Raw genomic sequence first — 43,904 nt, forward strand, 5'->3', positions numbered from 1 at the left:
TCTCCTCGTGGAGCATCAAGATCGGCCGCTGGTCCTGGAACTCGAAGGCCCGGGCACCCCGCTCGACTCCCGGGACGCTACGACCGGGACTTGTCCTGCTTCCAGGACAGCGGACCCGGCAGGTCGACGCGGTGCGCCCGGGCCTTCGAGTTCCAGGACCAGCGGCCGATCTTGATGCTCCACGAGGAGAAGCCGTTCTCGGTGAAGTTCAGGATGATCGGTCCGTACTTCTTGCGCTTGCGAAACATGAGGCCCATCGGAGGTCTCCCCTCGTCACCGTTCCCTGCCGTGTCGAGATCGAACATTCCCGAACGGGCGAATTCCGAAACCCCCTCTTCGTCCCGGGTGGACGGTGACGCGGCACGACCCGACAATCTGCGGGGCTGGCCGCCGGACCGATGGCCGGGTTCGACGCCGCCGGGGTGACCCGGGAGTTCTTTCCCGACGGGCGGCACGAGGCGCTGCTGCTGATGAGTGTGGGCCACCCCGGCCCGGACGCCTGGCGCGAGCGGCTGCCCCGGCTGCCCACGGCCGACGTCATCCACACCCGGTGACCAGGGTCAGCGGGGCTCCCACGCGTCGGGCAGGGCGGTGAGCTTGCGGACGTGTGCGGGCAGCCGACCGCTGACGATCTCGGCGAGGCTCACCTCGTCGACGACCCGCCGCACGGCGGCGCGGACCGCCACCCACAGGCCGGGCAGGTTCTCCGCCGCGCCCTCGTAGCGGGTCTCCTCCGGGCGTAGGCCGCGGACGCCCGCGAGGGGGCCCTCCACCGCGCGCAGCACCGCGCCGACGGTCACCTCGCGGGGCGGACGGGCGAGGGTGTAGCCACCCTCGGCGCCGCGCTGGGCGCGCACGATGCCGGCCCGGCGCAGATCGGCCAGGACCGCCTCCAGGAACTTGCGGGGCATGTCCTGCTCGGCGGCGATGGCCTGGGTGGACAACAGCGAGGGGTACGCGGTCGCGAGGCTCAGCGCCGCCCGTACCGCGTAGTCGCCGCGCGCGGAGATCTGCACCCCGCCATCATGCCCGCCCGATCCCGCCGCCCGACCCGGTGGGCTTCCCGGACCGCGTGGCGTGACCGCCGTTGGCCGGTTCGACGGCGGCGCCGGAGCGGAACCGCCCGCTGTTGGCGCCCGTCGGCTCGACCGCCGGTCGGGGTCGGACGACCCGCCCGGTGGCCGGCTGATCGCGGGCGGCGCGGAACGCGCCCGGGCTGACCCCGATCTCACGGGTGAAGAACCGGCCGAAGTTGGTGGGCTCGGTGAAGCCGAGCTGACGGCCGATCTGGGCGATCGGTTCGTCGCTCGCGGCGAGCAGCCGGGCGGCCTGCAACGCGACCCGCTCGTCGATGACCTGTTTGGCGCTGCGACCGGTCACGGCCAGGCAGGCGCGGGTCAGGGTCCGCACCGAGCAGCCGAGCGCGGCGGCATAGTCCTCGACCCGCCGGGTCACCTGGTAGCCGTGCTCGACCTCCCGGCAGAATCGCTGGAACGTCTCGACCTCCGGCCGGTGCCCGGACCGGGCCATACCGGGCAGCGTCAGCCGCAGCAGCAGCACGGCGAGCTGGTGGCGCAGCAGCGCACGACCGGCGGGGGCGCCGCCGTGCCGCTGGCAGTCCACCGCCAACTGGCTCACCTCGTTGATCACCGCGTCCTCGTCCTCGCCGGCCAACTGCCGCCAGGTCTGCGGGGCGTCCGGGTCGACGGCCAGGCCGTGCAGCGCGTCGGCGGTCCAGCCGACCACCGTCGCGTCGAACTGTGGGCCGGCGCAGCGCAGCACCTGACCGGCGCGGACCCGCAGCAGCGTGCCGGGTCGGCACGGCAACAGGTGGAAGTCCAGCTCGGCGTCGCCGTGACCCCGGGTGGTGAGGATCAACAGCTCCCGCTCGACGAACACCGGCCGCCGCCAGCCGGGGTCACCGGCCAGGTCGGCCAGCGCGAACGTGGAAATCTCGTCGGGTACGGGTGACGCCGTTCCGATCGATGGCGCGGGGGAGGGATCGGTGGAGACCATCGTCTGCGACGGTAGCCCGAACCGCAGGTCACCGCATCCCGATCAACGTGCGCGGCGGCGCCGAGGCTTGTGACGATCCCCGCGGCCGGGCTACGTTACCCGGCGGTAGCGCTGTGCGGTCCGTGGCCGCCTGGCGCCCGCCGTCCGCCCGACCGCCCGGCGGACCCGCCGACACGCGATGGGATGGGCATGACGCAGCTGTTCTCGGTCGAAGGCAAGACGGTCCTGGTCACCGGCGGGTCGCGGGGGATCGGGCTGATGATCGCCCAGGGCTTCGTCCGAGCCGGCGCCCGCGTGATCATCTCGTCCCGCAAGGCGGACGTCTGCGAGACGGTCGCCAAGGAACTCTCCGCCGAGGGCCACTGCGAGGCGATCCCCGCCGACCTGGGCACCGACGCGGGCGCCGAGACCCTCGCCGCCGCCGTCCGCGAGCGCGTCGACCGTCTCGACGTGCTGGTCAACAACGCCGGCGCCACCTGGGGCGCTCCGCTGGAGAGCTACCCGGAGGCCGCGTTCGACAAGCTCTGGGCGGTCAACGTCAAGGCCGTCTTCCGGCTCACCACAGCGCTGCTGCCGGCGCTGCGCGCCGCAGCCAGCGCCGACGACCCCGCCCGCGTGATCAACATCGGGTCCATCGACGGCATCCGGGTGCCGTTCATGGAGGTGTACGCGTACTCGGCCACCAAGGCGGCCGTGCACATGCTCACCCGCAGCCTCGCCCACCAACTGGCCGGCGAGCAGATCACCGTCAACGCGATCGCGCCCGGCCCCTTCGAGAGCAAGATGATGGCGTTCGCCCTCAACGACCCGGCGAGCAGGACCGCCATCGAGCAGCAGGTGCCGCTGGGCCGCATCGGGCGCCCCGAGGACATGGCCGGCACCGCCATCTACCTCTCCTCGCGGGCTGGCGCGTACCTCACCGGCGCGGTCATCCCCGTCGACGGCGGCATCACCACCCACGGCTGAGCGCCGGCGACGCCGGGTCGGGCTGCCCGCGTACCCCCGGGTGTGCCAGGGCCGCGCGGATCTGCCGAGTCCGCGCGGCCCTGTCTGGCCGGTGTTGCCCGTTCGGGCGGTGCTCAGCGACCGGCGAGCAGCCGGTTCACCGCCGTGTCGACGTCCAGGTGCTCGGCCTCGCGGCCGCGCGGGACGACGACGTACGTCCGTCGAAGGAAACGCACCAGGACGCTGCGCGGCACCTCGAAGAGGGCGTTGCCGTCCGGTGACGAGAGGGCCAGCGCGACGAAGTCGCCCCGCGGTGTGGCCCAGGGCCAGACCCGCACATCGCCGATGCCCGCCGGCTCGTCCAGGCCGGTGACCAGAAGTTCGCGCGCGAACGACCAGCTCACCGCCTCGCCCCCGGCCGATTCGGCATGGAACAGGACATGGACCGCATACGGGTCAGCAGGGTCGTAACGCAGACTGGCACGCACCGGCAAGGCGGTGGCGTCAGGTGCGACGAGCCTTAGCGACGTCTCGACCTCTACGGTCGTCGGTCGGATGACACTCATGGACGTTCTCCCCCCGGCACCGCTGCGGAACGCGCGTGTCCCGCTTTTCCCATACTCAGGTGCTACTCCTGGCTACGCTCCGCCATACGCTGACTTCACCCAGTGGTGGGAAGGGGGACGGAAAGGCCGCGTGAATGTGAGCATTCATGTAGGATTTCCGGTTCTGCCCAGTGCGTGATTCCACCCGGCGTCGGGTGGCTCAGTCGTCGACTTACTCCGGTAACGTCCAGTCGGCCGTTGCAGTGACGGGCCCGAGCGACACTGGGGGGTGAAATGGTCACGAACCGATCCTCAGTGGATCCGGTGGCCGCGTCCGGTCCGCCGAAAGTCGCGGTCCGAGCAGCCGAAAAGCGGGGGTACGACGTGTCGATGGAGCAACCCGAGCGACCCGGACGGTCGACGCCCGACACGGGCCGTACCGGCGGCGTCCTCGTCGTCGGCGAGCCCCCGCGACGCCCCCGCTGGCGGGACCGCATCTCGACCACCCTCGACCTGATCCGCGCCAACCCCACCGGCCGGATCGCCCTCAAGATCTTCATCTCGATCGCCGGCGCGCTGGTGGTCACCATCGGCATCGCCCTGATCCCGCTACCCGGGCCGGGCTGGCTGCTGGTCATCGCCGGCCTCGGCATCTGGGCCGTCGAATACCACTGGGCCCGCCGACTGCTCGGCTTCACCCGCCGACACGTGCACGGTTGGACACAGTGGGTGACGCGACAGTCGCTGCCGCTGCGCTTCGTGCTCGGCGTCGTCGGCCTGGTCTTCGTGGGTGTAGTGGTCTGGCTCTCACTCAAGCTCAGCTTCGGCATCGACGTGGTGGCCGAGGCGATGCAGTACCTCGCGACGCACTGACCCCGGATTTCCGGTCTGGTTCCACGATCGGGTAGAGTCAGTGGCGCTGAGGGCGATTAGCTCAGTGGGAGAGCGCTTCGTTCACACCGAAGAGGTCGCTGGTTCGATACCAGCATCGCCCACTCTCAGTTTGTGCAGGTCAGGAGCCCGTTGCCGGATCAGTCGGTAACGGGCTTCGCTGTATGTGCTGCTTACCTTGGGAGCAGATTGGGAGCAGCGCGGCTGGTTCTCTGTCCGGGCCGCCATGGACCTGTCCGCTTGAGTGACCTGATGTGCCGTCCCGAGCGGGCCTGCTGGCTAGTTGAGGAGTTGGGCCGACCGCTGCCGGTGCCGCGCGGCGAGAGGGTGGTTCCGGTTATGGCTGATGGGTTGACCGGCGGCCGTAGGTCCGATGGTTGGCCCATTCGCCGGTCCACAAGGCGAGGTCGTGTACCCAGAGCGCGGCGCTCTGCCGGGACTTGACGGCCCACTTTGTTGCGTTCTTCGACGCGAAGTGGTCCAGGACCTGACGGTCGGTCGCCGTCCATGCGGGAGGCTGGGTTAGCCACTCTTCTGCCTGTTGCCCACGCCCAGTCGACGATCCGTAGGCCGAGTGGCGTCACGATCAAGTTGGCCGGGTTGACGTCGGAGTGGATAAGTGTCTCGCCATTCATCGCCGGGTGCGCGAACCCGAGCCGGGCTGCCGGGGTGAACCACATCTCGCCAGGCGCAGGCGTCTCTTGAAGTGCTTTCAGCGCGGCGAGGAGCAGATCGAGGTCCCTACTGCCGGGTGACAGGTCGGGGTGGGGACCGGCAAGATGTTCGGTCCCCACCACCAGCCAGCCATCGGATTCGAACTGCCACAGGACCGCGGGCGGGTGCCGGTCGATGGCTCGGGTGGCCGCGAGTTCGTAGCGCAGCGACCGAACGCTCAGCTCGCCGGAGGCAGCCTTGACGAAGATCCGCCCGGCGGGTCCGGTCACCGTCGAGGTGATCTCGGCGTGGTTGCCACTGGAAGCCGAGGTGACGTCAAAGGTTCCGCCGACCCGTTCGGCGATCCCTGCCGTGACACTCTCCGGCAGAGCGGTCCAGTCGCTACGCATCGGATCTTTCCTCTGCTACGTGCCCGGCTGAGGCGGATTCGGCGGACAGCAGGACTCGGCCTCGCCGCCCCAGAATTCCATGTCGACCCGGTAGCCGGTCGCGTGCAGCGCCGCGAGTGTGTAGGTGATGGCGGTGCCGTCCTGCATGGCCCCGGTCAGGATCGGCCGGTGGTGCACGTAGTGGCCCGCGATCTGTTTGCAGGCGACGGTGTAGGGCTCGCTGATCTGCAGGGCGGCATGCCAGACAGCCGCACACAGTAGCGATGGTGACCACGCCGCCGACTATCTCAACCAGGCGGGCCGCAGCTGACAAGGCGCGGCGATCGTGAACGTGTTCCCCGGTCGGCCGCTGCGGCTGCGGGAGCCCGCGCTGGTTCCCACCAAAGCACTGGGCTGGCAGCTCTCGATGGGAGGTGGGGGAGCCGTCGTCCTTTCTGTCGACGGTTGGCCTGCGGATCGCATGCTCACGGAACTGGATGGAATGGCGCGGGTTCGTTGGCTTGTGGTGGGACTGGCTTTGGTTGGCCAGGGGTGTGATGGCGCGGGTTTCGGCGCATGGTGCTCAGGGTTGGGCCTTCGGGCAGGTTGATGGTCGGTTGTGGTGTGTAGCCGTGGCGGATGTGAATGTTCTGGGCGTCGGTGGTGGTGCTGGTCCAGGACAGGAGGTTCACGTGGTCGAGTCGGCTGCGGTGGTGGTTGAGCAAGGCTGTGCCGCGTCCGGAGCGTCTGGCTGTGGGTTGTACGGCCAGGAACGCGAGGTGGTAGTGGGGTTCGGTGGGTCGCTCCTTGGCGAGCAGTCGGTCGAGGAGGTCGAAACGGTCAGCGTGGGGGCCTGCGGCGTCGCTGAGGCGGGTGGGGTAGTTCGCGGGGGGTGGGATGGGTCGGTATCGGTGGAAGCCGACGGTGGCGGCGGTGGCGTCGTCGGTGAGGTAGATGTCGCCGTAGAACATGGCGTGTTCGATCCAGATGGCGAGGACGTCGGTGAGGATGCGGCGCCGTGGGCTTGGTTCGGGGATGAGCCATGTTGCGAGAGGGCTGGTTTGGAGGGCGTCGGCGATGAGTGCGGCGACGTGGTCTTTGTCTGCCCAGCGGGCGGCGCGGATGCGCGGGACAGTGTTCATGGGATTTCCCTTGAGGCTGTTGGCGGGGTCAGGAGTTGGCGCTGCTCGTGGTGTGGGTGTGGACGAGGAACAGGTGGTAGTCGTCGACGAAGGCGCCGTTTTGGTCGCTGTCGGCTGGCGGTGTAAGTGCGGCTCTTTCGTAGGCGAGTAGTTCGCCGGTGCTGGGGTTGAGGATCAGCAGGAAGCGGATGTTGTCGGAGGTGGCGCTGACGCCGATGCCGGTTCGGCCTGCCCGGTCAGTCACCGATGGGTGGTAGGTGATTCCGGGGGTGTCGCGCAGGACGGTGAGGATCGCGGTGCGGGCGGCTTGGTTGGGGGTGCGCCAGCCGAGCAGGCTGGCGAGGCCGCGGATGACGGCGGTGGGGCCGAGGAACCGGGGTTGCGCGGTGTCGATCTGCGCGGTGAGTGCCGTCGGGTCGGCGGCGATCGGCCCGAGGGGTCCGTCCATCTGGCCGGGAGAGTAGGTGCTGTCGTCGGTGGGCTGGTTGCCGCCCGGGTAGCGGCTGCGGATGACGCGGCCGGAGGCGTCGTCGGCACGCCAGCGTTGCTCTTCGAACAGCACGGTCCGCCTGGTCGTGCTGGTATCTCCGATCGTGGTGTCCGTTGCCCACTGGAGTAGATGGACGTAGGCGAACCGGCCCGGGATGGCATCACAGCCGGACGGCCCTGGCCCTACCGTCTTGAGGCCCTGCTGGGTCGGAGACGACGCCGACAGACGCGTCGGCGCCTGGTCGAGTTTCTGTTGGGCACGAGTCTTGAGCTGGCCCGCGGTCAGGGCGGCGGGCGACGGACACGGTGCCACGGCCGGCCGGGACGTGACGGTGGTTGGCAGCGAGGGTGGGGATTGCACCGGCCCGCCGGTGCCCGTCCAGGTCGGGATAGCGGTGGCGGCAGCGAGCAGACCGAGCACACCGACGGCGGCCATAACCTTCATGGATCCCCGGCCCACCGGGCGGGGCTTGCCGGTCGGAGGTCGCACGGGGGATTCGTTGGTCACGGTGGGCTTCCTCGAGGTGAGCGGACAGGGCTAGCGGTAGGCGGCGGTGGCCAGGTCACCGACGGCGGCGTCGACGGCGGCGATGATGTCGCGCACCGGTTGGTAGTGCTGCGCGGCGATGGACTTCAGGCGGCTGGTCATGGCTGGGGTGTCGTCGTCCAGGTAGAGGTGGTGGGTGAGGCCGAGGTCAGCGACGAGACCGGCGAGGGCGGCGGTGTGGTCATTGGGTTGTTCGTGACCGGCAGCGAGGTAGCGCAGACGGGAGCGAGCGATGACTGCCCATCTGCTGTCGGAGGGCAGGTAAGTGTCGGCGCGCATGAGGCCGCCGAGGCGCCGTCGGGTGTGCTGGCGCAGGATCCCGCCGGCGAACAGACCGGCGCGCGTGCGGTCGTAGAGGTCGTCGGAGAACCCTCGCAGCCACCGTCGCAGCAGCGGGTGGGCGTCACGGATGGTGGCGGCCGCGGCGTCGGCGATCAGGTCCCCGCCTGGGCGGTCGACGTGCGGGTGTATCCGTTGGTGCCCTGCCGCGCGGGTGTCGTCGTTCAGGTCGAGGGTCACCCGCCCGGCCACGTACAGGTCGATCAGGACCGCGCCCGCGAGCCCGAGGGCGAGGGTCTGCCGGTGCACGTGGGGGTGTCCGGTGTCGTCGTCGTGGCCGAGGAGGAACAGCTCATCGCGCAGCGACAGGCGCGGGATCGACGCGGGCATCGCCGGGCTCCTACCGCAGCCCGGCGGTGAGTCGCCGCAGCCGCTCGTGTGCCCCGCCATACGCGGTACCCGCATCGGGGACCAGTGCCTTATCGACGGCGGCGAGGACGGTGTAGTTGGGGTCGCATACATTGCCGATCGGCGCCCGCCCCGCCTGCGACACGAGCTGATAGGCGTCCAGGGTTTCCAGGCCAGTCAGGGCGCTGATCCAGCCGACGAGGTCGTGCTGGGCGATGCGGTAGGCGTCCTCCAACGGACGAGCACAGCCGATCGTCAGGACGTCCCGGTCGGTCTCCAACCGCGGCCAAGGCGTGCTGACGCCTTTGATGACGTCGATCGCGAGGGTGGTGGTCGTGGCGATCTCCACGCCGACGCCGCAGGCCTCGCCCTCGCCCTGGCGGGCGTGCCCGTCGCCGAGGGCCAGCATCGCCCCGTGAACATTCACCCCTAGGAAGAGGGTGGTGCCGGCGCGCAGATGCGGGGTGTCCAGGTTCCCGCCGTGGGTGTCGGGCACGAGTGTGGAGCGGGCTTCGAACCCGCCGGGGGCGACACCGATCGTGCCGATCATCGGGTCCAGCGGCAGGTCCACGCCGTGATCGCTGCGGGTGGCCTCGAACCGGACGGTCCCGGCCTGCCGGTCGATGCCGTACACCCACACCCGCTCCTCCAACGGCGCTTGCAGGGTAGCGGTGTGGGAGGTGGACGTCAGTGCCCCGAAGTGCGGGAACGTCGACGACACACCCCAGTCCCGCGCCGGGGTGATGGCGGCGAGGTGGACGGCGAGGGTGTCGCCGGGCTCGGCGTCCTCGACGAAGAACGGCCCGGACACCGGGTTCAGGTACGGCATGCGGCACACCTGCGACGGCAGGTCCGCCGGCCCCCTCACGAGACCACCGAAGCAGTCCTCCGTCACGACGGTGAACACGTCACCGCCGCGCACGTGCGCCACCGGCATCCGACCGCCGAAGGTGTACGCCAGCTCGTCCCGAGCCGGCCGGTAGGTGAACGTGTCCATGCCAATCACACCCGCTCCACGTGACGCGCCTGCGGCTGCGCGGGCGCCAACCCCGACAGTGCCGGCCGGCGGCCGGACAGGTACAGGCCAACCAGGACGATGACGCCGAGGGTGAGCCAGGCCAGGCCGAGGCGTTGGGCGGCGATGTTGGCGTTGACCACCACCCACACCAAGACCGCGAAGCCGACGGCGGGCATGACCAAGTGCGCCCACCAGTTCCCGCTGCGCTCCCGGATGAGGTGATGCACCACCACGGAGACGTGCAGGACCAGGAACGCGACCATCGCCCCGAAGTTGATCAACGAGGACAGCAGGGTGATACCGTCCGAACGGGTCGCCATGTACAGGCCCAGCGCCAGGGACACCGCCCCGGTGAGTAGCGTCGCGTTGATTGGCACGTTGCGGCGGATCGACACCTTCGCCAGGAACGCCGGCAGCTGCCGATCACGGGCCATTGCGTACAGCAGCCGAGAGGTGGCGACTTGCGCGACCATCGAGTTCGGTAATCCCCACGCGATGGCTGTCGCGACTGCGCACAGCGTCGCCAGCGACCCCCCACCAGCCACGGCTGCGGCGTCGTAGAACGCGGTCCCGTTCGGATCACCCTCGGCGAGAAGCACACCCGGGTCGGGGACGAGCATCGCCGCGAGCCATGTCTGCGCTACGAATAGCACCCCCGCCAAGACGAGAACCGCGGCCATCGCGCGGCCGATCTGCCGGGAGCCGCCCTTGGTTTCCTCGGCCAACATCGAGATGCCGTCGAAACCGAGGAAGGACAGCACGGCGATCGACACCGCACCGGCCACCACCGACCAGGTGAAGGTGTCGGAGTTGTAGAACGCCGCCCAGCTGAACCGGCCCCTACCCGAGGCGAGGGCCCAGCCGGCGACGGCCAGGAACACCGCCAGCACGATCAGCTCGCCGATAAGCATCACCCGACCACCGCGGTCATGCGGATGCCGACCGAGTTGACGATCGTGTTGACCGCGACGAACCCGAGGAGCCACAGCCACACCGGCACCGCCGGGACTGTCGCGTGCATCGCCACCGACGCCACCAGATACAACAGCCCCGGTACGAGCACGTAGTCCAGGAGGATCACCCAGCCGGCCAGGAACCCGACCGGTGGGCTGATGCCGCGGCCGGCGTAGTTGTAGACGCTGCCCGACATCGGGAACGCCTTCACCATCTGCGCATACGAGAACGCCGTGAACACCAACGCCACCACACCGATCACGTACGCCAAGGCGACCAGCCCACCGGAGCCGGCGTAGACGCTGCCGAAGATCGCCATCGGTGCGATCGGCACCATGTACACCAACCCGTACGCGACCAGATCCCGGAACCTCAACTGACGAGACAACTCCTGGCGGTATCCATAGCGGGCCAAATCCTGCTCGTACACAACATCCTCCGCGGGTTTCAATAATCAGTGAATGGGATATTGCGTCTGCCAAATACGCCGACCGTGTGAAGCAGGCCATCGATGCACCTGCTCGTGGACAGGCCCGTCGGCGGAGAGTTGCCGGCCGATCGACGCCAGCAGTTGCGGCGCGATGAACGAATGCGCCACCAGCGGTGGGATCAGGAGGGGCATGAGCCTCTTGGCAGCAGGCACGGCGAACCTTCCCTCGGTGAGTTGGCATCGCTGGCTGGTGACTACAGCGCAGCGGCGGCGATTACGCCGGCATAGAGCGACCTAAGACGAATTGATCAGTGTCGGCCAGTCCTGCCAGGCGGTTCTGACAATCCACTGACAATCCCGGCATCGCCAACATCCGCCGTAGATACATGTCAACGGATTGTCGGAGATGAACGGCGGCCCTTATCGACACGACCACCGACGACTTCTGATGTTTGAGTCAGCGCCCGCGTCGACGTCGCTGGCGATGAGGGACCGCAGCCGCGATGCGGCGTGACGGTCCGTTGTGTCCACGACCCCCTTGGGAGGGCATGCACCATGACCATTTCATCCATGCCGGAGGTCGGAGAGGTTGGCCGTCGGGCCGCCGAGATCCTCGACAAGATGCAGGAGCACCCGGCCTACGGCCGGCTGCAGAGCTCGTCGATGAAGTACTCCACCTGCTGGGCCACATTCACCGGCTACCCGGCAATCAGCCGTTGGTCGCTCGAGCGCGATGCCGCGCCGCTGCTGGACGACGCGCTGCGCGTGCTGGCGCTCAAAGCTGCCGTGTTCGATCTTTCCGGCGGCGACGAGCGCGCCGCTGAACTGCTGGTGCCGGCGCCGGTGGACGAGATGATCCACGCCGTGCTGGCCCAGTTCACGCTGATGACGCGCCTGCAGAGCGACTTGGGCGTCACCTTCCCTCATGCCACCGAGTTGGAGGAGTTCACCTACACCCGCGGCGGCATCACCGACGCCTACTACGCCGCCGCCGGGTGGGGAGAGCAACCACTGCGGTACTGGCTGGACTCGGCCGAGGTGAATCGACGTCTCGGCCTGCTCAACGAGCGCTACCAGGCGGCCGGCCTCGGCCGGGATGGACGCAGCCACGACTTCGACTTCGACCTCAACGAGCGGGTCGGCGCCGGGGTCAGCGGTTAGCCAACTCCACCGACAGCACCCGCCGCAGGGCCGTCACCGCTTCCTTCGCTCCGAACCGTTCGGCGGCCAGCCGCTCGGCGCGGGCAACAGCGGCGAAGATCCCTTCGGCGGGTGCCTGCCGCAAGACCGCTACGAGCCAACCATCCAGATCGACCACGTCGGCGGGCAACTCCAGCGCCGCCGCCGTCGGCGCCGGTCGGGGCGCGTGATCGGGGACCAGTTCCCCGTCCGAGGCGTACCGGCCGGCGGGAAGGCCCACCCGGAACGGATGAACGCAAACGGCGACACCGTCCGCGGTTGCCCGCCACCCCAGGTCAGGTCGGTACGCGAACTCGGGTCCCGGCCGATCGATGACATCGAACTGGCCCGGCCCGAGCTGCTGAGCCGGACACACCACGCAGGTCTGTTCACACCACTGCGGAAGGGGCCCCGGCATGCCGCCGATCGTACGGCAATCAGGAGGTACCAGGGTATGACGGTCTTATCGCCTCCCCGCCCCGCCGCGATCGAACGCGCCCTCCGCGACACTCGAGCGTGGTGCGCGGGGCACACCATCGACGACCGACCAGCCCTGGTCCACGCACTGCGCGTCGCAGTGACCATCGGGCAACACGTCCCCGCCCCAGCACAGGACGTCATCGTCGCCGCGCTCCTGCACGACGCACCGGAATTCGCCCCGACAGAAACAGACATCTACCAGACCCTCACCGCCAACTACGGGAGCGAGGTCGCCCGGATCATCGCCGCCCTTCAGGCCGAACACCGCGCCCTCGACGAACCTAGCCCGCCCATCCGCGTCGACGACGAGTCCGTCCTGCTCGCCTCGACTTCCGACAAGATTGTTGCCCTGACGTCGCTGCTACGCCGGGCCCAGAGCACCGGCAATGCACTAACCTTCTTCGACCGACGCCCGGTGCTACGCGGACTACTGCCGCATTTCCGGGCCTTCCAACGCGCCGCACATCCTCGGGTGCCCGCCAGCATGTCGGCGCACCTCGATGCCGCCCTCACGCCGCTCGAGCGCGCCGCTGCTTGTGCGCAGGGCGCGGGTGCACGGTGAACAGCGCCATGCTCGATGATCAGCTCCGCACGCAGCTACGAGGTGACCTGCTCGCCGCATCACGACGAGTACCGACGCGGCGACAAATCATCCAGACATGGGAGCTGTCCTCGGTCGAGCGCTGGTTCTTCCCCGATGGGAGCAGCCTGATCTGCAAGATCGCCACCGCACCGTTCACGGGCGAAGCGACCGTCCTTTGCGCGCTCAACAACCAGCAAGCCCCAGTCCCGCTGCTGAGCGGCTACACAATGCGCCCTAATGGTCTGGGCATGCTGATGGAGGACCTTGGCGAGCCGAGCCGGACCGCGACGTTCGCGGAGGCTGCCGCCACGGCCCAGTGGGCTCACGCCACTGCCGGCATCCCCAACCTCCCGACCTTCGACGAAGGGGGCTTGGCGCGGCTACCAGGGCAAGGTCTGGACGCGTTAGACGAACTCCGTCGGCAAGGGCGCTTCACCCACGATGCGGAAGGGATTGAAGCGGTGCTGCAGCGACTCGCTGCCACCGCACGACACAGAGCCGACGGTGCCGAGCGACCACCGTTCGGGCTGTGCCACGGCGAATTCCACCGCACTTCGCTGCACGTCAGCCGCGCCGGCTGCCGCCTCGTTGACTGGGCCAAGGCCTTCACCGGACCGGGCCTACTCGACCTAGCCACCTGGTTCGGCACCCGCAGACCGACCGAACCCCGACTCCTCAGCAAACTCATCCACGCCTACGTCGCCGCAGGCGGCCACCCCGGTGCCGAAGCCGACCGGGGCGGGCTTTCCGCTGCCCGATGGGCGTTGGGCTGGCACCGGGTGTGGGCAGCCTGGTGGCTGCTCACTACCGCCGCCGCTGGCCACCACCCTGCCTCCGCCGACTGGCGCCATACCCAAGTCGTCCTCCGGCAACTCCAGGGCGCCCTGGACCTGCTCGGGACACCCTCGCCTATCAGCGCCAGCCGCCCATCACCTACTGCTGGAAGATCCTCGTGAAGCGCCTTGTCGTCGACACCGACACCTCGTTCTGCTACGTCCGCACCTCCGTCGGAGGCGACGGGCGCAAGGCGTTGGTGCAGTTCACCGAACGGTGCAACCTGCACGCGCCCATTGCTTCGTCTCCTCGAATGCCGCCGGGTCCGACCTGTCCCGGGTCGACTTCATCGCCCCGTGCTGCCACGGCTTCTCGCCGCCCGCGTCGAACGCCTCACGCGTCAAGGGGCGCAGTCGCCACTGTTGTCCACCGGTAGCTGCGGTGTTCTCGACGTAGCGCAATCAACGATGCTTGTCGGATAGTCACCTGGGCGGGTTGCTGGTGGCGGAGGGCGTTAAGGCGGGTGCGGATTGGTCCGGTCGATGCCTGACCGCCGCTGTAGGCGATCGTCACATGTGGCCGGAATCCGTCTGAGGCCTCCGGCACGGTCTGCCATACCGCGCCGATGGCACCTCGGATGGTGGCGCGGAGGTGTTCGAGGCAGTCCCAGGGACGGACGAGCAAGCCGATTCCTTCGGCGTCGGGGTCGACCGGCCCGAGCGACAACTCCAGCGGCGGCAGGCCGGCGCAGCGTCGACGAGTCTCGGCGACTACCGCTGCGACGTCGGTATTGGTGACCTCGTCAGTGAAGCCGAGACCTTGCATGGTCAGGTGGAGCCCGTCGGGCGGTACCAAGTCCAGTCCGGGCAGAGCGAGTTGACGTTGCAGGTCGGCGACGAGGTGGTGGAGTTCAGGTTGATGTTCGAAGGTGAGGTGCCAGGTGTAGAACTGGCGGTCGGCCCGCCAGCCCGGGCGCCAGTACCAGTGGTTGGTGAGTCTGGGCAGGTCCTGGTAGGCGGTCCAGCGCTGGTGCTGGCTGGCCAGTTCCCGGCTGCTCATGACAGCGATGGTAGAACGGCCTGTCCGGTGCCAGCGACCGGTGTGCGGTCGGCGAGCAGGTCGGCGACGTGCCGTAGCTGCGGGTGGCAAGCGAAGGGGTGGGCAGCGGCGAGGAACTGATGGGCGCGTTGGTTGACTGATTCGAAACGCTGGCCCGCGGTGAGGGTGAGCGCCTCCACCGCCAGTGCGCCTGCTTCCTCGGGGTCGGGGCTGTTGGCGTGCAGGTGCGCGGTGGCCAGGTCGAGGCGGCAGAGCGCACGCGGGCCAGCCAACCCTGCGGTGTCGAACGCGGCGATCGCGGTGGTGAGATGGTTGGTGACGCCCGCGGTGCGGCCGAGCGCCAGGTAGGCGGTCGCCGCGTTGGCCGCGGTCCTGGCTGGGCAGTACGGGCCGAGGGCGAGGCTAGCGCTGACCGACGAGCCGGCCGGGTAGTCGGACAGCATGGTGAACGCGTGGTCGACGGCGCGGTCGACGCCGTACCGGTCTCCGAGACGGGCGAGGGCTCGCGCCTGACCGTTGATCGTGAGGCGGATGCGGTGCCCGCTGGTGCCGCCACGGCGCAGGCCGTCCTGGGCGTAGGCCAGCGCGTCATGGTAGTCGCCGGCGTAGAAGGCGATCAGGCTTTGCGTGGCCCGTGCCCAGGCTTGCGCGTCGGACTGCTCGGCAGCCTCAGCGAGGTCGAACGCTTCGGCGGCATAGGCGTGAGCCGCACCGAATGCGCCGAGGTCAAGGGCGAGTGCGCCGAGAAGTCCGGATAGGTGAGCAGCGACGGCGTAGAGCCGGGCGCGTTGCGGCGGGTGCTGCCGGCCTTCCATGAGCTGGTCGACGTAGGAGCGCAGCGGTCGCATACGCGCTACGAGGATTACCGGGGGGAGACGCTCGTTGTCGGCGATTGCCTGGCGGACCTCGTTCTCCAGATACGCGAGACGAATGCTGTCATCGACGGAAGACTTCAGTGCCAGCCGGCGGGCATCAATGCGGTCCTCGCGTTCCCACAGAGCGGCAACGCCATTCGCTCCAAAATCGTCGTGGCCAGCGTCGGTCGGCGTCGCCAGCCCCGACGCGCTCCTGGCCTCCTGGATCGCCGATGAGCGTCGTCGTTGGCGGTTGAGCTCGGTGATGCGGTCGTACTCCCTGACGAGCATGCCACCGGCCTGCAGCACGGTGTCGCAGCGCGCCCAAAAGGCACGGTCCGGGTGCTGGTGACCGGTCTCCGTGTTCGCCACGGAGCTGCGGCCGTACTGCACGAGCCGCGCCAAGTCGTGCTGGGTGTGACCGCCAGCCCTGCGCAACTGCGCGAGCCGGCGGCCGAGCTCGCGGCGGGCGGCCTTGGTCTCGTCGCTGTCAGCCATCGCTGTTAACCCCCCGGTCTACTGCAGACGTGCGGTCACGATGTGTGCAGACGATAGCTGCTGCCTGTGAAAATCGTTCCGGGTCGGCCGAGCAGCGCCAAGCATCTGAGCGAGCACCGGCGCCGTCGACGGCCGCTGCGAGATCGGGCAGCATCGTCAGGTTCCCATTGTCGATAGCGGCGGCAGCCTGTGGCAGGACCACAATGTCGAAGTTTTGTCGGAGTTGGATATCGACATTTGCCGACAATGTCGGTGCACGTCACTGCGGGTGCGTCGACCGGTCGGTGTCCGGTCCCTGTATGCCCTCCGAGCGTCGGACGTTACGGTCAGCCTGCCTCCATCATCGCCCGAGTTGCCTGAACGCTGACAGGTGGGCAAACAGGAATGACGATCGACGGTTTAACGTCATCTACTCGACAGATGGTCCGCTTTGCAGGGGATGGCCTCTAGCCTCTGCGCGTGAGCATCCTGAGTCAGATTATTCCGGGGATACGTGACGCGCGGACCCCGTCAGCGATTGGTGCTCTGTCGGACCGTTCGGCGAACACACGGGCTACCCGAATCGGGGCTGGCCCGCGGGGAAGTCGTCCAGCCAAGCTGGTTAGATTGTGTGCGCATTGACTGCCTTTAGATGGCGAATGCGATCGCTCATTGGTGGCATGTGCTCTGGCGTCTTGCCACCGCTTATGAGGTTGAGTATTGGTCGGTCAGTGACAGCACCAAGTAGCTGTCGGATGCGTTCAGGTGGCCAGCGTAGTTCCTGCGCCAGCGCGGTGATGGTCAGCCCGTGGTCGGAGGCCAGTTCGAAGGCTTTTCTTAGGATCGTCGGCTGTTCACCGGGGAAGCCATCGATGGGTTCGAGGGCCGGCTTGGACTGATTGAGGCGTTGGTAGGCGCGAGTCGCAGTGGTGTCGGTGTAGAGACCTACTTCTCGGCAGCGGTAGATCAGGCTTTGGATCGACGTTCCCCATGTGCGCTGGAGCTCAGCAAACGCCGCAAAGTTCACCCTTGCGGGCAGGAGGGGGCTGATGCTGTCGCGCGGCGTGAGGAATTCCGCAGCGAAGGCGTCGGCGTCCCGTTCATGCCTGGAGTCACCGGGAAGGGCGTCGGCGTGGAGTACGAGGTGAGCGAGTTCGTGTGCGGCGGTGAAGCGCTGCCGGTATACATCCTGGGATCGATCGCGACTGATGACAATGAACGGCCGCGGTAGCCGGGAGGTCGAGAAGGCGTCCACTGTACGGAAGTCGCCGTCGGCCGGCGCATGGACGACGACGATGCCGTGGACCTCAAGGGTGCGTACGAGGTGCGGAATGGGCGCGGTTCCAAGATCCCAATGCTGACGAAGAGCTCGGGCGGCCTGGACTGGCTCGGTGGGAAGGCTTGCGCCAGGATGAATCTCGCCGCCGGCGAATCCGGGAAGGTCTACGTGGGGCAGGAAGACGCGCCGTTCGAGGGCGTAGATGAGTTCCCAGACCTGCTCGGTGAAGGAGACGGCCTTGGCGCGCTGGTATGAACGTGTCTCACGAAGATGGCGGAAATGCGCTGCGGAGGAGTCGAGGCGGGCGTAGGGACGCCCGACCTGGAAGAAGCCGACGGGGTAGCCGAGGTGTTCGGCGAGGGCGATCAGAATCTCGGGTCGTGGCCGCGCCCCTGATTCGTACTGGCCGATGGCCGCAGCGCTGACCCCGACCCGGTCGGAGAGCTCCTTCTTGGTCAGCCCAGCGAGCTGGCGAGCTTGTGTCAGACGTGCCGAGTCGAACTGCCTGGCGACAGCACTGGCTGACCCCGAGGGCGACTCCACGGGGAGGCCGCCGGCAGAGAACAGGTCATCGGGCTCGTCAGTTCTGGGCATCGCTTCGCTGTTGGTGGTCGCTATGTTCGGCTGCGCGGGTAACGGCGGTCTGCTCGGCGGCGCTACGGGCGCGCAGCATCGGGCTGGCCAGCTCCGCCTGGTCGAATCGCGGCGACGCGGCCGAGGTCCACGGCTGGGTTACCAGGCGAAGCCCGGGGATCGGGTCTGCGGACGGGACGAGCAGGGGTTGTGCGGATACCCAGCTCGCTGTGCCGGTCTGGCTCACGCTGATCTGGCCCCATCCAATATTGAGCAGTCCGTGCCGCTCGTGCGCGGCGTAGTAGATGATCACGATACCGTCTGGTTCCAGCCCGCGCAGGAGGTCGGTGGCGTGGGCGTCCGACTCGGACTCCATTCCTTCGAAGGCCGGCTGTTCATGATCGGGTTTGGGGCCGAAGAGCCGCGCCAGCTCAAGCGTTGTCTTGCTGATCTTCTTCAGGGCTCGAGGGCTGTCGTAGGTGGTGGCGAGGTCCTTCGCGTACTCCACTGGCAGCACGGCGACGTTGTTGATGACGACGATGCGGTAGCTCTTGCCGAGCGGGCGCACCGTCTGGGCACCGGGGACCTCACCGAGGTGGTTGACCAGTTCCTCGTACCGCGCCGGCCAGCCTCCGCCGAAGGCGTGGCGCGACGTCAGGCGGACCGCGTAGTGGCCATCCATCTGCCGTCCGACGGCGGCCTGGATGGCCGACGGGATGGCCTCCGTCAGCGTGGCTGCCACGTCGCGGCCGAACAGCGACGCCGCCCAGGCTGCCGGCCGAATCTTCTTCGACACGATTCTCCCCTCATGCTTTACCTGCGTGCAGAAGGCTAGCATCTGTGCTTTAGTTTTGAGCGCAATGACGCCACTTCGGTGACGTTGAGTGTGTTCCCGCAGATCACACCGCCTTCTGTGTTGGCGTGCTCTGTTGTGCGCCGCGATCGCGGCGGACGTCGATCAGGCCGCACACGGTGTCCGGTTGCGGCGTTGCGGGTCGCCCAGGATGAGCGGCCGGGGAGGAAGGGGACGCATGACGGCGGATCTGACCAGGTTCGGCCGGGACACAGTCGTGGCCACCGTGACGCAGGCCGCCAGTATCTGGATGTCGCCGGGACCGCCCGGCGAGCGCTGGCGGCAGGTGGCTGAACTGCACGGGCGGGTAGCGCTTGCGCACCTGGTGCACGGTGAGCCTCTGCTGCCCCTGGTGGCCTTCACCGACCTGTTGACCGGCCCGCTGTCCGGGCTTCTGCCGGCCACACTGCGGGAAGCGTGCGACGAGGTCTTGTTAATGGAGGACGGACAGCTAAGTGCTGCTGCCGCTGACCTGCTGATGGAGAACCTCGCGCCGTCGATGACGGCCTCCGATGTCGCCGGCTGGTCGGTCCCGCGTCTGAGTGCGGAGAAGGTGCAGGGCTGGCTCTACGGACAGATGCTGGCGACGGGCACGGAGGAGGGGTACCGGCGGGCGCGACGGACCGTCGTCGAACACGCGGCGGGGGAGATGTCAGAGGTGATCGACGCGATCAAGGCCGCACGGCTACCCCGCGAGGGCCTAGTCGAGGAGATCCCCGCGTGGGCGTGGGTGGCGCACGAGGGGAAGCACTACTGGTTCGGGTGCCCTGTATGCCGGTACCCGATGCGGTACCAGGTCGGTCGGCTTGCCTGTGCCTACCCGCCGCACACGAAGGCTCTCGGCGGTTCGATCACCGTGAAGACGGCGAAGGGCCGTGCACCGGTGGCCGGCGCGTGGAACGTTGAGCGCGCCGCGCAGTTGGGCGGACCACAGGTCACCACTGCGGTTCCGGTCAAGGGTCAGGTGTGCCTTGTCCGACCGGCTTGGCGGTACTCGACCATCCCCGGTTGTGAGGAGGTCCGCCTGCACCGCGAACTCGAGATGATGCCGGGCGTCACCGCGAGACTGTGGCCGCACGTCGACCGGTACGACCTGGAAGTGAGGGCACCAGGACGACGGCGGCCCTGGCGGGTCGATGTCAAGGACTACACCGACCCCGCGCGGCTGGCCAACGAGCTGCTGCGTCGGGGCAGCATCGGTGGATCTGACCTGTTGATCGTCATCCCCGACTACCGGGCGGGCTATGTGGCGGTCCTCAACGAACGGCTGCGCCTTGCCACCGGATCGCGGCGCCGGTTCGCCACGACGTCTCACCGATTCCTCACCGAGGTGAAGAGGGCCGCAGCCGGATGAGCAACCGATCGCGTTTTCCTAGAACCGCCAACCGGTTCCTGATCGGACCGTCCCTGCGTCTGGCGCTCGGCCTGGCCGAACAGCTCTTCCCCACGGAGACCTGGGAAGGCGCGCCCGCAGTCGACCCCCGCGACGCGCGGTTCCTCCTCTCCGGTCAGCTCGGGGTGTGGAGCCTCTGGCGCGACGGCCTCACCGCCACGCAACGGCATGCGAGCGACCGCCTCATCCACCTGCGCCCTCGCCGCCTGGCCACAGAGGGTGGCCTGCGCGTCAGCCTCGACGAGCACCTGCGCAACAACCGGTCGCCCCGCTACCTTGAGGCCGGAGACTTCCTGCAGGTGATCGACGGTGTGCCGGTCGGTGATGTGATCACAGCGGCGTTGCAGGAGTTGGAGGATGCCTCAACCCCGCTGCGTGTCCCCCCAGAGGCGCTGGCCGGCAGGCGCTACAGCTCGTCGGTCTTCCTCGCCGGCCCCAGCCGCGACGAGTTCCGGCGCAACACCTACCTCATCCCGCGGGCACCGATGCCCTACCCGCCTGTCCCGGTTCTGGACGTCACCGCACCAGCCGCGGTGGTGGCCGACCTCGCGGACATGCACGCCACCGCCGAACTGATCGACAAGAAGCGGGCTGACGACACCTTCCGCCTGGCGGAGGTCCTAGACGGATTCTCGCGGAAGCTGCGGACGCCACAGGGCCAATCCGTCGAACGGCTGAAGCTTGCGGCAGGGCCCCTCCAGCTCATGATCGCGCCCACTGGTTCCGGCAAGAGCGTCTGGATGCGCGTCGCCGCCACCCACCTCGCCAGCCACCGAGGAGGCCGTCGCACCGTTGTCCTGCTCACCCCTGATGTCGAGAGCACGCTGGAGCTCGTCGCCACCATCCGCGGTGACCTCGCGGCGCTGAGCCTCGACATCCCTGTTGTCGCACTCATGTCCCACCGACGGCTCATCGAGGTGGCTGTCCAGCGCACCAACGACGCACCGGAGGATCCGGCCGGTGCCAGGCGGACCTGGCAGGAGCTCGGCTACTCCTGCATGCTGAGCGACGAAGAAGGCGCCGCATGGCAGCCCGGCCAGGAACCCTGTACGGATCTCCACGAGCCCGGCGTTGAAGGCCGCCACCGATGCCCGCTGATCGGAGCCTGCGAGAAGTGGGCGCCATGGCGGCAAGCCGCCGGCCCAGCCAAGATCATCGTCACCAACCACGCCTACTTCCAGCAGGGCTCGGTGCCGTTCCCCGTCATCACGAACGGCACACTTCACGGACGGATGAGCGCGCAGGAGCTGCTGCTGCGGCGAGCCGACATCGTCCTTGTCGACGAGGTCGACGCCTTCCAGGGACATGCGGTCGCTCAGTCCGGCCGCACCCTCGTCCTGGCCCGTCGTGACACGCAGAAGCTGCTCCTGGAGAAGCTCGACGACCAGCGCAAGGAACAGGTCGAATCCGACAACGTGCCGGGCGAACTCGAACTCGCCTTCCAGCGGGCCATCCACCGGGTCGAGTTCCTCTCCGAGCGCTACCTGGCCGCCGTCGTCAACGGGTTCATCGACCCGCAGGACCCACTCGGCCCCAAACAGGCAAGGCTGCACCTGCCCCGCCGATGGGACAACCTCCTCGCCTGCCGCCTCTTCGGCCTCAACGAACTCGAAGACCGTCCCAGCGACGACCAACTCGACAGGTTCAAATCCCTGTTCACCCAGAACGAACCCGACCCTGACGCGCTACCCGCCGGCTGGACGGACCTACGCAAGGAACTGCGCCTCGTCGTCGCCGACGAACCGGAATCCGACCTGATCCACAAGAGAAGCCAAGGCGTCGTCAGCGCGATCCAAACGATCACCGCGCCAACCGCCGACAAGAATGAACCGAACGACGACGTCGACCTGGACGAAACGTACTGTGGCCGTGGAACCGGGCGGGACGACGATCCCGCAGACCCCACCGTTTCGGCATCGCAGCTCCAGACCGCCCACCTTCTCCTACGCAGGGCGTTCCTCGGCGAACTCCAGCAAGGGCTCGCCGAGCTGGAAGCCCTGCTGCCGCTGATGCGCGACAGCGGCATGCGGCTCGCTGACGACGTCGAAGCCGCGCTGGACCGAGCTCCCTCCTGGCAGGCAACACCCGAAGGGCCGATCGGCCGGGCGGTCTTCGGATTCGCCGTCACCGGAGACCCGGAGAGCCGCTCCGACCGGCAGTTCACCGCGGAGATCCTCTCCAGCGACCCCCACGCGTACACCGCAGACCTCGGAATCACCACAGCTCCCGCGCTCACAGGCGCGACTAGAGTCATCGTCGGGCTCTCCGCGACCGCCTACCTACCCGGTTCCCCCACCAACCACGTCCATGCCGACGTCGTCTGCTACTACCCGGACAACGCCGACGCCGGCACTGGCAGGCTGACCGTCAGCAACGCGTCCGTCAACGACCACACGACCAATCGCGGGATCGTCATCTCTGGAGCAGCCCGCAGCCGCAAGGCCCAACTACTCGAAGGCATCGGATCCGGGCTCTGGGACCAGATCCTCGAACAGAGGCTGCGGGATCTGCACGACCACCGGGACGCCGAACGTCGCGCCCGCGCCCGGGTCCTGCTCGTCACGAACTCCTACGAGCAGATGCTCGCCCTCTGCCGCGGCCTGATCGCCGGGGGTGCCCACCGCACCCGCATCGCCGTCGCCGTCCCCGCCGGTGACCGCCGCGGCCTGCAAATCCCCGACGACGTACTCGCCATCCCCGCCAGCCGACTGCGGACCTTCCCGACCACGGACAGAGACGTGCTGATCTCACCTTTCGCGCGGGTTGCCCGCGGGCTCAACATCGTCGTCGGCCGCCGGTCCGCGCTCGACTCCATCTGGGTATGCGTCCGGCCGATCAAGCTCATCGACGAACCATCCGCACTGGTTGCCCACACCGGTGCCCACGCCCGCCGCAACCGGCACCCCGGCGAGGACCCGCGCCAGGAACTCGACGTACGCCACCGCCTCGCCGCCAGACACCTCGAGCTCATCAACAGGTCCAACCCCGCCTTCGGGCGCCTGCCTCCCGACGTGCGAACCGCGATCTTCGCCGACGTCCTGGCTGACCTGATTCAACTCGCCGGGCGCGCAAGGCGTGGCGGCACCAACACAACTCTTCACCTGGTCGACAACGCCTTCCATCGAAGCGGCGCCGCACCGGGCAGCGACTTTGCCTCCCTCGTCCGCAATCTCCACCAGCGATGGCGCGACGACAACCAACTGGACCAGGTCCGTTCCATCTACGGCACCACCATCGACGCGTTCTTCACGTTCGCCGGCATCAACGACAGGAACCCCTGATGCGCACCCTGGCCTTTCCCTACACCGAAGCGATGGCGGAGAAGATCCACGGCTACACCCTCGGCAGCGAGGTCAACGACACATGGCAGGACCTGAACCGCCGATACACCCGCTACCCGAAGAACCTGCCGTACAGGGACCTGAGCCTCGGCCTGCGCTACGTGTCCAGCGACTACGCCACCATCTGCAAGGACCCCGACGGACCCGGCACGCTGCTCCTGATGCGTAAGAAGATCGACACCGCCATCATCAGCCGGCTCTTCGCCGCCTTCGAACGAGACCTCGCGGCCCGCCACGGCGCACCATTCGAAGACCTCCTCGCCCCACTGCTACGCCGTACCAAGCCACGCACGATTCACATCGCCAAGTACCTCCAGGCGGGCACGGCGACGCACGCCGACATCCCGAACTGGGTCTTCGACGTCGCCACCTGGCGCACCATCGAACTCCTCCGAGGCGCGCTCAAGCTCCCCGACGGTACGGACTTGCTTCTCCGTCCCGACATCGACGGCAACCTCGTCGCCTTCAACCGCCCGCTTCCCGAGACGCATCCCAGAGCCGAACAAGGCATCCACTACATCAGTCTCCAACCCATCACCGTCCCCGGCTACCCCGGCATCCTGCTCAACCTCGACGCCCACATCAGCGCCACCACCGGCTTCCCCGGCAACGCCAAGAGCCTCTGGATCGCCACCGACGACACCGGCATGCTGCTCACCGCCAGACACCGCTACGACCGCCCCACCAACAGAAACGTGATCACCGGGCTTCTTCCTCAACTCGTCGACTCCTTCAGCATCCGCGGCGTACCCGCCAACTTCGCCACAGACGACCTCCTCGCGACCCACCCCCGCATCCGCGCCCGGCACGCCACCACACCCGACAGGCACCCCATCGGCTCCGGACCTGGCCGCCGATTCCTCGACTGCGTACTTGAGTACGCCACCGCCAGGCTCAACACGCAGTCGCTCGTCCTGGAAACCACACCCATACGCAACATCGACGCCCCCGGCGACCCCGACCGGCACGCGAAACTCGCCTCGGCCGTCAACGCGGCAGCACGGCCGATTCACATCAGCGTCGTCTACCAGGACGACCTACAGCGCCACCGCTCCGCCCAGGCGCTTACCGAAGTACTCGATCTCCCCAAGAGCAGCCTCACGACTGCGGAGAGCACCTTCTTTGACGGCGCGCTCACCATCACCTTCGACAGCGCCAAAACCGACATGCTGGTCGCTCCCGGACCCACGCATCTCCGGAACACCCTCGCCGAGCAGGTCATCTCCACCAGGGCCCCCGCCGCCCTGCACCTCGTACTCGCCGAGAGCAACAAAGAACTCGCCGCAGCCAAGCCCGCCGAAGACCCCAAGCCACAGCTTCGCCGCGCCTTGGCCGTCCACGGTACCGTCAGCCAGTTCATCGATCCAGCGTCAACGCCCAAGCCCGACATCGTCGACCATCCCGCACATGCTGCCGTACGAGACCTCCTCCGGGCAGCGGGGCTTACCGCCACCACACCAACCCGAGTCTTCTCGCGGCCCCTGCAGCCGCAGCCATGCGTCATCGTCGGTCTCTACACCCGCGAACAGAACCAACCCGCTGCCCGCATGATCAGCCTCTCCGCCCTCATCAGCGACGGAACCGACTCACCCTGGCACATGCTCGGCTACCACCCCGATGCCCACGGCTGGAACAACCTTCCCGCCGCCATCGCCGCACATCACGCCACCGACCTGAGCCAGTTCAAAGAACCGAACCCCGCCACCCGCACCGCCCTGGCCCGGGCCTACGCAGAACGGGCTCTACACCAGCTCCGCACCCGCTACGACGACATCCCAATGATCATCTACATCGACGGCTCCAACCGGTATCCGCTGTGGTCCGGCACCACCAACAAGAGCCTGGGGAATAGGCAGGTCGATGCGCTGCCCCACCTTGGAATGATCAACCCAGCCGGCGTCTCACTGGTCAGGGTCAACACGGCATCAGATGGCAAGCTCCCACAGCCCGTCAGGGCAACCGGAAACCGGGCCAACGCTGGAGACGGCGTAGTCCCAGCCACTGAACTGCTTTACCACCTGCCCAGGGCCCACCCGGACACCTACTACCTGATCAACCGATCGCGCAGCGACAAGGCGTTTCAGTCCAGCGTCCGAGCAGGCCACCGCCAGACGCGATTCGATACCGAGGAAGCAAGAGAGCTGCGCACACCCTGGCACGCGATGACCTGCACCGAGTTCCTGCTCCTCAACCATGGCGTCTTCGCACGCCAAAACCTCGCGGCGCTCAGCGCACGCCTGTGTGGCCACCCGCTGGCCTGGGACGGGCGAACGGCCCGACCTGCGCCCGTACACCTCGCCCGACAGATTGTGGAGGACCACCCGGGGCGCAAGGCGGTCGCGCGCTGAGTGGCGCATCGCCGAAGGACCATTCTCGCCAGACGCGCTTACTCTGGCGGCATGAGCGCTGAGTCGACGGGCCTTGGGCAATTTGTGCAGGCGTTCGCCGCTGCCCGACTGCTGCTCCAACGAGCGCACGAGCACGGGTTCCTGATCGAGGGCATGGTGCTGTATGTCTCGCTGATCGATGGGCTGCTTCGAACGGCGATCATCTTGGACAAGCAGCTCGCGGGAGATCCGGTCACCGTCGGTGACTACGTGGAGCAAGTGCCGGGAGGGGCAAAATTCACCGAGCGGGAGATCTACCGGGAGGCCCGCAGGCGCGGCGTCATTGACGAGATTTTGGAAAATGAAGTCGGTAACCTTTACGAGTACCGGAACGCAATCGTGCATCGGTTCTTTCTGACCCGGCTTCAGTATGCCGACCTAGCGCCGTATCTCGTCCGCTACGAGCTGGTGTACGACCAGTGCTCCGCGATCGTGGAGGCTCTGGAGGATCGCCAGGTCCGCGAGGGCAAGGGCATGACTGTCGAGGGTGCCCCGGCCGACCGACAGGCTGTACTTGCCGAGGTGCTCGCGAAGCTTGGGTTCAACCCCGACCTCAGTGAGCGAGGCCCCGTAGGTTCCTCCTAGTCTGACAGCAACCCTTCTACGGATCGCCAGGCGGTCCGAGGTGGCTTCACCGGCAGGAACCGGGCAGCGAGCAACTTTCATCGTGGGAGTCAAGTCATCCTGACCCATGGTCCGGGGCCAAGATCGGCGAATGTCTCTCCGGACGGTGGAATCACACGGATCCGTGCATATGGTTACGTGGAGCCCGTGAGCGCCGAAGTGACGGTAGGCGTGATAAGCGCGATCGTGGCCGTAGCCGGGCTTGGGGTCTCGTACCTCCAGCTGCGCCGAACCTCAACCAGCAGCGCGTTGCGTTGGTCCGCCCGGTGCCGGGCGCCAATCGTGATCGGCGACGTGCCGCGCGAGCCACTGGCTTACACCCGCAGGGCAGCGCTGCTCGAGGAGTTGGCACGCGCCGTCGCCAACGGCCCTGTCACTGTGCTGACCGGTGGACGCGGCGTCGGCAAAACTCACCTGGTCGCGACGTACACCCGCGAAAGCCTAGCCCGGCGACTGCGCCTGGTGCTGTGGGTCGTCGCCGAGGACGCCGCCGCGATCACGACGGCACTGGCAGCCGTGGCCTGCGAGGTGAAGCTCGTCGACACGGTTGTCGATGCTGACGCGGCAGCGAAGGCCGCACTGCGCTGGATCGAGCAGCGAACCTCGCCGTCGCTCATCGTCCTAGACAACGCCCTCGACCCCGATGCCGTCCTGCCCTGGCTGCCCCGCCGTGGCCAAGCGCGAGTTCTCATCACCACGACCAACCGGGACTTCGCTCAACTCGGCACCGAAGTCCGCGTCGCAGTGTTCACCCCTGCACAAGCGGCGGCCTTCCTTTGCACCCGCAGTGGCCTGGACGACCTTGAACAGGCAGCGCTTGTCGCGCACGAACTCGGCGATCTACCCCTTGCGCTCTCCCAGGCGGGTGCGGTGATTCGCCGTCGGCGCCAGTCATTCCGCGACTATCTCGCCGGGCTCAGTACCGGGTCGCTCACCTCGATGCTGGCCCGAGTACCGGGTGACGACTACCCGGACAGCGTGGAGCAAGCCACACTCCGCTCGATAGCCGACGCGGAAGCGGCCGACCCGACCGGCGTCGCCCAGCGCATCGTCGATCTCATGGCCCTGCTGTCACCCGCCGGCGTCCGGCGCGACTTGCTGTACTACCTGCCTATCGAGCGATTTGGAGTCGATGATGCCCTTGCGACGCTTGCCGGCGCGTCCGTCGTCGGGTTCGACGTCACCGGCACCGTCGTAGTGATGCACCGGCTCACGCGGCGGTTCGCACTGACACGTATGCGAACTCAGGGCCGAGTACGGGCGGCAGCCCAGGAAGCGACCAGGGTGCTTGGCGCCACCGCTGCGGCGGCACCACCGTCCGGTACCGACGTCGTCGACCACGTCGCCGATGTCTGGGCCGCTATGTACCGCGACCTGAACGGCGACCCCGAGGCAGAGGAACTCTTATCCGAACTCTTGCGGCTACGCCGGTGGAGCGTCGAAAGGCTCGGCATCCTCGGGGAATCCTCCCGCTCACTGACCACCGCGTTCGCCGTACTAAAGGAGCATCAGAACACGGATGGCATCGACGACGAGGCCGTCTTCCTCGCCCGCCGTGCATTGATCAACGCGGGCATCGGCACGCACCGCGAACTCGACGTGCTGGCGTTCGCCGAGGAAGCGCTCGCGGACCGGATGCGCGTGCACGGCCCCGACGAGGTGGCCACCGTGGCGGCTCGAAACAGTCTCGGATATTGCTGCGAATGCGCCGGCCTTCTAGAGCGCGCCCTAGAAATCCATCGGTACAACCTGCAGGAGAGCCTGCGCATCTGCGGCCCCGATGCCCGCTCGACCATGGCCGCGCGCATCAACATCGCTAGCACGCTGCGCTCGATGGGACGGAACGACGACGCGGTGCTGATCTTCGAAGAAAACCTCCGCGAGAATATCCGCGTGTACGGGCCCGAGCATGAGTCGACCATCAACGCCCGTGGTGAACTCGCCCGTGCCTATGTTCGGGCGGGCCGTGCCGCGGAGGCAGTCATGCTCCACGAGATCAACGCAGTCCTGCGCCGCGCCGAGGCCGCTGGCATTCAGTTCATGTGGTGGCCGCAGTACCGAGCGGCCGCCTACTCAGCCGCAGGCCGCCACGGCGAGGCGATTGCGTTGTTGCGCGGGCTCGTTGAACAGGCTGAGGCGGGTCTTCCGCGGGACAACCCCAGTCTGATCCGGTTGCGACTCTTTCTCGCCCGTGCGTTGCTGGCCGCGGGCCAGGGCCGGCGGGCAATGCGTCTGTTCGAGCGAGTGGTGCAGGACCGAGAACGGGTACTGGGAGCCGACCACACCGCATCGCTGAACGCGCGCCGCAACCTGGGACTGGCGCTCGCGGTTCGAGGCCAGCGCCGTCGGGCGGCAAGCGTGCTAACGGACGTGCTGGCCGACTACATTCGGGTGCTGGGTGAAACGCACCCATACGCGGTAAGTGCCCGGTCGAGCCTGGAGCAGCTGCCATTGCTGCACGAGTTCCCGCCCTGAATGATCGGATGCCCCATCGGACGCTGCTCCCAAGGTTTTCTGATTTGAACTTCAACCTGGGCGTACCTGCCTGCCTGTGAGCTGATCGAACGGTGCTCGGATGTCTGGCACTCCATCAGCACGGGCGCGATCGTTCCAGCATCGCAGCAGTTTCGTCGCCCGCGGACGGTGGCGGACTATTGAGCGCAGTGTCTGAGCCAGCAGAATTTAAAATCCTTGTTGGACGAAGGTGACCGGCACTGATGAGTTCAGCGATCGCGGGTTCGGCGGCGAGGTCGAGTGGCTGCGGGTCTCCGGTGCGTGGTCCCGCGCAGTGGCTGCCGGTCAACCTTGACCGCGAACAGGCAGGAGACCCGTTGCGACACCCGCTGCCGCTGCTGGGCCTAACCATCGTGTTCGCCGCCGCCGTCCAGCCCGCTGCAGCAGCCGTGACTCCCCAACCTGGTCGTGCCCGTTAACGCCCGCGTGTCGCTGCACGCCGACGAGTGGGCCACCCACGCCAGGGAACTCGGCAAGGGCCGGCCACGTCTACCAGCGACATCGAACTCCAATACACTCGAAGGTGTTCGGGGGCCTAAAAACTACATCTGGTCATCATTCATCCCGAGCCTTAAGCTGGCAATATGCGAGACTGGGTGTGAGGTCCCCCCAGTTTCACGGAGTCTTCTGATCATGGTCTGATGGCCATGGGGAGGAGTCTTTCGTGGCAGCACCGAAGAAGTACCCCGATGAGCTACGCGCCCGAGCTGTGCGGCTGTATCGGGAGTCGGATCCGAAGCCGGTGATCAAGCGGCTGGCCGAGCAGTTGGGTGTGCATCCGGAGGCGTTGCGTAACTGGATCCGGCAGGACCAGGCCGACCGTGGTGAGCGCGAGGACCAGCCGACGACGGAGATGGCTGAGGAGAACCGCAGGCTGCGCAGGGAAGTCGCGGAGCTGCGTCGGGCGAACGAGATCTTGAAGGCGGCGAGTGCGTATTTCGCGTCGGAGCTCGACCCGACCCGGCGACGGTCATGAGGTTCATCGATGAACACCGTGACCAGTTCGCGGTCGCGCTCCTGCTACGGGTCCTGAGCATCACCGCCTCGACCTACTACGGCTGGCTGCGCTAGGCCGCACAACCGTGCGACCGTGACCTGGTCGACCGGGGCTTGTTGAGCAACATCTACGAGGTCTGGGAGAACTCGGGCCGCACCTACGGCGCTGACCGGGTCCACCAGCAGCTACGGCGTGACGGCATCCGCGTCGGCCGTAAGCGGGTGGAGCGGTTGATGGCCGGCCAGGGCTGGCAGGGCGCCTTCCTGCGTCGAGGCTGGCGCGGCGGCTCCACCCGGCAGGATCCTCGGGCCACGCCAGCGCCGGATCTGGTGAACCGGCAGTTCACCGCGGCGGCGCCGAACCGCCTGTGGGTCGCTGATGCCACCCGCATCCCCACCGGTGAGGGCGTGTTCTGGGTCGCCGCCGTGCGAGACGCGTTCTCCAACCGGATCGTCGGCTGGAAGGCGGCGACCGCTGCAACACCGAACTCATCCTCGGCGCCTTGGAGTACGGCATCTGGTCCCGCGACGTGCGTGACCAGGAGTTGATCCACCACAGCGACCGCGGGTCGAACTACACCTCGATCAAGTTCGCGGAACGCTTGTCCGACAACGGGATCCTGCCCTCGATGGGCTCGGTCGGCGACTCGTATGACAACGCGCTGATGGAGAACTTCTGGTCCACCCTGAAGATCGAACTCGTGTACCGGAACTCGTGGCGCACTCGCGACGAGGCCGAGAACGCGATCTTCGGCTACATCGACGGCTGGTACAACTCCCGCCGCATCCAGAAGGAACTCGGCTACCTCAGCCCTGACGAGTACGAGACCGCATGGCACACCAACCAAATCAACCAACCCGAGACAGCTATCGTTCAGCCTGAGCCAACCGGCGCCAGGTAACCACCACTCCGCGAAAGCGGGGGGACCTCAACGTGACGCCTGGACTCACGGGCCGACGGTGGGCCAGTAGCCATGGCACCCATCGGGCACGAACGGGAGCGAGAGGCAAACGGGTAGGCCCCCTGGGTGCAGGCGTTTCGGGCATCACGACCAGTTGAGCACGCTCTTTCAAACTGCAGCTACGACCCAGCGGTGTGCCAAAACTCGTCGCCCTCCTCGTCCGGCGACGCGGGGGCGTACTGCCGCACAGCACCGCGTCGGATCATCCAGACCCGGAAGAAGAACTCCTCCTGGTCCATCGTGAAGAGCTGCACTGCGTTGGGGTCGTGCCAGGCAAGGGAACCTAAATGATCGACAACAGCAGCGAGATCGGCATGGTTGAGCGCCCCGGCATACACCTGGCATTCGGGGTTCTTGTGTCCGCCCCACTGGTTGTCCGCGTCGGTGATCAGGCTCAGGTTGCCGCAGCCGCCCGGCCCCATGCCTGGCTCACGCCGGGGACACTCCTTGTCGAGCCACCCGCTGAACGCCTCGGCGTTGAGGCGGTCCTCCAGACCGACGGACAGCATCACGTTGGCTACCCAGCTCACGGCATCCCCCGATCCACCCCCGGGACCGTACAGCCATCCATACAGCCAAGACCACCAGCAACGCCGACCCGATCCGACAGAGGCGCCAGCCGGCACCTCCGATCGCATCAGAGCCGAACACCGCGGCCTCCAACGGCCGTACCTGCCGCGAACCGAGCGCTACGCATTGTCGCCGCAGGGGTCGTGGCGAGTGTTCGCAGTGTCACGCCCCGGCGATGACTGTCAGAATCGTCGATAAGGAGCCGGTTCGCGGAGGCGAGGAGAAGGCATGAGCGACTGGAACGACAAGATCATCGATGAGTTTCGTGCCAACGGTGGGCAGGTCGGCGGTCAGTTCGCTGGGGCGCCGCTGCTGCTCCTGCACTCGGTCGGCGCCAAGAGCGGCGAGCCTCGCGTGCACCCGATGATGTACCAGAAGGTGGATGGCGGCTTCGCCGTGTTCGCGTCCAAGGGCGGTGCGCCCACCAACCCCGACTGGTACCACAACCTGCTGGCTCACCCGCAGGCCCGTGCGGAGATCGGTACGGACAAGGTGGAGTTGGTCGCCAGAGTTGCCACTGGAACCGAGCGGGAACGGATCTGGAGCGCGCAGAAGGCCGCGTATCCGGGCTTCGCCGATTACGAGCGGAAGACCAGCCGCCAGATCCCAGTCGTCGTGCTGGAACCTGCGCCGTAGGGGAGACGGCACAACCGCACTGCCTGCCGGTGGCAGCTCACTCCACGCGCTGGCGGTCGGTGCGCACCGTGGATCCGGGGAGCAGGTTGGGAGCAGCGGGGTGCTCTGAACGGCGTTGAACTGCGTCCAACGGCGTCGTACGGCACTGAACCGCACCCACCCCTGCCTGCGGCTCCACGTTATCGCAGGTCAGAGTCGGTGCGGCGTCCTGTTTCACACGGAGTGCTCAGCGGATTTGCGCAGCGGTCGACAGCATTCTATGTCCCCTGGTAGGGGAGTATGTGCAGGTCACGGCGGTAAGGAGCTGCTGGATGGTCTGGCCTTGCAAGTGGGAGCAGATTGGGTGCAGCTTTGTGAGGTGGTCGCCGCGCCCGAAGTGCTCACCAACACTGGAAAGAGCCGAGGGCTTTGACCTGCGGTGAGGTGGGCGAGCGGTCGGCGTGACCTCCCAGAGAACACCGAAGTGGTCGAGGTTCGCTGCGCCCGGTCTGGCCAGTGCCGGCTGTCGGCCGGGGGCTCGTTGACGCCGCTCGCGATGTCGTGCTGCATCGACCTGCGGCTCTGGCATCCGCCGTGGTGGCGCCGGTGTACATCCCGGACGCTGAGACACGAATCCCACCGGCAACCCCCTGGCCAGGGATTCCGGTCCGGTGACCTCTTCGGCGGACCGAAGGTGTTAGCGTCCTTATGGTCTCTGGACATCTGCGGGTCGGACGACTGTCCCGCGCCGCCTTAGAAATTCCCCGACGTGGTCGTAGAACGCCGAGCACGCCTGTTCACCGGCCCGTCTGACCCACCCGGGTCTAGACGGCAGCTACAGGAGTTGGTGGCAGCGAGTGGGGCGCGTTCAGGATTGCTGACCCTGGTTGCGCAACGGCCGGGCTTGGTCGACACCGCACCAGGCCCGGCCGCTGCGTCACGCGGCTAGGAAATGTTCCAGCGCCGGTTCCAGTTCACGCTGCAGGTCCATACCTGCAGTGGTGCGCCGATGTCGTAGCTGACATCCTTGACGCCGAGGCACTTCTTGCTCGTCATGTTGACGAGTTGCAGCCAGGGGTCACCCGGCGTCGCCGGAGCCGCGATCCATTCCTGCGGATTCGCACGCTTCAGCCTCCGTGCTCATGTGGTGCACCGACCGTGTAGAGAAGTGTGGCGAGCGACAGGAGCGCCACAATGATGCGGATTCTCGTGCCGGCCCCTCAGCTTCCTTCTGTCATTGGTGCGCCGATGGTGTAGAGCAGCAGGGCCAGCGACGCTAACGTGAGCATCGCGTAGGCGGCCTGGCGCCAGACGGTGGACATGGTCATGTTTCACCTCCCGTGATGTGCTGGGGTACCGGATCGGGTTGGTCGTGGCGGCGACGCATCGCGAGCGCCGTCAGCGCGACGGTCCCGGCGCCGATGAGCACGTCGCCGGGACTGACGAGCTTCTTCAACGGCGTGACCGGGATCGTGTCACCGAGGAGCGCGAACCGGGTCGCATCGTCCGCGGGTTCGTTCTTGGGCGTGGTGAGATCCGGCCGTAGGCCGACCGCCTCAGCCCCGCTCGGCTGGTATGGCATGCGTCCGTTGAGGGCGACCGTCACTCCGTTGGCGAGCGCACCTACCGTGATGGCGACGCCAGCGACGCGGATCGCGAGCGGCCATCTGGGAAGGTTCACGGCCAGCCACCACAGGACCAGGCCGAATACGACGACCAGCGTGCCGGGATGCCGCAGGGCAGCCACGTGGTACTGCGCCGCCTGGACGACGGCGGCCAGCCACAGGAGCCACACGGCCGAGAGTCGGATGCTCCGCAAGCCGGCGATTCGACCCCCGCTGGCGTAGCCGACAAGGACACCCACCATCGGCGGTGCGATGAGCAAGATCAGACTGTGGATCGACATGGCGCCACCGTGTGGGCCTCGAAGGCCCTAAGTCCGGTCATTTGCGGTCCCTCTCGTGGAGTTCCCCTCAACAGACCAAGTCCAGTGTGGATTGCCGGATCTGATCACGGCATGGTTCTTCCGTCCATCGGTTCACTGATGATCGGGCTTCACGCGTAAGGGTTGAGGTTGCGTCCGCTGGAGTGGTGTACGACTTGCCCGTGATGGGCCGACCATGTGACGCGGAGCGGTGAGGAGAATGTCGGCAACGACACCTTCCTCACCGCTCCTACGATCATGCCTCATGGATCACGCCCAAGTGGACGGCCACTCACCCGTGATAAGGCGGGTCTTGTAGTGCCACCAGTTGTCGGGGCCGTAGACCTTGACGGCGACCTTGCTGCCCGACGTGGAGTGTGCGCAGTTCACGCCGTACCCGGTCTTGATCCGTCCACCGATATCGTTCTCCCAGCCGCCCCAGTCCCCGGCCGGCCACAGCTGACGCTTGTGATTGACGTCCCCGCCGGCTGCTTTGACGTAGATCTCCAGGGTGCCGCCCGGGTTCCGCATGCCACAGAAGCTGTCGTAGATCAGGCCGCCGAGACTGTACGCGCCGGACCAGTTCCCGTCTGCTTGGACCCAGCTGTGAAAGAGTTGTCCGGGATTCGAGAACCCGGTGGCATTCCCAATCCAGAACACCTCGTCAGAGCCGTTCTGGTTCACCAGCCACATCAGCTCTCCCGGCTGAGCGGTGAACCAGGCGCCGGGCGCGGTCGTCTCGAAGACGATCCCGCTCGCGGGCGGTGGCCCCGCGTACGCGGGGGCACCGGGTATCAGGATTCCGATGATCAGCATGGCTGCGACCGCGCATCTGCGCAACATAAGCTTCTTCCCATCCATGTATGTTGACGTGCGCTCATCCTGCGGGAGCCCGCTTGCCGAAACCTTGCGACTTCCTGCCCGTACCGCGTCCGTACCAGGGGAAGGCCCGTTTGCCGGTGGCGAGGTACCGCCACCCGGCCGGGTTCACGCAGAGGCCACATGTCGGCTCCGGCCGGCGTTACGCGGGGTTCTCCCGTTGGCGATCTCATAGCACCATGTCGTTAGCGGATCGGTGCACAACGTCGTGGAATGGCAATAGTCCGCACCACGTCCGGATCTTTCAATCGACGGCGCCGACCGCGGCCACCATGAGAGACAGCGAAGGCAACGATGTCCAAGGTTTCCACACTTGACCCTCCGATGTAGCGTCGACCATCGGCACGTTGGTCGGGATTCGGGGATGCCTCAGAGGCCGGCTGACGCCTCGAGGTGGAGCAGTTCGCTGCGGACCCGGTCGCCATCTGGATGGGCGAGTTCCTGAAGTACGACGAGGGCTTGTCGGTACGCGTCGCGAGCGCAATCCAGCCGGCCGGCGGCGCGGTGCCTCTCGGCGAGGTGGGTCAGTGTGACGGATCCGTAGTACCGGTCGCCGAGGTCGCGGTATAGGTCGATCGCCCGCTGGTAGCTGGCGACGGCCTCGTCGTCGTCGCCGAGGTGGTGGTGGGCGTATCCGATGGTGTCCCAGGCGTTGGCCAGTCCGGCTTGGTCCCCGAGATTCCGGGTCACCTCAATGGCCTCCTGGCCTGGGATGAGGGCGTCGTGGTGGTCGCCCAACAAGATTTGATACCAGCTCACCGCGTTCAGCGCGTGTCCCAACCCGTGTCGCAGGGCGTTCGCCCGGCAGATGGCGACCGCCTGTCGCGCGTGGTCGAGTGCCTCCCGGTAACGGCTCTGCTGCTCGCGCAGCATTCCGAAGTAGTGATGTGTCCGGGCTTGTCCCTCAAAGTCGTCGCGCTCCCGGTACAGCTCGAGTGCTGCCCGCAGGTGCGCCTCGGCCTCGTGGCCTTCGCGCAGCCGGATATGGGTGCGGGCGAGGTGGACGTGAGCGGAGCCTTTCGCGGCCACGTCGGTCGACCGTGCCGCCGCGCGCAGCGCCTGCCGTTGGATCGTGACCTGTTCGTGCCACATCCCTTGCCGGTACAGGAACGTCGCCGTTGCGTCCGCCAGGTGCCAGGCGTATGAATCGAAGCCGGCGTTCACGGCGTGGTCGACGGCGGCGAGCAGGACGCGATGCTCGGCGGCGAACCACCGTAACGCACCGGTGTGGTCGGTGGGCGGGTCCACGGTGACCCCAGCACGCGGGAAGTCGAGAGGGCTCGAGTCGCGGGCGGGTTCGAGTAGCCGGTCGGCGGCGCGGGCGGTGTGCAGGTAGTGGTCCAGCATCCGGCCGGTCACGGCGTCGGGCTGTTCGTCAAGGGCCAGCTGGCTCGCGTACTCGTAGACGAGATCGTGCAACGTGTACCGGCCGAGGGCGTATTCCCCGATCAGGTGAGCCCTGGTCAACTCGGACAGGACCGGGCGGACTCCTGCCGGGGGCAGACCGAGAAGACTTGCCGCCGCGCCCGCTGATATTTCGGGTGAGGGATGCCGCCCGAGCAGCCGGAAGAGCCGTGCCGCGGCCGGGCCGAGGGCCTGGTACGACCAGGAGAAGACGCAACGCACATCGGTGCTCGCGTCGCCGGTGGACAGGGCGTTCAGGCGGTCTCCGTCGCGCAGGTCGGCGGCGACGTCGGCGAGCGACAGACCTGGTTGGATGGCGGCTCGTGCGGCGGTTATGGCCAGCGCGAGCGGGAGCCCGGCGCATTGGTTGACGATTTCGACGATGGCGTCCGGCTCGGCGTCGGTTCGGCGGGAACCGATGCGGTGTGTCAACAGGCGGCGGGCTTCGTCCGGGCTGAGCGCTTCGACGGTGAGAGGGTGAGCGTCGTCTGCGGCGACAAGCCCGGACAGCGGGTTGCGGCTGGTGACCAGGGTGAAGCAGTACGGCGCGCCGGGCAGCAGGGGGCGGACCTGCTCGGCGTCGCGGGCGTTGTCCAGCACCAGCAGCATCCGTCGGCCTGCGAGCAGGCTGCGGTACAGGCTGACTTGGGCCGCCGGGTCGGCTGGCAGCCGCTGCGGTGTGACACCCAACGCGTCAAGGAACCTCCGGACGGCCTCATCCGGGTTCATCGGCGAGCCGCCTGGATCGAAGCCGCGCAGGTTGACATGCAGTTGCCCGTCGGGGAACCGGTCGGCGACCCGATGGCCCCAATGTACGGCCAGAGCTGTCTTGCCCACCCCAGCGGTGCCCGACACGACCGCGATGGCGACGGCCGGGTACGGCTGCCGGTGGGTGTGGAGCATGTCGTCGAGCCGCGCGAGAGCCTCGGCTCGGCCGGTGAACCGGCGGACGTCGGCGGGAAGCTGGGCCGGGATGTGGGCCCGGTCGTCGCTACGCGACGGGGCCGCGAGGGGTCGTGACTCAGCTTGAAGGGGAGGTTGAGCGGACGTGACGTGCTGTTGCCGTAGAACGCGCCGGTGGACGTCCATCAGGTCGGGGGACGGCTCGATACCGAGGTCCTCGACGAGTCGCCGTCGGATACGGGCGTAGGTGTCGAGCGCGGAAGCTTGCAGGTTGCCGGCGGCCAAGGCTGCGATGAGCCGCGTGTGGAGCGGTTCGTGCAGGGGGTTGGCCGCAGCGAGTTCACGCAGTCGTGGTAGGCAGCGGTCGGGTTGGCCGGCTGCGAGGGCCAGGTCGGCGTGGCGCAGGGTTGCCGCGATCTGCTCCTCGGCCACTGCGGTGGCCAGGAATTGGTGGTGCAGATTCGGCACGTCTTCCAGCGGGTCGCCGCGCCAGAGCGCCAGCGCGGCTTCCAGAAGGTCGAGTGCCGCCATCGGCTCGGCGGCGCGGGCATGGCGCACCTGGCGGCGGAATTCGGCCAGGTCGAGCTGCTCGTCGGCGAGGTTGAGCTGGTATCCGGCCGGGGTCCGGGTGATCAAGGCGGCCTGGCCCGGTCCGGTCGGCTGCAGCGCCGACCGGAGCCGGGACAGGTAGGTGTGCAGCGCGTTCGCCGGCGCCGCGGGTGGGGTGTCCCAGAGCAGGTCGATCAAGTCGGAGACCGGTACCGGAGTGTTGACCGACAAGGCGAGCCGGCCTAGCAGAGCGCGACGCCCCCCGCGGCCGACCGGCGCCGCCACGTGCCCGCGGTTGACGGTCAGCGGGCCGAGGATCGCCAGCCGCAGCGGTTCGGCGGGGCAAACCTGCCTGGAGGGCGGGATCGGGCCTGAAGGGCGGGTGGCCGCGCGGCGGAGCGTGGCCGCGTCGTGAGGGGGCAGGCCGAGCGCGGCGACGAGCGCCTCGACGGCTGTGGGCCTGGGTCTGCGGCTACGGCCCTGTTCGAGGTCGCGTATGGCGGCCACGCTGAGACCGGCTTGTGCGGCAAGTTCCCGTTGGCTGATGCCGCCCGCCCGTCGGCCGGCCCGCAGCAGCGCGCCGAATCCGCTTCCTTCTTCAGTGGTGTCCATGCTCACGCCCCGTGCGTCATACCTTGCCTGCCGCCTATACCGCGGTGTCCATCGATGTCGCCCGAGCGGCAGTGAACAAGCCGCTGAAGTGACCCTATCGGCTGGACACCTCGAGGTCTGTCAACAACTCGTCGTAGATCCTTCGCAGATCGAGCAGCGTCTCCGCTGCTGCAACCGCGGACACCCCGGCGCGACGCTCCCGTGGCGTAGAAGATCATTGGCCGTGTCGGCAGCAGGGTACGGGTCGTCTAGCCCGGGTGCCTCCCCCGGATCATCCGCCGCCGTCACGTCAAGCATCCGGACGATGGCCTTGGGAAGCCGGCCCGGCAGGCGAGGTGAGTGCCGCAACATCGGAAGAAGCTAACGGCGGACCACAGGTACTGGTCCCCTCGATGAGGAGCGACGCGTGCCCGAGCCCAGTGCAGCCGCGTGGGCCGCGACCTCTTCGGCGGATGCGAAGAAGTCAGCCGTGATTCTCCCGGTCGTCAATCGGGCGACGTCCGCTCATGCCGATGACAGCGCGTTGGCTCGGTCCTGCACCATCGTTCCAGCGTTAGGGTCACGAGCATGACCGATCAAGACGCTCGCGAGATCGCACTCGCCTTCCTCGCTGACCGCATGGGCGAGGTCCGCGCCGGTGAATGGGTGATCACCGGTGTGCGGGAGCACGAGGCCGCATGGTCTGTGGGCTACCAGTCACGCGCCTTCATCGAGTCAGGCCGCATCTCCGACGCGTTGGTCGGCAACGGGCCGGTGGTCGTGCCCAAGTCCGGCGCGGACCCATGGCTGGCCTGGTCCGGTCGGCCGGTAGAAGAACAGATCGCCGAGGGGCGGCCCACTCTCGGATGAACGCACTGACAGGCCGCCGGGCGGGAGGCATTGCTGCGGTGTGTCGTCAGTAGTGACTGAAGACCTGGCGAACCGTAATGCCGAGCACGGCCGACACTTGCGCTGCCTCGTCGGGCGACAACCAGCTGCGGCCTGGATTGCGAACCAGTAACTCGAATCGCGCAAAGGCGGCCGGCCAGTGGTACTCCAGGTCGTTGAGCGAGACGGCTGCGCTGCAGCACGGTGTCACGGTGTCCAGTGTTGCGAAGCGAGTGGCATAGGCATCATCCATCCGCTCTTGCCACCAGTCGGCATCCAGCGGAGCCTTGCAGGCCGGGCAGCCGACTGCCTCGAAGTTGGCGCCCTGGTCAATGAACGTAACCTCGGCGTACTGGCAGGCGACCAGCTCTCCCGCGCCCGGACACATCGCCGAGACGACCTCGGCCGCAGTATCCGCGGCACCCTGCGCCGGCACCCAGGCCGGCACGGTCGGCACGATACGAAGGAGATCCTCACTCACGCCCATATCCTCTACCAGCTGCCGCCAAGCCGATATCCGCACATGCCGCTGACATTACGCGGCGATCGTGAGCGCACTTCCCCATCAACCGATGCAGCTGTGGGGGCCAGCGCTGGTGCCAGCCAAAGCACTGGGCCGGCAGCTTACGAGCGGTCGACGGCCGGCGGTCGGCGAGCCGGTGCGAGCCGGGTTGGGGGAGCAGGTTGGGAGCAGCGGGGTGCCCTGAACGGCCTTGAACTGCGTCCAACGGCGTCGAACGGCGCTCAACTGCACCCACCCCTGCCTGCGGCTCCGCGTTGCCGCAGGTCAGAGTCGGTGCGGCGTCCTGTTTCACACCGAAGAGGTCGCTGGTTCGATACCAGCATCGCCCACTCTCAGTTCTTGCAGGTCAAAGGCCGCTTCCCTGGTTCGGGAGGTGGCCTTTCTGCTGTCGTACAGCAGCTTTGTACAGCAGTTCTCGTCAGCGACTCAGGGAGTCGCCGAGGCGCTTGAGCGCGTCTCTCGTCTTTGTCGATGAGACCTGCGTGTAGATCTCCATCGTCACCGAGAAGCGGGCGTGCCTCAGCACCTGCATGGCGACTCTGGGGTGGACGTCGAGGTCGGCCAGGAGCGTGGCGCAGGTTCGCCTGGCGTCGTGGACGGTGATCGGCCTGACGCCTGCTTTCTCGCACCTTGTCTGCCAGGAGCGTTGGAAGTTGCGCGGCTCGATGGGTGTGCCGTAGCGGGTGGTGAAGACGAGGTCCGTTTCGTGCCACGCCTTGCCGCGGCTGCTTCAGCTTCGTCGCGTTGTTGCTGTCTGAGCTTGAGGGCGGTCAGGCAGATGTCGGGCAGGGGAAGGGTGGCGTCGGACGCCTGGGTCTTGGTGTCGCGGTGCAGGAGCTGGCCGCGTACGCGTTGGAGTTGGCGGCCGATAGTCAGTTCTCCGGCATCGACGTCGACGTCCTCCCAGGTGAGTCCCAGCGCTTCGCCCTTACGGAGTCTGGTGACGAGGACCAGCGCGTAGGCGGCGTAGAGCGGGTCGTCGTGTGCTCGGGCGGACTCCAGGAACTTGCGCGCCTCGTCGCTTGACCAGGACTTGCCCCGCCGTCGGCGGACGGTGGCGAGGGTGACCGGCACGGCGCGGTTCCTGGTGATGAGGTCTTCGGCCTGGGCGTGGGTGAGGGCGGCTCGTAGCGCGGCTCGGATGTCGCTGACCGTCCGCGTCGACGGGACGGCCTGGCAGCAGCGGCCGACCGCGCAGCAGCGGCGCTTGTGCTTCGGGCGGGCGGCATCCTTGCCCTGGGCGCAGCACTGGCAGGTGCGGGCCACCTGGTTGATCCAGGTCTGCACGTCGCGGGACTGGAGCCGGTCGAGCCGCTTGGCCCCGAGGCCGGGGGAGATGTAGCGGCGGACGAATGTCTCGTAGGTGGGCGTAGGTCAGGGGCGCGCGGTTCGGTTGGATGATTTCGTAGAGCCAGTAGGTGAGGAAGCTGCCGACCGTCGAGACGCTGGTCGCTACCGGTCCCTGCTTCGCCTGCTGGTGCAACTTGATCCACTTGTCGTGGACAGCCTCGCGGGTCTTGCCGTAGACGTACTTCCGGCTGCGCCTGCCATCCGGCTTGGTGACCCAGACGTACGCGGCGAAGCCGTTGCGGTAGGGGAAGATGGAGCCTTCGCCGTTGGCGCGCGCGCGGGCGGGCATCAGGCAGCCTCCTGGCGTTCGACCTGCTCGCGGATGTAGTCGTCCACCCACTCCGGGAGGATGCGGCGGTACTTGCCGTCCTTGATAGAGCGCAGCTCGCCGGTAGCGATCTTCATCTTGACCTTGGAGATGCCGAAGCCGAGCAGGACGGCGACTTCGGCGGGGGAGTACCAGCGGGGGCGGAGATCGTGGTTCATGCGGCGGCCCCGGTGAGCCAGGCTTCATGGGCGAGTTCTTTCCGACCGATGCGTCTGGCCTCACGCCGCTGACTTGCGGCGGTGTTGGCGAGCAGGCGTCACCTTCGGTGAGCCAGCCGGACCCGCTGAAGGCGAGGGTGCCGACCGTGATCGTGTCTGGCGGGTCGTCGTCCTCTTCGCGCCGGTAGTTGGCGCGAGTGTCGCGGAGCAGGCCGAGGGTGACGGAGTAGCGGCGGGCCTTGGTGAGGAAGTGGCCGCCGAAACCGAGCATGTGCGCCCATCGGCGCAGTCCGGCGTAGGCGTTCGGTTCCGTGTCAAGGCCGCCTTGACGGATGCCGGCGGTTGCGGCGCCGCTGACAGTGTCGGTGTTGGCAGACCGTCCGAGGTACCAGCAGGCGTCGATGAGGCGGGCGAGGTGGTCGCCTTCCGGGTCGGCGTAGTCGTCAATGGTGGCCGGGGTGAGCCGGACGAAGGAGCGCCCGGTGGATTCAGTGGCCTTGGTGGCGTACTTGGCCAGGTAGGCGGAAACCTTGACTCGCCGTTGGCGGCGTTGATTCGTCGCACGTCGACCTGCTCGCCCCAGGCCATCACCCAGCCACGCGGCCGGTCAGGATGCGGAGGGGTGCTGACGACGATCTGCCGCGCGGCGGCATGGACGGCGGCGTCCAGGTCGTTGACGGTGATGCCGGCCGGCGGCGGGACGAGTGCATCCGGGTCGGGGGCGACACCGTCGAGGCGCAGCAGGGCGTGGAAGTGCACGGCTGCCCGGCGCTGCATCTCGGCGACCTTGCCGTGCGACACCCGCACCGGCGGCAACCGGCGCACCTTGCCGGAGCCGGTGACGACCTGGACGAAAGGGATTCCTCGACGTCGGCACAGCGCGGCGAGGTGCCGTTCGATGGCCTGCTTGGTGCGCCGCCACAGTTCGCCGGAGAAGTAGTTCCAGACGGCGTGGTGCTCGTGGTCGTAGCAGTCCAGGCACAACGGCTGCCCGAGCCGCGGATCGTCGGCGTCGTGGCGGGCGAAGCATGCCGCGGGCTGCCCGTGCTGGCAGGTGCCGGCGGCACTGCGGGCGCGGCAGGGAGCGGGCCGGCAGTCGCAGCGCTGCCGAGAAGCGCAGGTGTGCCGGGCGACGTGCCGGTGGTGGACCGCGCCGAAGGACGGTGCGGTGAAGGTGGCGAAGACGACCGGGTGTCGACCGACCGAACCGGGGACGCCCTTGCCGCCGGTCAGCCCGCGACAGACGACTTGGTAGGCGTCGCCTTGGTAGAGCCAGGCGCAGTCCGGGCACACCGATTTGCGGCGGTTGCCGCACGCTTTGTAGAGGGTGCGGTCGGGCAGCTCGTCGGTGTGCAGTCGGTGGGTGATGCGGCCGGTGTTCCGGTCGACGGCGGCGATGGTGCCGGTGAGGCGGATCGGGCGGGAGCAGCCGCCGGCGGGGCGGGTGTGCTCCAGCCAGTCGGAAAACTCCGGCGAGGCGGCGCGGTGCAGGACCTGCGCGTCCCGGCCGATGGCGAGACCGGGGCGGCAGATGGTGAGCGGGGTGGACACGGCTGTCTCCTCTTCAGGGGGTGGCAGGGAGGGGAGACGAAGCACCACCAGCCGTGGACCTGCGTCCGCTGGTGTTCGTCGTGTCTCCTGGCACCGCCGAGAGGGCGGCTGACGCCGGAGGGCGGAGTTGTGGTCGTGCCACTTCCCGCCGATGGGTCATGTCCTTTCACGCTCGTGGACCTGACGAATGGACCGGCACGGGTGGGGAGCCTGAAACGTCGGCATCCGACGGGTGGCCGCAGGCTGCCCCACCCGTGCAGGTAAGCGAATCCGGGCCATCGTGGACGGCAGGGAAGACCGTGCTGGGCCGCTCAGCGGATTCGGGAAACGGCGCAGCGGCCGGTGTGATCGAGAGCCGGCGGGACGTGGCCCATTTCAGCGGCAGGAAGGCCGCCCAGCATCTCAGAAGTCGAGTCCGGCGATCCGGCGGGAAGCCGCGCTGGCGTGCTCGACGAGCGTCAGAGTAGCACCGAGTGCCGACACGTCAACCCGCCGTGACCCCTCGCGCCGGGGTGGAAGGGCCGGCTGCTGGCCGGCGTGGGAGGACTTTCTGTACGTCTATCAAGGCGGCCCTGAACGGGCCGCACGCGCCGCCGCCTGGGCGCGCGTCCGTCGCTCCGCTGGCGCTCCGACTCC

General features: G+C 67.7%; 38 protein-coding genes, 1 tRNA gene, 3 pseudogenes and 1 other annotated feature. Of the genes and pseudogenes, 17 read left to right on the top strand and 25 right to left on the bottom strand.

Annotated features, from left to right (window positions below):
- Positions 1-77: 77 nt before the first annotated feature.
- Positions 78-257 (bottom strand): DUF4236 domain-containing protein, encoded by a 180-nt coding sequence (locus AB0J68_RS00895; protein ID WP_030333600.1) that lies wholly within the window; start codon positions 255-257, stop codon positions 78-80.
- Positions 258-398: 141 nt separating this feature from the next.
- Here AB0J68_RS00895 and AB0J68_RS00900 point away from each other — a divergent pair, with 141 nt between their 5' ends.
- The gene (locus AB0J68_RS00900; protein ID WP_355063812.1) at positions 399-554 is read left to right on the top strand and encodes a hypothetical protein; all 156 of its coding nucleotides are present in this window, start codon (positions 399-401) and stop codon (positions 552-554) included.
- A 6-nt stretch (positions 555-560) separates the two neighbouring features.
- Here the strand turns inward: AB0J68_RS00900 and AB0J68_RS00905 are convergent, their stop codons facing one another.
- Together AB0J68_RS00905 and AB0J68_RS00910 are read right to left on the bottom strand one after the other, a co-directional pair.
- Positions 561-1,016 carry an Rrf2 family transcriptional regulator gene (locus AB0J68_RS00905; protein ID WP_007457237.1) on the bottom strand — a complete coding sequence of 152 codons (456 nt, stop codon included), beginning with the start codon at positions 1,014-1,016 and terminating at the stop codon, positions 561-563.
- A gap of 7 nt (positions 1,017-1,023) precedes the next feature.
- Complete coding sequence (locus tag AB0J68_RS00910; RefSeq protein WP_354863050.1) at positions 1,024-2,016, bottom strand: AraC family transcriptional regulator; 993 nt, start codon at positions 2,014-2,016, stop codon at positions 1,024-1,026.
- Positions 2,017-2,205: 189 nt separating this feature from the next.
- On the opposite strand from AB0J68_RS00910, the gene AB0J68_RS00915 reads away from it, so the two are divergent.
- Positions 2,206-2,982: an SDR family oxidoreductase gene (locus tag AB0J68_RS00915; protein WP_355139320.1), complete on the top strand. Its 777-nt coding sequence runs from the start codon at positions 2,206-2,208 to the stop codon at positions 2,980-2,982.
- 113 nt (positions 2,983-3,095) lie between these two features.
- Here AB0J68_RS00915 and AB0J68_RS00920 read toward each other — a convergent pair whose 3' ends face one another.
- Positions 3,096-3,527, bottom strand: a complete 432-nt coding sequence (locus AB0J68_RS00920; RefSeq protein ID WP_007457244.1) for an SsgA family sporulation/cell division regulator — start codon at positions 3,525-3,527, stop codon at positions 3,096-3,098.
- A gap of 273 nt (positions 3,528-3,800) precedes the next feature.
- On the opposite strand from AB0J68_RS00920, the gene AB0J68_RS00925 reads away from it, so the two are divergent.
- Positions 3,801-4,379, top strand: a complete 579-nt coding sequence (locus tag AB0J68_RS00925; protein ID WP_354863053.1) for a PGPGW domain-containing protein — start codon at positions 3,801-3,803, stop codon at positions 4,377-4,379.
- A gap of 50 nt (positions 4,380-4,429) precedes the next feature.
- Positions 4,430-4,501: transfer RNA gene (locus AB0J68_RS00930), tRNA-Val, on the top strand.
- 69 nt (positions 4,502-4,570) lie between these two features.
- Here AB0J68_RS00930 and AB0J68_RS00935 read toward each other — a convergent pair.
- From AB0J68_RS00935 to AB0J68_RS00965, 7 genes and pseudogenes are all read right to left on the bottom strand, one after another.
- Entirely contained in the window at positions 4,571-5,461 is an 891-nt protein-coding gene (locus tag AB0J68_RS00935) for a hypothetical protein (RefSeq protein ID WP_363935263.1), read from the bottom strand.
- Positions 5,462-5,476: 15 nt separating this feature from the next.
- Complete coding sequence (locus tag AB0J68_RS00940; RefSeq protein ID WP_355139326.1) at positions 5,477-5,608, bottom strand: hypothetical protein; 132 nt, start codon at positions 5,606-5,608, stop codon at positions 5,477-5,479.
- A 317-nt stretch (positions 5,609-5,925) separates the two neighbouring features.
- Positions 5,926-6,582, bottom strand: coding sequence for a GNAT family N-acetyltransferase (locus tag AB0J68_RS00945; RefSeq protein ID WP_363935265.1), 657 nt, complete (start codon positions 6,580-6,582; stop codon positions 5,926-5,928).
- Positions 6,583-6,610: 28 nt separating this feature from the next.
- Entirely contained in the window at positions 6,611-7,144 is a 534-nt protein-coding gene (locus tag AB0J68_RS00950; RefSeq protein ID WP_363935267.1) for a hypothetical protein, read from the bottom strand.
- 465 nt (positions 7,145-7,609) lie between these two features.
- Complete coding sequence (locus AB0J68_RS00955) at positions 7,610-8,287, bottom strand: GPP34 family phosphoprotein (RefSeq protein WP_363935269.1); 678 nt, start codon at positions 8,285-8,287, stop codon at positions 7,610-7,612.
- A 10-nt stretch (positions 8,288-8,297) separates the two neighbouring features.
- Entirely contained in the window at positions 8,298-9,311 is a 1,014-nt protein-coding gene (locus tag AB0J68_RS00960) for an acetamidase/formamidase family protein (protein WP_363935270.1), read from the bottom strand.
- Positions 9,308-10,707, bottom strand: a pseudogene (locus tag AB0J68_RS00965) (APC family permease). The gene AB0J68_RS00960 and the pseudogene AB0J68_RS00965 overlap by 4 nt, the downstream one beginning before the upstream one ends.
- A gap of 555 nt (positions 10,708-11,262) precedes the next feature.
- Between AB0J68_RS00965 and AB0J68_RS00970 the strand changes: the two are divergent.
- Positions 11,263-11,868, top strand: coding sequence for a hypothetical protein (locus AB0J68_RS00970; RefSeq protein WP_363935272.1), 606 nt, complete (start codon positions 11,263-11,265; stop codon positions 11,866-11,868).
- Here AB0J68_RS00970 and AB0J68_RS00975 read toward each other — a convergent pair.
- Positions 11,858-12,127, bottom strand: coding sequence for a hypothetical protein (locus tag AB0J68_RS00975; RefSeq protein WP_355424820.1), 270 nt, complete (start codon positions 12,125-12,127; stop codon positions 11,858-11,860). The genes AB0J68_RS00970 and AB0J68_RS00975 overlap by 11 nt on opposite strands.
- 336 nt (positions 12,128-12,463) lie before the next feature.
- Between AB0J68_RS00975 and AB0J68_RS00980 the strand changes: the two genes are divergently transcribed.
- On the top strand, positions 12,464-12,928 hold the full coding sequence (locus AB0J68_RS00980) for a metal-dependent phosphohydrolase (protein ID WP_363935274.1): 465 nt from the start codon (positions 12,464-12,466) through the stop codon (positions 12,926-12,928).
- Positions 12,925-13,905 (top strand): aminoglycoside phosphotransferase, encoded by a 981-nt coding sequence (locus tag AB0J68_RS00985; protein WP_363935276.1) that lies wholly within the window; start codon positions 12,925-12,927, stop codon positions 13,903-13,905. The genes AB0J68_RS00980 and AB0J68_RS00985 overlap by 4 nt, the downstream gene beginning before the upstream one ends.
- A 211-nt stretch (positions 13,906-14,116) precedes the next feature.
- Here the strand turns inward: AB0J68_RS00985 and AB0J68_RS00990 are convergent, their stop codons facing one another.
- The 4 genes from AB0J68_RS00990 to AB0J68_RS01005 form a co-directional block, all read right to left on the bottom strand.
- Positions 14,117-14,782 carry a 2'-5' RNA ligase family protein gene (locus tag AB0J68_RS00990; RefSeq protein WP_363935277.1) on the bottom strand — a complete coding sequence of 222 codons (666 nt, stop codon included), beginning with the start codon at positions 14,780-14,782 and terminating at the stop codon, positions 14,117-14,119.
- A complete protein-coding gene (locus AB0J68_RS00995; RefSeq protein ID WP_363935279.1) occupies positions 14,779-16,134 on the bottom strand; it encodes a helix-turn-helix transcriptional regulator in 1,356 nt (451 codons plus the stop codon). Before AB0J68_RS00995 ends, AB0J68_RS00990 begins: the two co-directional genes overlap by 4 nt.
- Before the next feature lie 601 nt (positions 16,135-16,735).
- Positions 16,736-17,986, bottom strand: a complete 1,251-nt coding sequence (locus tag AB0J68_RS01000; protein WP_363935281.1) for an XRE family transcriptional regulator — start codon at positions 17,984-17,986, stop codon at positions 16,736-16,738.
- Positions 17,973-18,761, bottom strand: a complete 789-nt coding sequence (locus AB0J68_RS01005; protein ID WP_363935282.1) for a hypothetical protein — start codon at positions 18,759-18,761, stop codon at positions 17,973-17,975. Before AB0J68_RS01005 ends, AB0J68_RS01000 begins: the two co-directional genes overlap by 14 nt.
- A gap of 274 nt (positions 18,762-19,035) precedes the next feature.
- Between AB0J68_RS01005 and AB0J68_RS01010 the strand changes: the two genes are divergently transcribed.
- From AB0J68_RS01010 to AB0J68_RS01045, 8 genes are all read left to right on the top strand, one after another.
- Positions 19,036-20,172 (top strand): hypothetical protein, encoded by a 1,137-nt coding sequence (locus tag AB0J68_RS01010; protein ID WP_363935284.1) that lies wholly within the window; start codon positions 19,036-19,038, stop codon positions 20,170-20,172.
- Entirely contained in the window at positions 20,169-23,492 is a 3,324-nt protein-coding gene (locus AB0J68_RS01015) for a hypothetical protein (protein ID WP_363935286.1), read from the top strand. Before AB0J68_RS01010 ends, AB0J68_RS01015 begins: the two co-directional genes overlap by 4 nt.
- Entirely contained in the window at positions 23,492-25,900 is a 2,409-nt protein-coding gene (locus tag AB0J68_RS01020) for an RNaseH domain-containing protein (RefSeq protein ID WP_363935287.1), read from the top strand. The genes AB0J68_RS01015 and AB0J68_RS01020 overlap by 1 nt, the downstream gene beginning before the upstream one ends.
- 51 nt (positions 25,901-25,951) lie before the next feature.
- Positions 25,952-26,524, top strand: coding sequence for a hypothetical protein (locus AB0J68_RS01025; RefSeq protein WP_363935288.1), 573 nt, complete (start codon positions 25,952-25,954; stop codon positions 26,522-26,524).
- 186 nt (positions 26,525-26,710) lie between these two features.
- Entirely contained in the window at positions 26,711-29,038 is a 2,328-nt protein-coding gene (locus AB0J68_RS01030; protein WP_363935290.1) for a tetratricopeptide repeat protein, read from the top strand.
- A gap of 703 nt (positions 29,039-29,741) precedes the next feature.
- Entirely contained in the window at positions 29,742-30,053 is a 312-nt protein-coding gene (locus AB0J68_RS01035; RefSeq protein ID WP_363935291.1) for a transposase, read from the top strand.
- Positions 30,008-30,121, top strand: a sequence feature (AL1L pseudoknot). (Overlaps the previous gene by 46 nt.)
- 69 nt (positions 30,122-30,190) lie before the next feature.
- The gene (locus AB0J68_RS01040; protein ID WP_363935292.1) at positions 30,191-30,622 is read left to right on the top strand and encodes an IS3 family transposase; all 432 of its coding nucleotides are present in this window, start codon (positions 30,191-30,193) and stop codon (positions 30,620-30,622) included.
- Positions 30,604-30,975, top strand: a complete 372-nt coding sequence (locus AB0J68_RS01045; protein WP_363935294.1) for an IS3 family transposase — start codon at positions 30,604-30,606, stop codon at positions 30,973-30,975. The genes AB0J68_RS01040 and AB0J68_RS01045 overlap by 19 nt, the downstream gene beginning before the upstream one ends.
- Before the next feature lie 179 nt (positions 30,976-31,154).
- On the opposite strand, the gene AB0J68_RS01050 is transcribed toward AB0J68_RS01045, so the two are convergent.
- On the bottom strand, positions 31,155-31,565 hold the full coding sequence (locus AB0J68_RS01050; RefSeq protein WP_363935295.1) for a squamosa promoter-binding protein 15: 411 nt from the start codon (positions 31,563-31,565) through the stop codon (positions 31,155-31,157).
- 268 nt (positions 31,566-31,833) lie between these two features.
- On the opposite strand from AB0J68_RS01050, the gene AB0J68_RS01055 reads away from it, so the two are divergent.
- Positions 31,834-32,241, top strand: a complete 408-nt coding sequence (locus AB0J68_RS01055) for a nitroreductase family deazaflavin-dependent oxidoreductase (protein WP_363935297.1) — start codon at positions 31,834-31,836, stop codon at positions 32,239-32,241.
- A 924-nt stretch (positions 32,242-33,165) separates the two neighbouring features.
- Here the strand turns inward: AB0J68_RS01055 and AB0J68_RS01060 are convergent.
- From AB0J68_RS01060 to AB0J68_RS01075, 4 genes are all read right to left on the bottom strand, one after another.
- Positions 33,166-33,351: an RICIN domain-containing protein gene (locus AB0J68_RS01060; RefSeq protein WP_363935302.1), complete on the bottom strand. Its 186-nt coding sequence runs from the start codon at positions 33,349-33,351 to the stop codon at positions 33,166-33,168.
- Between the two features lie 193 nt (positions 33,352-33,544).
- Positions 33,545-34,126, bottom strand: a complete 582-nt coding sequence (locus tag AB0J68_RS01065) for a DUF5317 family protein (RefSeq protein ID WP_355140062.1) — start codon at positions 34,124-34,126, stop codon at positions 33,545-33,547.
- Positions 34,127-34,414: 288 nt separating this feature from the next.
- Positions 34,415-34,960: a hypothetical protein gene (locus tag AB0J68_RS01070; protein ID WP_355140060.1), complete on the bottom strand. Its 546-nt coding sequence runs from the start codon at positions 34,958-34,960 to the stop codon at positions 34,415-34,417.
- Positions 34,961-35,392: 432 nt separating this feature from the next.
- Positions 35,393-38,491, bottom strand: a complete 3,099-nt coding sequence (locus AB0J68_RS01075; RefSeq protein WP_363935299.1) for a BTAD domain-containing putative transcriptional regulator — start codon at positions 38,489-38,491, stop codon at positions 35,393-35,395.
- A gap of 567 nt (positions 38,492-39,058) precedes the next feature.
- On the opposite strand from AB0J68_RS01075, the gene AB0J68_RS01080 reads away from it, so the two are divergent.
- The gene (locus AB0J68_RS01080) at positions 39,059-39,340 is read left to right on the top strand and encodes a YrhB domain-containing protein (RefSeq protein ID WP_355140058.1); all 282 of its coding nucleotides are present in this window, start codon (positions 39,059-39,061) and stop codon (positions 39,338-39,340) included.
- Between the two features lie 46 nt (positions 39,341-39,386).
- Here the strand turns inward: AB0J68_RS01080 and AB0J68_RS01085 are convergent, their stop codons facing one another.
- From AB0J68_RS01085 to AB0J68_RS01100, 4 genes and pseudogenes are all read right to left on the bottom strand, one after another.
- On the bottom strand, positions 39,387-39,839 hold the full coding sequence (locus AB0J68_RS01085; RefSeq protein WP_355140056.1) for a hypothetical protein: 453 nt from the start codon (positions 39,837-39,839) through the stop codon (positions 39,387-39,389).
- A gap of 460 nt (positions 39,840-40,299) precedes the next feature.
- Positions 40,300-41,520: pseudogene (locus tag AB0J68_RS01090) on the bottom strand (tyrosine-type recombinase/integrase).
- Entirely contained in the window at positions 41,520-41,717 is a 198-nt protein-coding gene (locus AB0J68_RS01095; RefSeq protein ID WP_089001262.1) for an excisionase family DNA-binding protein, read from the bottom strand. Before AB0J68_RS01095 ends, AB0J68_RS01090 begins: the two are co-directional and overlap by 1 nt.
- A pseudogene (locus AB0J68_RS01100) lies at positions 41,714-43,268 on the bottom strand (replication initiator). The gene AB0J68_RS01095 and the pseudogene AB0J68_RS01100 overlap by 4 nt, the downstream one beginning before the upstream one ends.
- Positions 43,269-43,904: the final 636 nt, after the last annotated feature.

It is taken from the genome of Micromonospora sp. NPDC049580, assembly GCF_040675595.1.
Taxonomy (GTDB): Bacteria; Actinomycetota; Actinomycetes; order Mycobacteriales; family Micromonosporaceae; genus Micromonospora.

Excerpts from the sequence above, each read along its gene's own strand:
- AB0J68_RS00920 (WP_007457244.1), bottom strand. The coding sequence starts at position 3,527 with ATGAGTGTCATCCGACCGACGACCGTAGAGGTCGAGACGTCGCTAAGG.
- AB0J68_RS01055 (WP_363935297.1), top strand. The coding sequence starts at position 31,834 with ATGAGCGACTGGAACGACAAGATCATCGATGAGTTTCGTGCCAACGGT.
- AB0J68_RS00895 (WP_030333600.1), bottom strand. The coding sequence starts at position 257 with ATGGGCCTCATGTTTCGCAAGCGCAAGAAGTACGGACCGATCATCCTG.
- AB0J68_RS00900 (WP_355063812.1), top strand. The coding sequence starts at position 399 with ATGGCCGGGTTCGACGCCGCCGGGGTGACCCGGGAGTTCTTTCCCGAC.
- AB0J68_RS00970 (WP_363935272.1), top strand. The coding sequence starts at position 11,263 with ATGACCATTTCATCCATGCCGGAGGTCGGAGAGGTTGGCCGTCGGGCC.
- AB0J68_RS00940 (WP_355139326.1), bottom strand. The coding sequence starts at position 5,608 with ATGCAGGACGGCACCGCCATCACCTACACACTCGCGGCGCTGCACGCG.
- AB0J68_RS00935 (WP_363935263.1), bottom strand. The coding sequence starts at position 5,461 with ATGCGTAGCGACTGGACCGCTCTGCCGGAGAGTGTCACGGCAGGGATC.
- AB0J68_RS01025 (WP_363935288.1), top strand. The coding sequence starts at position 25,952 with ATGAGCGCTGAGTCGACGGGCCTTGGGCAATTTGTGCAGGCGTTCGCC.
- AB0J68_RS01095 (WP_089001262.1), bottom strand. The coding sequence starts at position 41,717 with ATGAACCACGATCTCCGCCCCCGCTGGTACTCCCCCGCCGAAGTCGCC.
- AB0J68_RS01015 (WP_363935286.1), top strand. The coding sequence starts at position 20,169 with ATGAGCAACCGATCGCGTTTTCCTAGAACCGCCAACCGGTTCCTGATC.
- AB0J68_RS00990 (WP_363935277.1), bottom strand. The coding sequence starts at position 14,782 with ATGAGCAGCCGGGAACTGGCCAGCCAGCACCAGCGCTGGACCGCCTAC.
- AB0J68_RS00915 (WP_355139320.1), top strand. The coding sequence starts at position 2,206 with ATGACGCAGCTGTTCTCGGTCGAAGGCAAGACGGTCCTGGTCACCGGC.
- AB0J68_RS00995 (WP_363935279.1), bottom strand. The coding sequence starts at position 16,134 with ATGGCTGACAGCGACGAGACCAAGGCCGCCCGCCGCGAGCTCGGCCGC.
- AB0J68_RS01020 (WP_363935287.1), top strand. The coding sequence starts at position 23,492 with ATGCGCACCCTGGCCTTTCCCTACACCGAAGCGATGGCGGAGAAGATC.
- AB0J68_RS01080 (WP_355140058.1), top strand. The coding sequence starts at position 39,059 with ATGACCGATCAAGACGCTCGCGAGATCGCACTCGCCTTCCTCGCTGAC.
- AB0J68_RS01000 (WP_363935281.1), bottom strand. The coding sequence starts at position 17,986 with ATGCCCAGAACTGACGAGCCCGATGACCTGTTCTCTGCCGGCGGCCTC.
- AB0J68_RS00955 (WP_363935269.1), bottom strand. The coding sequence starts at position 8,287 with ATGCCCGCGTCGATCCCGCGCCTGTCGCTGCGCGATGAGCTGTTCCTC.
- AB0J68_RS00910 (WP_354863050.1), bottom strand. The coding sequence starts at position 2,016 with ATGGTCTCCACCGATCCCTCCCCCGCGCCATCGATCGGAACGGCGTCA.
- AB0J68_RS01075 (WP_363935299.1), bottom strand. The coding sequence starts at position 38,491 with ATGGACACCACTGAAGAAGGAAGCGGATTCGGCGCGCTGCTGCGGGCC.
- AB0J68_RS01065 (WP_355140062.1), bottom strand. The coding sequence starts at position 34,126 with ATGTCGATCCACAGTCTGATCTTGCTCATCGCACCGCCGATGGTGGGT.
- AB0J68_RS00925 (WP_354863053.1), top strand. The coding sequence starts at position 3,801 with ATGGTCACGAACCGATCCTCAGTGGATCCGGTGGCCGCGTCCGGTCCG.
- AB0J68_RS01070 (WP_355140060.1), bottom strand. The coding sequence starts at position 34,960 with ATGCTGATCATCGGAATCCTGATACCCGGTGCCCCCGCGTACGCGGGG.
- AB0J68_RS00945 (WP_363935265.1), bottom strand. The coding sequence starts at position 6,582 with ATGAACACTGTCCCGCGCATCCGCGCCGCCCGCTGGGCAGACAAAGAC.